This is a genomic window from Neorhizobium sp. BT27B (assembly GCF_050455485.1).
Lineage (GTDB): Bacteria > Pseudomonadota > Alphaproteobacteria > Rhizobiales > Rhizobiaceae > Neorhizobium.
The window spans coordinates 1-57,671 of sequence record NZ_JBCIYT010000009.1; the positions used below are offsets into that span (position 1 = coordinate 1).

The following is a 57,671-nucleotide window of genomic DNA, read 5'->3' on the forward strand; positions in this document are numbered from 1 at the left end:
TATGTAGGTTTCTTTAGAACGAAGGACATCGTCGCTAGCAGCGCCGCCGCCCTCGTCAGTGACCGGGTTATAGTCCCACACACATAAAAACGTCAACACACCAAATTCATAAAAATACAAAAATGTGATAAGTAGCTGATTTTTATGGGGTTAATCGAATTTATCTATGTTTCTGTAGCACGAGCATACATTATATACATATAGGCACCTGTAGCGTCACAAAGCTCATGGAGCCGACCCGTATGCAGCATCCTTGTCTCCCGGCAACAAAACATGCGATAGCGGGCCATCATCCATCTTGCGGAAGGTTCTTGCCCGTGCGCGTTCTCAGCGAAGCTTTCATTCCCGAACTGCCGAACCACTATCATGGCAAGGTACGCGAGAATTACGATCTGGCAGACGGTAGCCGCATCATCATCGCAACAGACCGGTTGAGCGCCTTCGACCGCATCATCACCTCGATCCCCGACAAGGGGCACGTACTGACCCAGACGGCACGTTACTGGTTCGAGGCAACCGCCGACATCTGCCCCAATCACGTGATCGCCTATCCCGACCCGAATGTGGTGGTCGGCAAACGTCTGGATATCCTGCCCGTCGAAATCGTGGTGCGCGGTTATCTGGCCGGCACCACGGGCACATCGCTGCTGACGCTCTACAAGAAGGGCGAACGCCGGATGTACGGCCTGACCCTGCCGGATGGCTTGCGTGACAACGAGGTTTTGCCGACACCGGTCATCACCCCGACCAGCAAGGCCTTCGATGGCGGCCATGACGAACCGCTGACGCCGGCCGAAATCATCGAGCGCGGACTGTTGACGTCAGACCAGTGGAAACAGCTTTCGGACTATGCGCTGGCGCTCTTTGCCCGCGGTCAGAAGCTGGCCGCAGAGCGTGGCCTGATCCTCGTCGACACCAAATACGAGTTCGGCACCGACGAAAACGGCACGATCATCCTCGCCGACGAAATCCATACGCCCGACAGCAGCCGTTACTGGATTGCCGACAGCTATGATGAGGCTTTCCGCAGCGGTGGTCGTCCCAGAAGTTTCGACAAGGATTTTGTCCGCGCCTGGGTGGTCGAACGTTGCGACCCCTACAAGGACGAGTTGCCGACGATCCCGCAGACACTGATCGAAGAGACGGCTGCCGTCTACCGAACCGCATTCGAGATGATTACCGGCCGGGTTTTTGAGCCGGATATGGGCGATGGCCCGGTTCTCGAGCGGGTGCGAAAAAACCTGGAAAGCTATTTTCCGAAATAAGGGCGGATTACGTCAGGCAACTGAGGACAAAAGACGAGGGACAGGGTGCGCAGGCCAAGGCGAAAGGCGGAGGAAACCCGCGAAGATATCTTGCAGGCGGCCGAAACCCTGTTTCGCGAACGTGGTATTGCCGGCTGCTCGATCGCCGATATCGCCCAGGCGCTGTCGATGTCACCCGCCAATATCTTCAAACATTTCCATTCCAAGCCCGCTTTGGTGGACGCCATTTGCGAACGCCATATCCATCACCTCGTCGATCGCCTGGCAACACTTGACGAGCAGGCGCCCGCGCCGACCCGCATGGCCCGTGTTGCCTGCAACATCATGGAAGCGCATTTACAGGACATCCGGGAGAACCCGCATCTGTTCGAGATGATCCTGATGGTCTCAAAGGCGAACCTGCCAAGCGCCATGATCTATCGGCAGAAGATCGAGGATCTTTTTGCGGACCTGATCACCCAAGGCATGGCCGCCGGTACCTATCATTGCAAGGATGCAAACGCGGCGAGCCAGCGCGCTTCCGCAGCCTTTGCAAGCATCCTCCACCCGGTGCTTCTGGCCAATGCCGACCTTGGCGAACTGCATGACCGTTGCGACGGGCTTGCCGAACTCGTGAACGCCGCCCTGCAAAATCCGTTTGCCAAGTGACGATTTTGGCATTACGTCACTTTTTTAGAGGTGACCACTGCCAATTTGTTAAGATAATTTAACATTTCGGCAGATGAAACGCGCTTCCGCCGCGGTTTCCGCCATGCCATCATTGTTTTCCCGCGGATCAGCGGGACCCGCAACCATGCCGCCCGGATGACATCATGAATCGTCGCAGCCTTTTGCTTCTCACCATTCCACTGGTCCTTGCCGGCTGCAGTGATTCGGGAAAATCGTCCGGCCAAGCCGGAAATGCAGCGGAAAAGCCGCCGTCACCGGTCAGTATCGTGATCATGAAAAAGCAGGAACAGCCGATCACCCGCGTCCTGCCGGGCCGCGCGGTTGCCTTCCAGACTGCCGAGGTCCGCCCGCAGGTTGCGGGCATGATCAGGGAAGTCGTGTTCAAGGAAGGCAATGAGGTGAAGGCCGGCGATCTGCTCTACAAGATCGACGACAGCAGCTATGCCGCGTCCCTTGCCGAAGCACGAGCAAGCCTTGCCAAGGCGGAGGCGAGCGTACCGACGGCACAATCGAACGTCGTGCGCTATGAGCGACTGGTCAACAGCGGCGCCACCCAGATCGAATTCGAAAATGCCAAAGTGACGCTTCTGCAGGCACAGGCCGACGTCGAGCAGGCAAAGGCGGCGCTGCAATCCGCACAGATCAATCTGGATTTTACCGAGATCAAGGCACCATTTGACAGCGTCACCGACATTTCCAAGGTCGACGTCGGCAATATCGTCACTGCCAACCAGACGACCGCGCTGACGACGCTTCGCCAGCTCGACCCGATCTATATCGACCTCACCGAATCCAGCACCAATCTTCTGGAACTGCGCGCAGCCATTGCTGCCGGCCGCCTGAAGGGCAATCCGAACCAGGCCGATATGCGGCTGAAGCTGGAAGACGGCACCGACTACAACAAGACAGGCCGCCTCGACATGTCGGAACTGGCGGTCAGCGAAACGACCGGCACCTACCAGATCCGCGCGCAGTTCGAAAATCCCGATAATCTGATCCTGCCGGGCATGTATGTGCGCGCCACGGTTACGTTGGGCATGGAATCCGGCTACCTTCTTCCGCAGCGCGCAGCGACCCGCAATGCCCGCGGCGAGCTGTCCGCAAAATTCGTGACCGCCGATAACAAGGTGGAAACCCGGCTTTTCTCGAATGCCCAGGTTTCCGGCAATAACTGGCTGGTGGATACCGACATCAATGAAGGCGACAAGCTGATCGTCGATGGCTTTCAATGGATCGCCGATGGCGCATCTGTAAAGCCCGTCGAAGCGACCGTCGATGACAATGGGCTGGTCACCGAGTCCGAAGCGTCCAAAAAGCCGACGCCCTGACGCCACGCTGTCCGCATTCGCCGAAATCGGTTCGTAAGGTTTATCTGAATGGCCAAGTTTTTTATCCGGCGACCGGTTTTCGCCTGGGCAATCGCAATCGTGATCATGCTGGGCGGTGCGCTCGCGATCACCACATTGTCGATCTCGCAATATCCAGACATCGCGCCGACCACGGTGCGCATCAGTTCGACCTATAACGGCGCCAGCGCCGAGACGGTGGAAAAGTCGGTGACCAGCATCATCGAGGACGGCATGACCGGTCTCGATGACCTGACCTATATGACATCCTCCTCCTCCACCGGCCGTTCGACCGTGACGCTGACATTCGGCAACTCGATCATGCCGGATATTGCGCAGGTGCAGGTGCAGAACAAACTGCAGCTGGTGCAGTCGCAGCTGCCCGACGTGGTACAGAGCCAAGGCATCTCTGTTTCCCGCTCGACCTCCAGCATTCTGATGGTCGGTGCCTTGGTATCGCGAGACAGCAAGCGCAGCTCCGTCGATCTCGGCGACCTTTTTGCGACCTCCATCGAGGATCAGGTGCAGCGTCTGGAAGGTGTCGGCAGTATCAACGTCTTCGGTTCGGGTTATGCCATGCGTGTCTGGCTCGATCCCTTCAAGCTCAACAAATACCAGTTGACGGCTGCCGACGTGACATCCGCCATCGAGGCGCAGAATACCCAGGTTTCCGTCGGTGCGCTCGGCGCCCAGCCGGTGGCGCAAGGCCAGCAGCTGACCGTGACGATGACGGCGCAAAGCCAGCTGACCACGGTGGATGATTTCGAGCGAATCATCCTGAAAGTCGAGCAGAACGGCGCAAACGTGCGACTGAGCGATGTCGCACGTGTCGAGATCGGCCAGGAAAGTTACGGTGGCAGCTCGCGTTATGACGGTTTACCGTCTGCCGGTTTTGCCGTGAACCTTGCGACGGGCGCCAACGCCATCGATACCGCAGCGCTGGTCAAGGGTGAATTGACGCGCGCCGCCGCCGGCCTGCCGGACGGTGTCGAGATCCAGTATCCCTATGACACGACGCCCTTCGTGCAGTTGTCGATCGAAAAGGTCGTGCACACGCTGATAGAGGCGATCGTTCTCGTTTTCGTCGTGCTCCTCGTTTTCCTGCAGAATTTCCGCGCCACGCTGATCCCGATGATCGCCGTACCGGTCGTTCTTCTCGGCACCTTCGGCATTCTGGCGCTCACCGGATATTCCATCAACACGCTCACCATGTTCGCCATGGTTCTGGCGATCGGCCTTCTCGTCGACGATGCCATCGTCGTGGTCGAGAATGTCGAGCGTATCATGGACGAGGAAGGTCTCTCGCCGCTCGAGGCGACGGAAAAGTCGATGGGCGAAATCACCGGCGCCATTATTGGCATTGCGCTGGTGCTGACGGCGGTCTTCATTCCGATGGCATTTTTCGGCGGCTCGACCGGCGTCATCTATCGGCAGTTTTCCATCACCATCGTTTCGGCCATGCTGCTGTCTGCCCTGGTGGCGATCGTGCTGACGCCGGCGCTGTGCGCGACGATGCTGAAACCGGTCGATCACCATAAAAAACAGCGCGGCATCGGCGCCTGGTTCAATCGCAATTTCGACCACGCGACCAACGGTTATGTCGGAAGCGTCGGTTATCTCCTCAAACGCCCGCTGCGCATGGTGGTGATGTTCGCTATCGTCGTCGGCGGCTGTGCATTCCTGTTTACCCGTCTGCCGAGCTCGTTTCTGCCGCAGGAAGACCAGGGCGTGCTGATGACGATCATCCAGACGCCGGTCGGCGCAACGACCGAACGCACGGAAGCGGTCGTCAAGCAGGTCGAGCAATTCTATCTCGGTCAGGAGAAGGACAATGTCGAAGCGGTGTTCGGTGCGCTCGGCTTCTCGTTCAACGGCACGGGCCAGAACAACGCGATCGTCTTCACCAAGCTCAAGGATTTCGATCTGCGTACCGGCAGCGGTCAATCCGCAGCCGAAATCATGCACCGCGCCCAGGCGCATTTCCTGACCCTGCGCGACGCCCAGGTCTTTGCCCTTCTGCCGCCGGCCATTCAGGGGCTGGGCAATTCGGCCGGCTTCTCGATGTATCTGGTCGATAGCGGCAATAACGGCAATGATGCACTGACCCGTGTTTCGCAACAGTTGATCCAGGAAACCGGTACAAACGCCTATATCAGCTCGCTGCGCTCCAACAGCCAGCGCTCCGAAACCCAGCTGAAGATCCTGCTGGATCAGGAAAAGCTGGGGGCCATGGGCGTGGATCTTTCGGCGGTCAATTCCATGCTGGCAACCATTTTTGCCGGCCGTGACGTCAATGATTTCACGCTCAACAACGAGCTGAAGCCGGTTTATGTGCAGGGCGACACGCCCTACCGCATGCAGCCGACCGACCTGAAATACTGGTATGCCCGCAATACTGCCGGCGAGATGGTGCCCTTTTCCAGCTTCAGCAAGCTGGACTGGGTAAGCGGCACGCCGCAGCTTGCCCGGTACAACGGCACCAGCGCGATTTCGCTCGATGGCGCATCCAAGCCGGGCGTCAGCACCGGCGAAGCGATGGATGAGATGGAGCGGCTGGTCGAGGCATTGCCCGGCGGCTACACGGTGGCATGGCAAGGTATTTCCTATCAGGAACGCCTTTCCGGCTCGCAGGCGCCCATGCTTTACGCGCTGTCGATCCTGATCGTTTTCCTCTGCCTGGCTGCGCTTTACGAAAGCTGGTCGATCCCGTTCTCGGTCATCCTTGCCGTTCCCGTCGGTGTTCTCGGCGCGGTCGGTGCAGCCTACCTTCTGGGACAGTCGAATGACGTCTATTTCAAGGTCGGGCTTCTGACGACGATCGGCCTCGCAGCCAAGAACGCGATCCTCATCGTCGAGTTTGCGAAAGACAGGCAGGAAACCGGCATGGGAATGCTTGAGGCTACGCTTGAGGCCGCTAAACTGCGCTTGAGGCCAATCATCATGACCTCTCTCGCCTTCATTCTGGGCGTTGTTCCCTTGGCAATTGCCACTGGCGCAGGCTCCGCAGCGCAGAATGCAATCGGCATTGGTGTGCTCGGGGGTATGCTTTCTGCAACACTCCTCGGAATTTTCTTCGTGCCATCCCTCTTTGTGGTGGTCCGACGGTTATCAAGAGGTAAAAAAACAGTCATTTAACTTGGTGATTTGAATTCGGCGAAAGCCGTTGCGTCCTGTGCGCTTGCAAAGAATGACAAAGCACAAACGACGTGACGGCTGGATGCCGCTTGATCCGTTAGATTAGGAAAAGCACATGGTTTCCATACGCGCAGCGGCTCCGATTGTTATGCTACTGCTGTCCGGATGTGTCGTCGGTCCCGACCACTCCGCACCCGAAATAACGCTTCCGTCGAAGTTTGCCGAAGGCAGCGCCAAGAGCAATGGTGATGTCTCCACCGATCAGTGGTGGACGGCCTTCAGCGACCCCCGTCTCAACAGCTATGTCAAACAGGGCCTCGACCAGAACCTTGACATCCTGCAGGCGATGGAACGCATCAATCAGGCCGAAGCCCAGGTGATCAGTGCCGGTGCCGGTGGCCTGCCTTCGTTGACCCTTGGCACAGCTGCAACGCGCTCGGGTGACAGAGGTCTTCGCGGCAGCCCAAGCACAACGCCGACCCTCAGCGTCAACGGTGGCCTTGAAGGTTCCTGGCTGCTCGACTTCTTCGGCCTCTATCGCCGTTCGAAGGAAGCAGCGATCGCCGAGCTCGGCGCAGCCGATGCCGCCGTCGATACGGCACGCCTGTCGCTGCTGTCGCAGGTCGCGGCCGCCTATATCGACGTTCGTTATTATCAGGAAAGCATTGCGCTTGCCCGCTCGAACCTGAAGTCGCGCAACGAAACCCTGTCCCTGACCCGGCTGCAGCTGGATGCCGGCGCTGCTTCACGCCTTGACGTGGTACAGTCCGAAAGCCTGGTGAACACCACGCTGGCCACTATCCCCAGCCTGGAAACACAGTATCGTCAGGCGGCACATCGTGTTGCAACCCTGCTCGGCATGCCGGCATCCTCGCTGCTCGGCGAGTTGCAGAAGGGCGCACGTCAGCCAGTTGCCCGTTTCAACGCCAAGGCCGGCGTTCCTGCCGATCTCGTGCGCAATCGTCCGGACATCCGCGCCGCCGAACGCACGCTTGCTGCGGCTGTTGCCAATATCGGCGTTGCCGAAGCCAATCTGTATCCGAGCATCAGCCTGAGCGGCTCGATTTCGCCTTCGTATCTTCGCCGTAATGGCGGCTCGGACACGCATCTCCTCAGCTGGTCGTTCGGCCCGGCGCTCAATCTGCCGATCTTCGATGGCGGACAGCTGAGAGCCAACGTCTCGGCCAGCGAATCGGCGGCACGCGAAGCCTATCTCGCCTGGAAGCAGACGGTTCTGGGCGCGGTCGAAGAAGTTGAAAACGCACTGGCCGCGGTTACGCGTGACAGCCGCACGGTTGCTGCCAACCGCGCAACCGTCGCTTCCAGCCAGGAAGCACTGACGCTTGCAACTGCCAGCTATCGTGACGGCGCATCGTCTCTGCTCGATGTTCTGGACGCACAGCGCACGGTCTCGGAAGCACAGTCTAATCTTGCGCAGGCTATCCGCCAGATGGCGCAGGACTATGTATCGCTGAGCGTTGCCATGGGTGGCGGTTATGCCTTCGGCAAAGCTCCGGCCGGCGCCAAGGGCCCGACTGTCTACGCAGCGAAGTCGCTCAAGAAGTAAATCGGGGCGGCGCGGTTTCCGCGCCTCACCTTCTCCAAACGAAAAGGCCCCGGAAGCATGCTTCCGGGGCCTTTTTATATCGGGACTGTAGAGCGGCTTAGTTCTTGGCGCGCTCGACGTAGGAATTGTCTTCCGTGGCGATGACGACGCGGGTGCCGGCATCGATATGTGGCGGGACCGAGGTGCGGATGCCGTTCGACAGCATGGCCGGCTTGTAGGACGAAGACGCCGTCTGGCCCTTCACGACCGGCTCGGTCTCGGTGATTTCGAGAATGACGTGGCGCGGCAACTGGAGGGCAAGCGCGATGCCTTCATGCATGGACAGGATGCAGACCATGCCTTCCTGCAGATAGGCCTTCTGGTCGCCCATCGTTTCGACATCGACAACGATCTGGTCGTAGTTTTCCGGGTTCATGAAGTGAAAACCTTCGCCGTCCTCGTAGAGGAACTGGTGGTTGACGTCTTCAACGAACGCGCGCTCGACCTGCTCGGTCGTGCGCCAGCGCTCCGACACCTTCACGCCATCAACGATGCGGCGCATGTTGACCTGGGTGACCGGCGTGCCCTTGCCCGGGTGAAAGTTTTCAGCCGTGAGAACGACATAAAGCTTGCCGTCGACGTCGATAACGTTGCCCTTGCGGACCGATGAGGCGATGACCTTGACCATAAGACTTCCTTGTAACTCGGCCAGCCACGTCGTAGAGGACTGGCAAAATGGCCGTAGCGATGCTTTTCAGGTTTCCTTGGCCGCGCAACTAACGCAAAATCCGCCAAATAGCCAGCCCCTGTTGGAGCACGGCGCGGCGAAGAGAAACAACCATGACCCGCACCGGTGCATCCACATCTCCCTGGTGGACAAAAAGCGTCCATGCCGACCGTCGCCCTTTTCTGATCGGCCGCAACCGGGTGCAGGCCGCTTTGCGCCAGTTTTTCGGCGCCCAGGATTTTGTCGAGGTCGATACCGCCACGCTGCAGGTTTCTCCAGGCAACGAGGCGCATCTGCATGCCTTTGCCACGCAAGCGCTGACCATCGACGGCCGCGCCGCGCCGCTTTACCTGCACACATCGCCGGAGTTTGCGGCCAAGAAACTGCTGACGGCTGGCGAAAACCGCATCGTCACCTTCGCCCATGTCTATCGCAACCGCGAGCGCGGCCCGCTGCACCACCCGGAATTCACCATGCTGGAATGGTACCGCGTCGGCGAAACCTATGAGCAGTTGATGGCCGACTGTGCCGACATGCTGAAACTAGCAGCCGAGACGACCGGCACGAAACGGTTTACCTTTCGCGGCATGGAGACCGATCCCTTCGCCGAGCCGGAACGGGTGACGCTGGCGCAAACCTTTGAGCGTTTTGCCGGCATAGACCTCCTCTCCTCGGTTTCCGCGACCGGCGAAAACGACCGGGACACTCTGGCTGCGGAGCTGCGACGTGTCGGCCTGAAAGTTTCGGACGACGACAGCTGGGCCGACCTGTTCAGCAAGGTTCTGGTCGAAAAAATCGAACCGCATCTGGGCAATGGCCGCGCCACCATTCTGTGCGAATACCCGGTTTCGGAAGCAGCCCTTGCCCGCCCCTCGCCGCGCGACCCGCGCGTCGCCGAACGGTTCGAGCTTTATGCCTGCGGCGTGGAACTGGCCAATGCCTTTGGCGAACTGACCGATGCCGGTGAGCAGCGCCGCCGTTTTGAGATCGAGATGGCGGAAAAGGCCCGGATCTACGGCGAGACCTATCCGATCGACGAGGATTTTCTCGACGCCCTCGCCTTGATGCCGGATGCCAGCGGTGCGGCGCTCGGCTTCGACCGGCTGGCCATGCTGGCGACCGGTGCGTCGCGGGTCGATCAGGTCATGTGGGCGCCGGTGGCGGAGACTTTTTCGTGACCGCTGTGCGCTCATTGAAGACGCCCGAGGAATTGCTGGCAGCAAACCTCATTGGATCGGAGCGTCTGGAGGCGGTGCGTGCTGTCGCCGACCGCTACGCCATCGCGTTGACACCGACCGTGGCGGCGCTGATCGACCATACGGACGAAAACGACCCGATCGCCCGCCAGTTCGTGCCCGATGGCGCCGAACTGGTGACGACGCCGGAAGAACGTGAGGACCCGATCGGCGATGCCGCCCACAGCCCCGTCAAGGGCATCGTGCATCGTTACCCTGACCGTGTGCTGTTGAAGGCCGTGCATGTCTGCCCGGTCTATTGCCGCTTCTGTTTTCGCCGCGAAATGGTGGGGCCGCAGGGCGATGGAACGCTGGCGCCCGACGAATTGGAAGCGGCGCTCGGTTATATCCGCGACAACCGCCAGATCTGGGAGGTTATCCTGACCGGTGGCGATCCGCTGGTGCTGTCTCCACGCCGGCTGGCAGTAATCATGCGCGGTCTGGCCGAGATCGAACACGTGAAAATTCTGCGCTTTCATACGCGCGTGCCCGTCGTCGAACCCGGCAGGATCGATGACGCCATGATCGATGCGCTAAAGCAAAGCGGCAAGGTGGTTTATGTGGCACTGCATGCCAACCATGCCCGCGAAATGACGCCGCAGGCGCGGGCCGCCTGTGCGCGGCTGGTGGATGCCGGTTTTCCGATGGTGAGCCAGACTGTGCTCTTGAAGGGCGTCAACGACGACCCGGCCGTTCTCGGCGACCTGATGAAGGCCTTTGTTGAGACACGGATCAAACCCTATTACCTGCACCACCCCGACCTTGCCCCCGGCACCGGCCATTTCCGCCTCGATATCGAGGAAGGTCAGAAAATCGTTTCCGCTCTGCGTGGCAATATATCCGGCCTGTGTCAGCCGACCTATGTGCTGGATATTCCCGGCGGCCATGGCAAGGCGGTAATCGGCGAGAATGCGGCAAGACGTGATGGCGGCTGTTATTCGGTCAGCGATTATCGCGGGGAGGCGCATCGCTATCCTCCGGAGTGACGGGCACGCGAAAGGCGAGGAGCCTTATACCGCCCCTTTACTCAAATTCTACAGAATCCCGCATCCAAGATTTCACCAAATTACTTTGCCGTTCCTTAGGCTCTCTTCGCTAAAACCCAAGCATCAATCGATGAACAATTGAATGCGTGGGAGATGTCGAGATGAACGAGACGATTCGCGAATTGCTGGGCCGTGTTGGCGGCCTGCCCGTGGCGGTGACGGATATCACCGATGAGGCGGATCTTTATGCCGCCGGCCTTTCTTCCTTCGCATCCGTGCAGGTGATGCTGGCGATCGAAGAAGCCTTTGATATCGAATTCCCGGATAGCCTTTTGAACCGCAAGTCCTTCGCCAGCATTGCGGCGATCGAAGCAACGGTGGCGCAGATCATCAAGAGCCGCGAGGCCGCCTGATGTCTCTCGCTGCACTCGCCACCGACAATACGCTTAGCACCCGCGCGCACCGCGTGGCGGCAGTCGCAGCAGAATTTGCCGATCGCGTCGATGCGGACGGCCGTTTTCCCAAAGAGGCCGTGGAGGCGATGAAGGCCGAGCGTTTGCTTGGCATTCAGGTGCCATCCGCCCATGGCGGCGAAAGCGCCTCGCTGCTGGAAATCGCCGAGGTCTGCTCGATCCTCGGACAGGCCTGCGCTTCAAGCGCGATGATCTTTGCCATGCATCACATCAAGCTTTCGAGCTTGGTGGAGCACGGCGAGGAAAGCCAATGGCACCTGGGCTTCATGAAGGAAGTGGCCGGACGCCAGCTGCTTTTGGGATCGGCAACGACCGAAGGCGGCATCGGCGGCAACCTGCGCAATTCGATCTGCGCCATCGAGATCGACGGCACCACCTGCCGCCTGACCAAGGACGCGACCGTGATTTCCTACGGTGCGCAGGCCGATGCCATTCTGATTACCTCTCGCGCCAATGCCGATGCAGCCCCGAGCGACCAGGTGATGACCGTGTTCCGCAAGGGCCAGTACACGCTGGAACAGACCCATGTCTGGGATACGCTTGGCATGCGCGGCACCTGCTCGGACGGTTTCCTGTTCAAGGGTGAAGCGCCGGCCGAACAGGTATTTCCAAAGCCGTTTGCCGAAATTGCCGCGCAATCCATGCTCGCGACCTGCCACCTTTTGTGGAGCGGCGTGTGGTTCGGCATTGCCGCCGATGCGGTGTCTCGCGCCCAGAGTTTTGTGCGTGCCGCCGCCCGCAAATCGGCCGGCCAGGTTCCGCCCGGTGCGCTGCATCTGGCCGAAGCGTCCAATCTTTTGCAGCTGGTGAAATCCAACCTGCTTTCCGGCATCGAGACCTATGAAGCCGCGCGTGCCGATGGCGACCGCCTGTCTTCCATGAGTTTTGCCGTCGCCATGAACAATATCAAGATCGCCTCGTCGCAGACGATCCTCGATATCATCAACAAGGCGATGCTGATCTGCGGCATCATGGGCTACAAGAACGGCACGCCCTATAGCCTCGGCCGCCACCTGCGCGATGCGCATTCGGCGCAGCTGATGATTTCCAACGATCGCATCCTCGCCAACAGCGCGACCATGCTTCTGGTGCAGAAACCGGATTTCAGCCTGCTCGGCTGAGATCCACGACCAATCTTTCCTTTTCCTCAGGGGTGACGTGATGGATATGCAGACCTCCTTTCTCGACCGGCTGTTCGATGCCGGCCTGCTGATCGATACCGGTGTGGACGGGCTTTATGGCCGCAGCGGCCAGTTCGAAGACGTGATTGCCGCCTTCGAGCGGCTGATCGACAAGGTGGGCGGTGGTGACGGCGCCGAAGCCATGCGCTTTCCGCCGGGCATGAACCGCGCGTTTTTCGAGACCAGCGGCTACATGAAAAGCTTCCCGCAGCTGGCCGGTACCGTGCACTCGTTCTGCGGCGGCGAACTCGACCACATGAACCTGCTGAAATGCATGGAAGTGGGCGAGGAAGACTGGACCAAGGACCAGAAAGCCACTGACATCGTGCTGACGCCGGCTGCCTGCTATCCGCTCTATCCGACCGTTGCCCGCCGCGGCAACCTGCCGGCCGGCGGTGCGCTGTTCGACCTGCAGAGCTATTGCTTCCGCCACGAGCCCTCCAAAGATCCGGCCCGCCAGCAGCTTTTCCGCATGCGCGAATATGTCTGCATGGGAACGGAACAGCATGTGACCGATTTCCGCCAGAGCTGGATGGATCGCGGTGTCGCGATGATGAAGGTCGTCGGCCTCGACGTCACGATCGACATTGCCAACGACCCGTTCTTCGGCCGTGCCGGCAAGATGATGGTCAACAACCAGCGTGACCAGAACCTGAAATTCGAACTGCTGATCCCGATCAACTCGGCCGCCAACCCGACAGCCTGCATGAGTTTCAACTATCATCAGGACTCATTCGGCACCAAATGGGGCCTGAACCTGGAAGACGGCAGCGTGGCGCATACGGCCTGCGTCGGCTTCGGGCTGGAGCGTATTGCGCTGGCGCTGTTCCATACGCATGGGCTGGATGTCAAAGACTGGCCGGAACACGTGCGCGCAGCACTTTGGGGCTGATCATGACCACTGTCTTCCCGCAGGCCGACCCGGCAAACCATCAGCCGCATGTTCTGCATGCGACTGACCGCATCTGGCCGGAAACCAATTGTTACGTCGACCTGTGGATCGAGGTGCTTTCGGCAGCCGGCCTGCCGCCGGAAGCGATGCTGGGTTTTACGCTGAGCCAGGATTTCGAAGGCGATCAGTTCACCTTCTTCAAGGTGCCTCTGGAAGACCTCGAATCACTCTACGATATCCGCGTCACCGAACTGGCGATTTTCGACCGACCGGAAAACCATGTGCTGGAGCAGATTTCCCGCGGGCGTTTGTGCCTGCTGGAAATGGACAGTTTCTATCTGCCCGACACGCGCGGCCTGACCTATGGCACCGAGCATGGCAAGACGACGGTTGCCATCAACCGGCTGGATGTGGCCGGGCGTAGCATGGACTATTTCCATAATGGCGGCTTCTTCTCGCTTTCCGGCGAAGATTTTTCGGGGATCTTTCAGCATCACCTGACGGAAAAGGATCCGCCTTTCCTGCCCTATACGGAATTTGCAAAATTTCCGGCACGGAAGGTTGAGGCCAGCCATATGCGCGCCGAGGCGGAACGGCTGCTCGGCCGGCATTTTGCGCGTCGACCGGACCATAATCCGGTGCGGGCTTTTGCAAACGTGTTTCCCGCACAGGCGGCAGTATTGGCCGAGCGCGAGTTCGCCTATTTTCACAAATACGCGTTCAACACATTGCGACAGCTGGGCGCGAATTTCGAACTTCTGGCGGCACATCTGATCTGGCTCGACCGGGCTGAACAGGCAACTCACGCGCTGAAGATCGCCGAAACGGCGAAATCCGCGCAATTCGTGCTGGCGCGGGCGCTGGCACGCAAGAAATTCGAACCGCTGGCAACGGCCCTCGACCCGGCGATAGACGCCTGGGATGCGCTGATGGCGGGGCTTGGCGCAGAACTTGCGCACACCCGCGAGGCCGCCTAAGCCATCTCTTACAGCGGCACGGCAATGGGGATGGCGGATGAGGGACGGTGAACGGTTTCTGGCAGACGGCTGGTCGCTGACATTGAGCGATGCCGGGGCCTATGCGACACCCCGTGACATTCCCGAGACTGCCGAGTGGATAGTCGCTCCGGTGCCCGGAACCGTAGCCTCCGCCCTGCGGGATGCGAAAAGGCTCGATGCGGCAAATCCGACCTCACTGGAAAACATCGATGCCTGGTATCAGCTCGATCTGACCAGCGAAGCGGTGGGTGAAGCCGTGCTGCGGTTTGCCGGACTGGCAACGATAACCGAGGTGTATTTCAACGACGAACTGATCCTGACCTCGAAAACCATGTTCGAGGCGCATGACGTGCCCGTCGTTCTGACCGGTAGCGATCGGCTGGCCATGTGTTTTCGCGCCATCGGCCCGCATCTGGCCAAAACCGGCCCACGCGCCCGCTGGCGGCCGAGGATGATGCGTTCGCAGGGTCTGCGTCTGATTCGCACAACGGCGCTGGGGTTTATGCCCGGCTGGTGCCCGGATGTGGTGGCGGTGGGGCCGTGGCGGGCGATTTCTCTTTTGCGCACGGCTGAAAAGGCACGCGATTTTTCCATAATTGCGACGCTGGAGGACGATGGCACAGGTATACTCAGCGTGAGTTTTGCCGCCAGCAGCCCTGCCCCGGATCTGCGGCTTCTCTGCGATGGCCGGGAAGCCGCGTTCGTGTTTGCCGATGGTTACTGCCGCGCCGAGCTGCATCTGCCGGATATAAAACCATGGTGGCCGCAGACCCATGGTGAACCGGCATTGCATGATGTCATCGTCAGCGACGGCAGCGGTGAACACATCATCGGTCGCACCGGTTTTCGGCGCATCGAGGCCGATCGCGGGCACGACGGCAATGATTTTGCCCTTCGCGTCAACGGCGAAAAGATCTTCTGCCGTGGTGCGGTATGGACCTCCGCCGACATCGTTTCTTTGCCCGGTGGACGCAAGGACTACGAGCCGTGGCTGAAACTGGCGGCGGAAGCAGTCATGAACATGATCCGCATTCCCGGCATCGCTGCCTACGAGACGGGCGAATTCTTTCAGCTTTGCGACGAACTGGGCATCATGGTCTGGCAGGACCTCATGTTCGCCAACTTCGATTACCCGGCTAATGATGAATCCCTGTTGATTCACGTGAAATCGGAAGTCGAACAATTTCTGAACGTTACCTCCGCCTCTCCGTCGCTGGCGATCCTGTGCGGCGGCAGCGAGATGTTTCAGCAGGGCGCGATGATGGGCCTGCCGGAGGCCAAATGGAGAAGCGCGCTGGCGACCGGGATTTTGGCGCAAGTCTGCCGCGAAGGGCGACCGGATGCGCCTTACGTTGAAAACTCGCCGAGCGGCGGGGCGCTGCCGTTTTTTCCCAATGCCGGTGTGGCGCATTATTACGGCGTCGGTGCCTATTGCCGGCCGCTTGACGATGCCCGCCGCGCCAATGTGCGCTTTGCCGCCGAATGCCTGGCGTTTTCCAATGTGCCGGATACGGAAACACTGGACCACCATCTTCCTGTGCCGCCCTCGCATGATCCGGGCTGGAAGGCGCGGGTCCCACGCGACGCCGGCACTTCATGGGATTTCGAGGATGTGCGCGAGCATTATCTGAAGGAACTTTATGGTTTCGAGCCATCAAGGCTGCGTTACGAGGACCCCGAGCGCTACCTCGCCTTTTCCCGCGCCGCGACAGCCGAAGTGGTTGAAGCGACCTTCGCCGAATGGCGGCGGCCGGGCTCGAGTTGCAATGGTGCGCTGGTATGGACCCTGCAGGATCTGCTGCCCGGCGCCGGCTGGGGTGTCATCGATGCGACGGGGCGGCCGAAATCGACCTGGCATGCGCTGAAACGGGCGTTTCGCCCGGTACAGGTGGTTCTTTCCGACGAAGGCACCAACGGGCTGGATGTGCATGTCATCAATGACGGCGCATTACCACGTGAACTGGTGGTCGAGCTTGCCTGCCTGCGCGATGGCCGGCAGCCGGTGGTGAGCGGCAACAGGGCGCTGACGCTGGAACCGAGACAGGCCGTGACACTGGCGGCAACCGACTTTTTTGGCGCGTTTTTCGATACGACCTATGCCTATCGTTTCGGCCCGCCCTCGCATGAGGTGACCGTGGCGCGGCTGAAGGATACGGCGAGTGGCGAGATAATCGCTGATGCCTTTCATTTTCCGCTGGGACGGACGCGTGCCCTGCATGCCGCCGCGATCGAGGCGAGCCTTGTGAAGAACGAGGACGGCGGCTGGACGTTGCAGGTGCAGACCGATCGGCTGGCGCAATCGGTTTCGATCAGCATCGAGGGTTTTCGCGCGGCGGAAACGGGATTTCATCTGGCGCCTGGAGCCGCGAAACAGCTGGCATTACTACCGCTTGATGATATTGACGCGAGCGCTTTGCCGAGTGGGTCGATCAGCGCGCTCGGCAGCGGGCTTGTAACCCGCTTCTGACGGCAGTTCGATGTTTCAGATTGCCTGAACGACTTCCATGGATGGCTGCGCCGCGCCTTCCGGCTGCTGTTCCACCGAGATATTCAGTGCCATGTGACGAATGGCCGAGAGATAGGTTTCACGTGCGTAAGGCGGCGTCAGGTTATGGTCGGCGGCCGGGATCATGGTCACGCTGACATTGGGGAAACCGGAAAGGCGGCCACCGCCCTGCCCGAAATAGTAGTCGAATTCTTCGAGACCATAATCGTTTTCGCTATAGAGCAATGCCACCGGCTTGTTATGCGCCTGCAGATTATGAAACAGCGCGCTGACGGAGCGACCATGCGGTAGCCAGAAACGCACCATGCCAAGTGCGCGGTTGCGAACGCGGCCCCACAGGCCCTTGCCGATATGGAAGAACGCGCTGACGACATTGACCTCGCCGCGCAGAATGCGTTTCACGGTTTCCAGCCGCAATGCACGTGCGCCGTATTCGCCAAGGCTGCGGCCAGCATTGCTGACCGCTTCCTCGACCGAACGGCCGGTTTTCCAGCGGAAGGTCGCAATGTTGACGGCGACGACGCCAGCAATACCTGGATCCGCTTCGGCGCATTGCATGGCAAGATAGGCACCGCTGCAGCGCCCGGCGACGATGACAGGCCGCGCCTCGAGCGACTGCAGAAAGCCGACAGCTTCCTGCAGGTCGAGGTTCTGGCCGGAGCCATAAAGCACCTGTTCGGGCTCACCCGGCCTTGGCGGGCTGTCACCGGCATTGGCAGTATCGAAGCGCAGCGAAGTGATACCCGAACGGGCGAGCTCGCGCGCCAGCATGAGCGTGCTTCGGCCCCAGCCGCAATGGCGGTCATAGGCGGAACCGACAAGAACGACCGCAGCCCCCTTTCGCTCACCCTGTGGTTCACACAGAACGCCGGACAGACGATGATACTGGCCAAAGCGCAACGGTGTTTCCGCGAAACCATCTCCCGAAAGCGGCAGGGCATGTGACTGCGCAACGGTTGGGCTGGAAAGCGCGATCTGTGCGGAAGGCAGTGAAGCGATCCAGTCGATGAGATCGTTGATCAGGCCCGGTGCCACACGCGCCGCCAGAGGGTTCGAGACCAGCCGGTCATATCCTTCGAACGTATGGCAGGTTACATCCGCGCCGAGCGTCTTCAGATGCGATGCAAAACCGGCATCCGACGGACGATCCGACCGTGCAATGACAAGGCAGCGGCTTGCCGGCATGCTTTTCAGGCTTAGAAGATCGGCCTTGCGCACATCATCCGCCACCGCAGGCGGCATGACGAAGGAAGCGATCGATACGCCCGGACCGTGACGCTGCTCTTCCGTCAGGCCAAGATTTTCATCCACCACCTTAGACCAGATTGCCAGTTCGCGCAGATGCATGCGGCCGGACGTGACCGGCGCCAGAAAGGCCATGGCTTCGACATCATTCAGAAGCGGCACCGCATCGGTGGCCACGACGGCACCGAGACCCTGCGACAGAACCACGATTTTCCGACAACCGGAAATCCGGCGAAGTTCGGCAGCGGCCTGCACGAGGCTTTGTGTCCACGCGCTCAGGCCCTGAAGCTCGCAAGCGCCATCCAGAGCATCGCCGGTATCCGGATAATCGAAACGCAGGCTGGCGATACCGCGATCGGAAAGTTTTTCGGCAAGGATGCGCCAGAATTTTCGCGTGCACATCTCCTCCAGCCCCCATGGGCTTGCGAGAAGCACGGCGAGATCACAAGGCTGAACCTTGCCTGCCGATGGGGTATAGAGACCCACGGTCCCACCAAAGGTGGTCGGCAACGACGCTGAGCGTGGAAGAACCAGTGGAAGGGTCATTGCCATTCAATCCGTGTGCTGGTCCGTTTCGAAACAGTTTCAGGACGCGCCATCGCCCATCATTCCGAAAAACTGTCCGTCTCGATCCTCAATCCCAGAAAACACTAGCTCTTCCACATGCATAAATGCTTAAGTTTTATCCGACACTTTTAGGTTTTACGGATCGTAAACCATCCGACCTGATCGGCGTGTAAAAGCGCTGCAACAACAAGGATGAAGTGCAGCCTATGGACGTGGGCCGCCGCTGCCCTAATCTTGTCATAGAGTACCCTTCGGAGATCTGAATGTCCGACCTTTCTGCCGAGACGATTACCCCACCTCAGCGCCCGGACGAAACCACGCCTGCCATGGCGATCGAGCAGATTCTTCGCGAACATTATGGCCTTACCGGTCACGCCCAACCGATCGACGGCGAACCGAATGCCTATGTGATCGACAACGGCCACATGCGATACCGGCTGGATATCCGCGACGCCGACAGTGCAGCCGAACTGGCGCTGGAAGCAAAGATACTGAGACATCTTGCCCGGCAAGCCGATGCGCCGGACGCGCCGGAACCGGTTTTTACGCAGGACGGACTGGATGTGGTGACATCGGCGGGAGAAAACGGCGAGGTCGCTCGCCTCATCACGCTCCATGATGGAACCAGGCGGCCGGAGAACCACACCCTGAACGCCGAAGACATGGCCGACATCGGCCGGCTGGCCGGTGAAATGGCCAAAAGCCTTGCCGATTTCGACGAACCGGGGTTGGAGCGATCCGTCGATACCGACCTTCGTCATGCCGGGCCGGTGGTGTTGCGGCTTTTGAGCGGCGTCAGCGACCATGCAGTGCGCGACCCGATTGCAAAGGTTCTGGTCACGGCACTTCGGCAGGTGCAGCCGCTTGGGCCCATGCTGCGCATTCAACCGGTGCAGCATGATCTGACGCTTGACCGCATGACCGGCCGGCTGACCGAAGAAGGCAACTGGCGCGCCGAGGGCATTACCGATGTTGGCGGCGTCGTGCGCGGCTGGCTGGTGGCAAGCCTTGCGGTAACCTGCGCCGACCTGATTGCCCGCGGCAATGACGATCCGTTCGCCATTCTGCCCGCCGTGCGCGCCTTCCACGATAACCATCCGCTGACGCAACCCGAATTGCAGGCCTTGTGGCCACTGATCGTCGCCCGCGCCTGCGTGCTGGCCGCACAGGCGGAACATGATGCGATCGCCAATGCGTCGATCGAGAAGGACGGCAGCACGGTTGCTGCATCAGCCGACCATGTCGGTCAAAAGGTATTTGCGGTCGCGACCGGCGTGCACCCGGCACTGATGGAAGCCGCCATTCTGGATGCGACCGATTTCGAGAACGACACGCCGACGATACTTGCCGGTGAAATCTGCCGGCTGCTGCCGGAAATCGACCTGGACCAGATCCGCCTTGTCGATCTGGGGATAGACAGCCCTCTGCTGATCGACGGCAACTGGACCGATCCCGAGATCGACTGGCGCCTGCTGGCGCGGGTTTCCTGGGAAACGCATATGGGGGCCACCCGTTACGGCGAATACAGGCTTTCCCGCAGCATCGGCAATGACGGCACCGAGGCCGACAATTTTGCCCTGCATATCGACATATGCGTGCCGGCCGGCAGCGTGGTGGTAGCACCGTTCGGCGGCATATTGAAGGAAGTTGGCCAGCAGCTGGTTCTGGCGGGCCGCGATGCCACGCTTTATCTGGAAGGACTGGTCTGCCCGCTTGCCGAAGGCATGGCATTGTTTGCGGAAGACGCGATAGGCTCCGTGGCCGGCGCGGAAGGGTCGGTGGGTGGCCTGCGCATAAGACTGTGCTGCAGCGCCGAAATCACACCGCCGCTGTTCACCACGCCTTCGCGGGCCGGTGCGTGGAAAAGGCTCTGCCCTTCCCCCTCGCAGCTGCTGGGCATCGATATCGATGCGCCGGTGCCGAAACAGGGCGAACCGGTGCGTGGCTGGCGCGCGCATGTCTATGATGGCATCGGCCGCGCCTCCATCGACTTCTCCGGGGCAGCCGGCATTGTCGGCCACGGCCATCCGGCGCTGGCAGAGGCCGCCTATCGGCAATGGTCTCTTCTTTCAGGCTCGACCGTCTTCGCACCGGAGCAGCGTTTTCGTGCACAATTGCTGAAAACCCTGCCGCAGGGGCTGGATGTAATAGCGGCCATCGGCAGCGAACGCGACATGATGGAACTGGCGCAGAACCTGTTGCGCAGCGACGACCGCCAGCCAGGCTTTTTCGACCTTGAAGAGGGAATTGCTGAAAACCCCGTCCCTGCATTGCGCATCGCTGACGAAAGACAGACGGGCTTTGGCCGCACCGGCCATCACATCTGGCAATTTGAACAGGACGGCCCATTGCCCGATATCGTGGTCACCGCAAGCATTCTGCCCGGAAAGCCGCTGGCGGCGCTGGTAACCCGAAGCGACCTCGGCAACACGCTTGGCGGCAGCATCACAACCGGGATCGATGCCGTCGATTATGCCGTGGCAGTTGCAGCCCTTGCTGCCCTGCGTGACGACGACCTGCTGGAAAACGCCCGCGTGGTGGGCGGCCATTTGCGTGCGGCACTGGAACCGATAACGACCAAATACGGGATCGAAATTCACGGCGAAGGTCTCGCCATCGATCTTGTTCTGCCCGAATCAGGGGCCGAAACCATGGCGCGGGCGCTTCGCAAACGCGGTTTCGTGATGCCCGATATCGAGGATCCGCGACAACTGACGCTTCGCCCGCCACTTTGCCTCGAACGTGGCAATGCTGAAAGTTTTGCTCAGGCGCTGTCAGCAATACTGTCAGAAAATGCGCCACCTGAAGAAAAACCCAATGAAAACATTGGCGTGGTCGATCGTGAAGGTAAGGACGGGAGCGATCCCTTGTCCGACGAGGTGACGCTCACTATCTAGGTTGAGCTGCCAGACACGGCGATTTTGCGAATGAGATTTCACAAACTTGCCGTGATCCTGTCATCATAAAGAAAAATATTCTAGCTAAATTGATTTTCGTTGATCGAAAATGAGTTTCGTCGTAGATAACATTCGATACTGGACTCAGTGATTCCAGTTTGACCCAAACGCAACGCCAACAGGGAGAGTGACATGTCGATTACAACCTACATTACCGCCACTCTTAAACCGGGCGTGCGTCGACTTAAACGCGTGGAGTGCGTCTCCTCTCCGCGCTGTCGAATGTGACGATCACCGTCTACGGTCTCAAGTAAGTCCTCGGTTTTCTGAGTTTATGTCATTTCGCAGTGCTGCCCTTTGCCGCGGTCACTGCAGGAGTCTACCTATGCAAAAGCAAGTTATAGAATATGGCGGCGAACCCGTCGGTATCGTTGTGCCGGATGACAACCGGTTGAAGTTCATCGCCGTCAAATTCCACGTCATCGATCTGGATGAACAACGGTTTGGCTCGACCGACGAAGTGAAGCTCGCCATTCACGATCATCTGGTGCGTTCGCGCTCCGCAAACCCGGCACACGCATGACAGAACCATGCTTCCGAAAACGCCGGATATCCGGCCGAACACAATAAAAGCCGCTCCATGTTGGGCGGCTTTTTTGTTGGGCGCGATTCGATCCGGCCGAATCAGAACGCCGTAAACGTCATCGTCGTCAGCGAGCGCTCGATGCCGGGAATGCAGGCGATCTTCTCATTGACGAAACGGCCGATCTCTTCACCTTCCGGCAGATAGACTTTTGCCAGCAGATCCCAGTCGCCGCTGGTGGAATAGAGTTCCGAGACCAGTTCGGTCTTGTAGAGAGCATCGGCAACCTCGTAGGTCTTGCCGGGTGTGCAGCGCAATTGCACAAAAATCGGTTTCATCGAAATCTTCCTGTCAGTCGGGCCGCACTTAAGCCGCCAAGGATCGGATGACCGACTATTGGCCGATCAGGCCGGTGTTCGCAAGCGATCCCGTATCGTCGTGTCGGCGGCAATTTCGTCCAGCAGCCACGCGCGGAACGTTTTGAGCGGCGGATAGGAGGCACGGTCGGGCGGATAGGCGAGGTGATAGCCGCTGGTGTCGATACCGCCGTTTTCGATGGCCGGAATGAGCAGCCCCTGGTCCAGTTCGCGGCTGATGAGAAAGCGCGGCAGAAGCGCAGCCCCGAGCCCCGCCGCAGCGGCCTCGACCATTGGCGCGAACTGGTCGAACAGCATGCCATGCAGCGCTTCGAACAGGATGGATCGGCTGCGAAGCCAGATTTCCCAGGCATCCGGCCGCGAATTGAGATGCAGCAGCGGCGCTTTCAGCACATCCTCCGGCGTCTGCAGCCCATGTTTTGCCTTGAAGTCGGGACTGCAGACCGGAAGCACATCTTCCTGCAGAAGGAAAGTGAGCTCGGCGCCTGGCCAGCGCGGCTCGACGAAATGGATGGCGGCATCCAGCGTGTCGAAGCGGAAATCGAACGGCTCCAGCCGGGTGATGAGATTGATCATCATGCCCGGATGTTTTTCGCAAAAACGGCCAATGCGCGGGGTCAGCCAGCGGGCACCGAAGAACGGCAGTACAGCGAGATTGAGCGTGCCGCCCGAGGGATTGGCCCGCAGGTTGAGCGAGGCGCTGGATATGCGCCGCAAGGCTTCCCGCACTTCGCGGGCATAGGTGTCACCGGCAAGCGTCAGCCGGATCGTCTGGCGTTCGCGCAGGAAGAGGGCTGCTCCAAGCTGGCTTTCAAGTGCTGTGATCTGGCGACTGACGGCGCTTTGGGTGAGGCCGAGCTCACGCGCAGCTGCCGTGACGCTGCCGGTGCGGGCGGCGGCTTCGAAAGCGATGAGCAGAGAGAAGGACGGAAAGAAACGCCTTGGCGGCAGCATGTCATTCCTCCAGCGAATGACGTATTGAAAACATGTCGATATTCACGGTTAAACTGCAGCTGTAAAGATGGTGGCATCGCGTCATCCGGATATCGCATCATGCTCGACAATCCACGTTCGCACGGCCTTTGGGAAAAGACGGCTCCGACAGCGCCGGTAACAGTGCGTCTCGAAGGAGCCGAGACGGCGGATGTGGTGATCGTCGGCGGTGGTTACACCGGCCTTTCGGCCGCGCTGCATCTGGCCGAAGCCGGTGTGAGCGTGGCTTTGCTGGAGGCGAGCGAGATCGGTTTCGGCGGTGCCGGCCGCAATGTCGGGCTGATCAATGCCGGCATGTGGGTCATGCCCGATGATTTTCCAAAAGAGCTTGGCCCGGTTTACGGCGAGCGGGCACTGACTTTGCTCGGCAATGGCCCGGCGCTGGTGCGCGAGACGATCAGGAAACACGACATCGAATGCGAGCTTGTCGAAAACGGCACGCTGCATCTGGCCGTCGGAGCCGAAGGTTTGAAGGAACTGGAGGAACGCGCCCGCCAGTGGCAGGCACGCGGGGCACCGGTTTCGATACTCGATGCCACGGAGACGGAACGGCGGGTGGGCAGTGCCGCCTATGCCGGTGCGCTGCTCGACATGCGGGCAGGCACACTGCAGCCGCTTGCCTATGCCAGAGGTTTGGCGCATGCGGCGGTAAAGGCGGGGGCAAGGCTGTTTACCGGCAGCGCCGTGGTTTCCGCCGACAAGGTAGGTGAAAAACATGTGGTGCGCACTGCCCATGGCGAAATTTCGGCCGATTGGGTGATCGTTGCCACCGATGCCTACAGCACCGGGCCATGGCAGGTGATCCGGGAAGAGCAGGTGCATCTGCCCTATTTCAATCTCGCGACCAAACCACTTTCGGATAATCTGCTACGCTCCATCCTGCCCGGCCACGAAGGCTGCTGGGACACGAAGGAGGTGCTTTCCTCTTTCCGCATGGACCGCAGCGGCCGGCTGGTGTTCGGCAGCGTCGGCGCTCTGCGCGGCACCGGGACGGGCATCCACAAAGGCTGGGCGAAACGGTCTCTGGCGCGGCTGTTTCCACAGCTTGGCGAAATCGAATTCGAGGCGGAATGGTACGGCCAGATCGGCATGACCGACAATGCCCTGCCGCGCCTGCACAGGTTCGACCGCAATGTCATCGGTTTCTGTGGTTACAATGGCCGCGGCATCGCGCCCGGCACGACATTCGGAAAAGTGCTGGCAGAGCACATTCTCGGCCGACTTCCCGAAGAGGACATGCCGCTGCCGGTCAGCGATCCAAAGCTGCCATCGCTGCGGGGGCTGAAGGAAGCCTATTACGAAGCGGGTGCGCAGATCGCCCATTTTGCCGGCGAACGCTTCTGAACGGGCAACAAATATCCATCGCCGCGATTGCGCAAGCCGTCGCCGCTTGTACATTGCACGCAATCACGACGTTCCCGGATAGAGAACGCACCAAAAACTGGAGACCGATATGACCCTTGCCACACTCGACCTCGCCGCCGACGTGGACCGCATTCTCGCCGATCTCGGCGTGGCAACCTCCCGCTACAAGGGCGGCACGCTGGCCGTTCGTTCTCCCGTCACCGGCAAGGAAATCGGCACCCTGCCGGAACATTCCGCAAACGACGCCAAGGCCGCGATCGACAAGGCGCAACAAGCATTCCTGGCATGGCGCAAGGTGCCCGGCCCCAAGCGTGGCGAACTGATCCGTCTTCTCGGCGAGGAACTGCGCGCCGCCAAGGATGCACTCGGCCAGCTGGTATCGATCGAAGTCGGCAAGGTGACGTCGGAAGGTCTGGGCGAAGTACAGGAGATGATCGACATCTGCGATTTCGCCGTCGGCCTGTCGCGTCAGCTTTATGGCCTCACCATCGCCACAGAACGCGCCGATCACCGCATGATGGAAACCTGGCATCCGCTCGGCGTTGTCGGCATCATATCGGCCTTCAACTTTCCGGTCGCGGTCTGGTCGTGGAATTCGGCGCTGGCGCTGGTCTGCGGCAATTCCACCGTCTGGAAGCCATCCGAAAAGACACCACTGACGGCGCTCGCCACGCAGGCGATCTTCGAGAAAGCCGTAAAGCGCTATCGCGATGCCGGTTACGAAGCGCCGGAAAACCTCTCGACCCTGCTGATCGGCGGCCGCGAGATCGGCGAAGTGCTGGTCGACAATGAAAAAGTTCCTCTGATTTCCGCCACCGGCTCCACCGCCATGGGCCGTCTCGTCGGCCCGCGCGTGGCGCAGCGGTTTGGCCGCTCGATCCTCGAACTCGGCGGCAACAATGCCGCGATCGTCACCCCGACCGCCGACCTCGACCTCACCCTGCGCGGCGTCGCCTTTTCCGCCATGGGCACGGCCGGCCAGCGCTGCACAACCCTGCGTCGCCTGTTCGTGCATGACAGCGTTTACGACCAGCTGGTGCCACGCCTGATCAAGGCCTACCAGTCGGTGACGATCGGCAGCCCGCTGACGGCAGGCAATCTAGTCGGCCCGCTGATCGACAAGGCTGCCTTCGACAAGATGCAAGGCGCACTCGACGCAGCACGCGCCGCCGGCGGCAAGGTGTCTGGTGGCGAACGAGTTCTTTCCGACGATGCCACCGAGGCCTATTACGCACGCCCGGCCATCGTGGAAATGCCGGACCAGACAGGCCCGGTGAAGGACGAAACCTTTGCACCGATCCTCTACGTGATCCGCTATTCCGATTTCGATCAGGCCATTGCCCTGCACAATGATGTGCCGCAGGGCCTGTCGTCGTCGATCTTCACCAACGACATGCGCGAGGCGGAAAATTTTGTCTCTTCGCAGGGCTCGGATTGCGGCATCGCCAATGTCAATATCGGCCCTTCGGGTGCCGAGATCGGTGGCGCATTCGGGGGCGAGAAGGAAACCGGCGGCGGCCGCGAATCGGGTTCGGATGCCTGGCGCGCCTATATGCGCCGCGCCACCAACACGCTGAACTATGGTCGCACGCTGCCACTGGCGCAGGGTGTGAAGTTCGACATCGACTGAGCCGATGACAGCTGATGCGCCGTTGAAAAACCTGCTGACCGATATCAAGGGCGTGGCCGTCGGCCATGCCACCGACCTCGTGCTCGGCTCCGGCGTGACGGCCGTCGTCTTCGACCGCCCGGTGATTGCCTCCGGCAGCGTACTGGGTGGCGCGCCGGGCGGACGCGACACCGCCCTCCTCGACCCGTCCATGACGGTCGAGACGGTGGATGCATTCGTGCTCTCCGGCGGCTCGGCCTTCGGGCTGGATGCGGCCGGCGGCGTGCAGGCAGGTCTTCGCGAAATCGGACGCGGCCTGACGGTCGGCACCACAAAAGTGCCGATCGTGCCGCAGGCAATCCTGATGGATCTCCTGAACAGCGGGAACAAGGACTGGGGTCGCCATTCCCCCTATCGCGACATGGGTTTTGAGGCTTTCGAAGCGATCGGAAAAGGCGACTCTGCGCTCGGCACAGTGGGCGCCGGCACCGGGGCGACCACGGCGACCTTCAAGGGCGGGCTGGGATCAGCCAGCGCCAGAACCAAAGCCGGACATACGGTGGCGGCACTGGTGGCCGCCAATGCACTGGGCTCGGCAACGATCGGCAACGGCCCGCATTTCTGGGCCGCCACGTTCGAACAGAATAACGAATTTGGCGGGCTGGGCATTCCCACGACCTTCGATACGGATATGCGCCTGAAAGGCGTGAACGTGACGGCAACGACAATAGGCATTGTCGTAACAGACGCAGTGCTGACCAAGGCGCAGGCACATCGCCTCTCCATACTCGCCCATGACGGACTGGCCCGCGCCGTGCTGCCCGCCCACCTGCCCTTCGACGGAGACACGATGTTTGCCGCCGCGACCGGCGAAAAGCCGGTGGGGGGCATGGCGGAGTTGATGGAGATCTTTCATCTGGCGACGATCGTGACAGCACGAGCCATTGCACGCGGCGTGTATGAGGCAACGTCACTGCCGGTGGAGGGCGCGCAGGGGGCGTGGCGGGATCGGTTTACCAAATAGCGAAACCTCGCGCTCCCTGCCCTATGTCCCGAACCCTGTGGTGCTCATTCCATCCCGCAGCTCGCTGCGCGCATATCGTGCCGGCGGCATGCCCGCGTGTCGCGCAAAGGCGACGCTGAACGTGCTTGCCGACCCGTAACCCACGCGTTCGGCGACGTCATCCATTCCCATGTCGCGGTCGCGCAAAAGCCGCTTGGCGAGCGCCATACGCCAGGCCAGCAGATATTCCATCGGCGGCAGGCCGACGACACGGTTGAAGCGCGCAAAAAATGCCGATCTGGACAGGGCGGCTTCTGTGGCCAGATCGGCAACCGTCCACGGATGAGCAGGCCGCGCATGCATGGCGTGAAGCGCCGCCGAGAGGCGTTCATCGGCAAGGCCACGGCTCAGGCCGGGTGATGCAGTGGTCTCCGTGCCGGATCGCAACGCCTCGATCAGCAGCACCTCCAACAGTCGCTCCAGAACGAGTTCACGCGCCGGCCGACGCGCGCGTGTCTCTTCTCCAACCAATTGCATCAGTGTCGCCAGCCGCGGCTGATCGCGAACGATAACGACATCGGGCAAGAGGGATACGAGCAGGGCTGCATCCGGTGAGCCAAAACTGCAATGACCTATGCGCATGCGCAGATCGGCCGGTCCTTCCAGTGAGCCGACACGAAAACGGCCATCACCAAGTTGCGTGGGCACCATGGCAGGGAGATCGGCCGGCGCATCAATGCTCTCATTGGCGAGATTGCGCATGGCGGGCACGAGTATGAAGTCACCGGCCTGCAGCATGAACGGCTGGCCGCCGCCGAACCGCACGCGGCAACGCCCCTCAAGGATTGCGCAGTAGAACGGTTCGCCAGTCGCTTCCCGCTCGATCCTCCAGGCGCCGGCACATTCCACCAGTTTCGAAAAACGGGCTGTGGGCTGCAGCAGCGTAACGATTTCGGCAAGGGGATCGACGGACATGATCAGGACTGTCTCTAAAGAAATGGAGATTCTGGAATATATAAAGTCTCGATATTCGTCATTACCATGGCTTCATTCCTTTTGACATGGAGAAGCATATGTCCACGATATTGATCACCGGTTGCTCGTCTGGTTTCGGTCTTGAGACGGCAAAACTCTTTCTTGAGCGGGGCTGGGACGTGATCGCGACGATGCGCAAGCCCGATACGGGCCTGCTGCCGGTGTCCGAACGTCTGCGCATTCTTGCGCTCGACGTCACCGATCCGGCAAGCATTTCGCAGGCGGTGGAAGATGCCGGGCCAATCGACGTTCTTGTCAACAATGCCGGTTTCGGAGCGCCATCGCCGGTGGAACTGACAGCACCGGAAACGGTGCAGGCGCTGTTCCAGACAAACACGATCGGAACATTGGCGATGGTTCAGGCGGTGCTGCCGCAGATGCGCCAGCGCCGGGCAGGTGTCATCATCAACGTGACCTCCACGGTGACGGTAAAGCCGTTGCCGGTAATCGGTGTCTATCGGGCAAGCAAGGCAGCCGTGAACGCTTTTACGGAATCGCTCGCAATTGAAATGGAGCCTTTTGGCGTCCGGGTGCATATCGTCCTGCCGGGCCGTTCGCCGGAAACCAGTTTCGGAGCGAACGCACGCCCTCACCTGCGCGGGATGGACAATGCGGATTATGCACCGATGCTTCAGCAATTCGTGAAAACCGTGCAGGACGATACCGGTCCCGTGACCTATGCACCCGATGTGGCGGAAGCAGTCTGGCGGGCAGCGACCGATCCGTCTGCCCCGCTGCATATTCCGGGCGGTGCGGATGCGGAATTCTGGATGGCCGAGGCGGGCATGTAAGTTTTAAGGCGGCAACGGTTCAGGTTGCCGCCGTTCCTTCAGCGAAGATGCGTGACATCAAGCCGTTTGCGCCTGCGCCTTCATGAACCGTACCGTGGCAAACCACAGAACCACGCCGATAGCCAACAGCACGGCGGCAATCGTGTACTGCACCGGATCGCGGCCGGTCCATGGGCCGACGAGGAACAGGCAACTGGCCGCACCGATCACCGGCAGAAAGGTCGGTGTACGAAAATGCTTGTGGCCGACCGTGTCCTTGCGCAACACCAGCACCGCGACATTGACGATGGCAAAGACAGCGAGCAGCAGCAGCGCCGTAGTGCCGCCGAGCGCCGGCACGCCACCGGCAAAGGCAATCAGGCCGACGGCCAGCAGCGTAGTGAAGACGATGGCAATATAGGGCGTGCGGCGCGTTTTGTGGACTTTTCCGAGCGCCGCCGGCAGCACGCCTTCGCGGCTCATGCCGTAGATCAGGCGGCTCGCCATCATCATGTTGATCAGCGCCGAATTGGCGACGGCGAACATGGTGATGACACCGAAAATGCTGATCGGGAAATTGGGTGCGCCGGCCTGAATGACCTTCAGCAGCGGCGTTTCACCTTCACCGAGATCGGCGGCAGAGACCAGCGTGATCGCCGAGATGGCGACGAGGATGTAGATGACGCCGGTGATGACGAGACCGCCGAGCAGCACTTTTGGAAAAATCCGGCTCGGCTGTTTGCATTCCTCGGCCATGTTGACCGAATCCTCGAAGCCGACCATGGCGAAAAAAGCAAGCGTGGTGGCGGCAACCACCGACCAGATGACGCCATGGTCACCGGCAGGCTCAAAGGTCCAGACGCGGGAAACATCGCCCTGGCCATTGCCGATCGCCCAGAAACCGATGCCGATGATGATGAACAGGCCGGTGAGTTCGACCACAGTGAGCACCACATTCATCTTCACGCTTTCGCCGACGCCACGGAAATTGACGAGCGCAATGGCGGCAATGAAGAAGAGTGCCACACCGGTGACGCCATAGGCCCCGAAATCGAACCCGGTGGCGGCCGTGAAATTGGAGGCAAAAGCGCGTGAGGCTGTCGAGGCCGAGGTGATACCGGACGACATAACGGCGAAGGCGACGATAAAGGTGAGAAAGTGCACCCCGAAAGCCTTGTGGGTGTAAAGCGCGGCACCCGCCGCCTGCGGGTATTTGGTGACAAGCTCAAGATAGCTGCAGGCGGTGACCAGTGCCACGGCAAAGGCGATGAGGAATGGCAGCCAGACGACACCACCGACTTCTGCCGCCACCTGACCGGTCAGCGCATAGATGCCGGTGCCTAAAATATCGCCGACGATGAAGAGAAGCAGCAGGCCGGGGCCGATCATGCGGTTGAGTTCGGTTTTCGGCTCTGCCGAATCATCCGGCTTGGTCACAGGCGTGGTCATCTCGGGCGTCCTCCCTCAGCGTCGATCACGCTCAACGCCAATCACGGACTGTTGTTCCCGATTGCGGAAAAGCAATTTCGGATAGGCAAGCATTTGAAAGGATTGATGCTTGCCTTAGAGGTCGACGGATGACGGTGCCTTGAGGCTAATTCACGCGTTCCGCCAGAAGCCCGCGCAATATCCGGCCCGTTTCCTTGGCGCCATCCATGCGGATATCGACCGTGGACGGTGGCGGCAGTTTCAATGCCTCGGTTATCGCCGCCGACATGCTTTCCTTCGACAGGGACGCTTCTTCCACCACCGCGGCCAGTCCCATGGCCTTCAGCTTTTCGGCGCGCTCGGTCTGTTCCGTTTCGCCACCGGTGGCAAAGGGCACCAGAAGCAGGCGGCAGGAGGTTTGCAGCAGATCGCCGACCGTGTTGTAGCCGGCCTGCGAGATGGAGAGCGTGGCGGCCGCCAGCAGGTTCGGGAAATCCGGGCGAAACCGGAACAAGCTGATATTGTCGGGCGTGCCGACGGCCAGCCGGTCGAAATCCGCCTGCGGCAGGTTGGGGCCGGTGATGACGCACCATTTCAGCGCCGCATCGAAATCGGCAGATGCCGCGACCGCCGCCTCCATCAAGGCCGCGCCGACCACGCCGCCACCGGCGGAGACGACGATATCATAGCGCTCCGGCGAGGGATTTGGCGCCGGCGGGGCGACCATGCCGGTATAGATGACACGCTCGGAGATCCGGTCGGCCAGCGGAAACGTATCTTCGATGCGGGCAAAAGCGGGATCGCCGTGCACCAGAACATGGTCGAAATGGTTTTGCACCAGGTCGACGGTTTCCTGATCGCGGCCGGGCTTGCGGTTTTCCTGCAAAATGTCACGCACGGAGGCACAGACGATCGGACGCGGTTCCGTGGCCGCGATGGCATCCAGCAGCGGCAGAAGCTCGAAACGCACCTGACGACGACCGAAGGGAAAGGCCTCGGTGATGACCACATCCGGCTTCACACGATGAAAGGCATCCAGCAGCAGTCTGGTGCGTGCTTCCTCAAAAACCTTGTCGACCGGCGTGCCATCCGCCTGCGCCAGGCCGGCGAATTCCACGCCTGTGGCGACCGGCGGCAGTTCGATATGCTCGATGCCCGGTCCCGGAAAACCCTTGACCGGCAGACCGCCTGTCACCAGCGTCACGGCAAAACCACCCTCCACCAGCGCTGCAGCGACGCGGCTGGCGCGAGCGAGATGGCCGATGCCGAGCAGATGCTGGACATAAAAGAAAACGCGCGGCTGCCGGCTTTCATTGGTGGACATGTCAGGCCTTTCCGCGATGGGCGGCAAACAGTGTTTCCAGCTGGCGGATGCTGGCGCGATGATCGAATTCGTGGCGGACGCGCTGTTCGGCGGCGTCCCCCAGACGCTGGCGCAGCGCCGGATCGCGGATCATGCGTTCCAGTGCCACAGCCAAAGCCTTCGCATCGTCCGGCGGCACCAGCAGGCCGTTTTCGTCATTAATGAAAAGTTCGGAAATGCCGGCCTGGGCGGTTGCCACGCAGGCCATGCGCTGGCTGGCGGCTTCGACCAGCACATTCGGCAGGCCGTCGCGATCACCGTCATCGGTAATGCGCGAGGCGAGCGCAAAGACGTCGCTGTTGCGATCATGTTCCAGCACTTCCACCTGCGCCAGAGCGCCAAACCACTCGATGCGATCGGTGATACCGAGTTGTTCAGCCTGCGCTTTCAACGCCGAAAGCTGCTCGCCGCCACCGATATGGCGGAACCGCCAGTGCAGATCCTTTGGCAGAAGCGACAGAGCCTGAAGCAGGGTGTCGTAACCCTTCTTTTTGACCGCGCGACCGACGGAGAGAATGATGGCCGGATCGTCTGCCGAAGAACCGTCGCGGACATTCCGCTTGTCGGCAAAGACCGGGAAACGGTCGAGATCGAGGCCGTGATAACTGAGGTTGACGACATCACCACGACCGGCAAGTTCAGTCAGATGATCGAACCCGGCGCGGGTGCAGGTGACGGCCCAGCTTGCCTGTCTGAGCTTGCCCTGCAGATCCCAGGCGGGCGATGTCCAGATATCCTTGGCATGCGCCGAGACCGACCATGGGATGTTGGCAATAAGGCCTGCATAGCCGCCAACGGAGGCCGGTGTGTGGATGAAATGCACATAAAGCCAGTCCGCGTCCTGCGGCCATTCGGCCACCAGCACGGCAGCCTGTCCGAAACGGCGAAAACGGTTGCGCGAAAAATCGCGGCCGAGGTCCGACAGGAACTGGCGAAATGCCTTGCCGAAACCCGGCTTGCGCGCTGCCTTCACGAGCGAGCACAACACCCGCAGCGGCTCCTCATGCAGATATTCCGGCAGGTATTTGACCGGCGCGCGGATTTCGTCATGGATGGGGTGGCGTTTTTTGTCGGTGGGCCGGCGCATGGAAAACAGTTCGAGCGTCAGCCCGGCCCGTTCTAGCCCAAGAAGCTCCTGCGCGATGAACGTTTCCGAAAGGCGCGGATAGCCCTTCAGGAGGACAACGATCTTCTTCTTTTCCAACATGGGAAGGATCAGCCCTGCACGACCGACAGATGGTCGCCGTCCCTGTGGTTCATCCACTCGCCGACCATGGATGAGATATGGGCAAGCCCCTCAAGCCTCAGGCTCGGATCGCCTGCAGAAGGTGCCGGCTGGGTGAGCAGGGTGCGCAATGCCTGCGCCATGCGCTTGGGATCGGCGGATTCCTCCGGCAGAAGCATGGTGACAAGCCCGAGTTCGGTGGCACGCTTTGCGCGGATGAGCTGTTCTTCGCGCGGCTGTGTGCGCGGCACGATCAGCGCCGGTTTGTCGAAGGAGAGGATTTCGCAATAGGTGTTGTAGCCGCCCATGGCGACGACCGCCTTGGCATTGGCAACGAGATCTTCCATGCGGTTGTCGAACTCGATCACTTCCAGTGGACCGACACGCGAAGCGGCCTCCTGCAGGCGATGGCGTTGTTCGGCCGGCATATAGGGACCAAGCACGATCAGCGCCTTCTGCGTGAAAGTCGGATCAGCTTCGTAACCGGCAATCACTTCCTGCACGAGATCGGCGCCATCGCCGCCGCCGCCGGTGGTGACGAGAATATAGTCGCCCTTCTGGCGGTGATCCGACTGCACGCCTTCACCGACGGCACGCTGCAGAAAACCGACGAAACTCATCTTGGAGCGCACGTTCTGCGGCGCATCGAGGCCAACCAGCGGATCATAAAACTCCGGCGGACCATAAACCCAGATATCATCATAATACTGGCCGATCTTGCGCATCACGTCGTTGCGCTGCCATTCCTTGTCGAGAAGGTGCGGCGCATCCATGACTTCGCGCAGGCCGAGAACCAGCTTGGTGCCGCGGGTCTTCAGATAGGCCAGCGTATCCTCGACTTCGCCGCGCAGGCCAAGCGGCTCCTTGTCGATGATGAAGATGTCGGGGTCGAAGGTTTCGGCAGTATGCCGGATGATCGACTGGCGCATCTTCAGGGTTTCCTGAAGATCGATATGCTGATCCATCGACGTGTATTCGCCGTTGCGCAGCTTGATGACCGACGGGATTTTGACGAAATCGACGCGGGCGCGATAGTCGAAGGCGCCGGCAATGGTGGCGCCGGAAATGATCAGTACGTTGAGACCACGATAATCCTCGACCAGCGAATGGGCGATGGCGCGACAGCGGCGCAGGTGGCCGAGTCCAAACGTGTCATGGCTGTACATGAGGATGCGAGCGTTATCGAGACGGCGCGTCATGTGGGTCTTTCGTTTCAGATTATACGAATGCGATGCGTGTCACTTGTAGGGATCGGCCGCGTCGCGCAAGCCGTCTCCCAGAAAGTTGAATGCCAGGATGACCACAATGACCGGGATGACCGGAAACAGAAGCCAGGGATAGAGGGCAATCACGTTAACCGTGCGCGCTTCCGTGAGCAAGACACCCCAGCTCGTGATCGGTGCCCGCAGACCGAGACCGAGGAAGCTGAGCGTCGTTTCGCCAAGGATCATGCCGGGAATGGCGAGCGTGGCGCTGGCGATCAGATGCGACATGAAACCGGGCACCAGATGGCGGCCGATGATACGGGTCTTGCTGGCCCCCATCAGCTGCGCGGCAAGGACATAATCCTCCTCCCGCAGCGAAAACAGTTTGGAACGCACGGCACGCGCCAGCCCCGTCCAGTCGAGCATGCCGAGGATGAAGGTGATGCCGAGATAGATGATCAACGGGCTCCATGTCACCGGCATGATGGCGGCCAAAGCCAGCCACAACGGAATGCTGGGAATGGACTGCAACACCTCGATGATGCGCTGGACGATCAGATCGAACACGCCACCGCGATAACCCGCAAGGCCACCGATCACAATGCCGAGAACAAAGCTGGTGGTGATGCCGAGAAGGCCGATCGTCAGCGATATGCGGGCACCATACAGAATGCGCGACATGACATCCCGCCCGAGCCGATCCGTGCCGAGCAGGAAGAAATCACCACCTTCAGCCGGGCAAACCAGATGGCGATCGGTTTCGACCAGCCCCCAGAAACGATAGGCATCGCCATGACAGAAGAAGCGCAGCGGCTGCACGATATTGGTATCGGTATAAACCCTTCGCAACGTCGTCATGTCGAGCTGCATGTGCTGCTTGTAGACAAACGGCCCGACGAATTCGCCGTCATGAAAAAGATGCACCGATTGCGGTGGTGAATAGATGCTGTCGATGTTGCGCGTGTGCAGGTTATAGGGCGCCAGAAACTCGACGATGATGATCGACAGATAGGCGACAGCCAACAGGATGCCGGAGATCAGCGCCAGCCGATGGCGCTTGAACCGCCACCACATCAGCTTCAGCTGCGATGCTTCCGTATAGGCGCTGGAGGCGGCGGCCGCTTCTGTCGCGTAGGGGTCGAAAGGTGCGGTCGAAACATAATGGGCGAGCGGCTGGCCGCTTTCGGGAAGGGTCGGTTTCACTTGGTGGCCCCTCCTTTCAGGCGAATACGCGGATCAAACAGTGCCAGCGCAATATCCGACACCAGCACGCCGATGACTGTCAGGAAAGCAAGGAACATCAGGAAGGAGCCGGCCAGATACATGTCCTGGCTCTGCAATGCCTTGATCAGCATCGGGCCGGTGGTTTCCAGCGACAGCACCACGGCGGTGATTTCCGCACCCGAAATGATCGACGGCAGGATCGAGCCGATATCCGAGATGAAGAAATTGAGCGACATGCGCAATGGATATTTGACCAGAACCTTGAGCGGATGCAGGCCCTTGGCCCGCGCCGTCATGACATACTGCTTCTGCAACTCATCGAGAAGGTTTGCACGCAGGCGCCGAACCATCGAGGCCGTGCCGGCCGTGCCGATGATGATGACCGGGATCCACAGGTGCTCGAGGATCGACCAGAACTTGTCCCAGCTCATCGGCTGGTTGAGATATTTCTGGTCCATCAGATGGCCGATCGTCGTGCCGAACCAGATATTGGCGAAATACATCAGGATCAGCGCGAAGATGAAATTCGGCACGGCAATGCCGATCAGCCCGAACAGCGTCAGGCCGTAATCACCCCAGCTATATTGGCGCGTGGCCGAATAGACACCGATCGGAAAGGCGATGATCCAGGTGAGCGCGATGGTGACGAAAGACACCAAAATAGTGAGCCATAGACGATCGCCGACCACCTCGTTGACCGGCATGCGGTATTCGAAGGAATAACCGAAATCGCCGACCAGCATGCCGCCGACCCAGTTGAGGTACCTTATCGGCGCCGGCTTGTCGTAACCGTAGCGGGCCTTCAACTCCTCGATTTCCTGCAGATCGGCCTTTTCGCCGATGGCACGCATTTCCTCGACGTAACTTTCAAAATAATCGCCCGGTGGCAGCTCGATGATGGTGAAGACCAGAAGCGAGATCATCAGCAGCGTCGGGATCATCACGAGGATGCGCCAGAGAATGTACCGTAGCATCAGGCGCTCTCCCCGAACCAGAACGTGTCCGGCATGTAGACGCCGAGATAGGAATAGGGATCGAAACAGAACAGACCGCGCGACGGCATGTTGCGCAGGCGCGACGAACTCACCACCGGCTGCAGCGCCGCATTGACGATGCCGATGGTGAAGACCTGATCGGTGTAGATCGACAGCATTTCATGCCAGATCTTTTCACGCTCGGCCGTTTCGCCGCTACGTCTCCAGTCGGCCAGAAGATCGAGCAGTTTCAATGGTTCCGGCATATCGGGCGGACGGCCATCGCTGCCGCCGGACAGATAATGCAGACCCCAGTTTGCCCATTGCAGCTGGTCATCAGAGGTCGGCGCAAGTTCCTTCGGCGACATGTCGGCCGTCGGCACGCCATTGTCGATACCCGGCCAGACGCACATGATCGTTTCGCCGCCACGGATGCGGCTGCGGAACAATTCGCGGCTCGAGGCGCGGACATGGATGGCGATGCCGACCTTGTACCAGTGATCGGCAACCAGTTCGAGCACATCGCTTTCGAAGGAATCCTCGCCCGCCGTCTCGATGACGATCTGCGCGATGCGGCCATCCGAAAGCAGCCGAAACCCTTTTTCGTTGCGGCGCGCGAGACCTGCCTCATCCAGAAGCCGGTTTGCCTCATGCGGATCATGCGCAATATAGGCTTCGGCATATTCCTTCCGGTAGAGGCGGCTTTCCGGCAGGATCGTATTCGCGCTCTCCTTGGCTATACCGTAGAAAGACGCCTTGTTAATCTCGCTGCGATCGATGGCCAGCGAGAGTGCCCGCCGCACGCGGACATCCCGGAACAGGCCGCGCCAGATATCATCCTTGCAGGTGAGATTGGGCATCAGCGCGATGCGCGACCCTTGCGTGCGCTTCCACAGATTGACGTGTACCGGAAAGCGCTGCTCCGAGCTTTTCAGGAACGTGTAGTCGGCGAAATCGATATTGGCGAGCTGAAGCTCGCTCTCCCCCGAGCCCGCCTTGGCGGCAATCAGGCCGGGCGAACTGACATTAAGCACGAAGCGATCGATATAGGGCAGCTGCACGCCGTTTTCGTCGATGCGGTGAAAATGCGGGTTACGCTCGAAAATGAACTGCTGTGCGGGGGGAGCAGTCCGGTTGCGCCAGGGGTCGAGCGTCGGCAGATCGGGATTTTCTGGCCGAACCGTACGGCCCTTGTTCTGATGCAGCGACGACCAGTCTTCGACGCGGTTCGCCTTGATCAGTTTCGCCAGCGTGCCCGCGTCCTGATATTTCGCATGGAACTGCTTCATATAGGCTGACGGCATCATCAGCCGCGTCGGAGAAGGCGCAGCCTGCTGTGCCAGAAAATCCGGATTGGGTGCATCCCACGAATACCGCACCGTCAGTTCATCGAGGATTTCGAAACGCGGCTCTGCACCATTGACGATCAATTCGGCCGGAATGCCGCCGCGATGCAGTTCCTTGTTATGGAACATGTCTTCCCAGACATAACGGAAATCCTCCGTCGTGAACGGGCTGCCATCCGACCAGCGATGACCTTCGCGCAGATGGAAGGTGAAGACCTGCGAGTGCTCGACCTCGTATTTTTCCAGAAGATCCGGCAGCGGATTGAGATGTTCGTCGTAACCGATCAGCCGCGCATAACCATTGATCGGCATCAGACGGATATCGCGCTGCCCACCGATCAGCATGCGCGCAGTGCCGCCACGTTTGCCAGGTTCGCGGCCGAGCGCTGCCAGATTGATCACGCGTGGCGTCATTGGAGGTCCGGGTGGAACCGTAGCGCCTTCAAGGTTCATGGCGGTTTCGGCAGCCTTTGCGAACGGCACGACAGCCGAAGAGGCAAGAAGCGAAAGCAGGAGGCGACGGGTGATCATGGCCGCAACTCCCTAGCATCGACACTGCGCCGGGCGAGAACGAGGTGGCCACCGCCGAGATCGGCATGCGCCAGACTTTCCGGCTGCTCCTCGTCATCGAAGGGCGCGTCCCATTTCGGGCGTTTCAGCGCACTGCCGACAGTTGCATAATCGAGCGGGCGATCGAGATCGGGATAAGGCACGGCCGCCAGCAGTTTTCGCGTATAGGGATGAACCGGCGAGCGCATGATGGCTTCGACGGGGCCGATCTCGACAATACGGCCGGCATACATGACGGCAACCCGATCAGCCATGTAGTTCACCACCGCGAGATTGTGCGAGATGAACAGGTAGGTGAGGCCGAGTTCCTTCTTCAGATCCTTCAGGAGATTGAGGATCTGCGCCTGGATCGATACGTCGAGTGCCGAGACAGGTTCGTCGCAGATCAGCAGCTCGGGTCCTAGCGCGAGCGCGCGGGCAATGCCGATACGCTGGCGCTGACCGCCTGAAAAGCTGTGCGGGTAACGGCTGAGCGCGCTGCGATCGAGACCGATGGCGCTGGTGAGCGCCTCGACGATACGGGTGCGCTTTTCGGCATCGCCCTTTTCGTGGATCTGCAGTGGTTCGGCGATGATGTTGCGCACCGTCATGCGCGGCGACAACGACGAGACCGGATCCTGGAACACCATCTGCACCTTTCGGCGCAGTGCCCGCAGCTCCTGCCCATGGGCATGAAGCACATCGACGGGACCATCGGCACCGTTGAACGTCACGGAACCGGCATCCGCCGTCAGTCCGCGCATCAGGATCTTGCTGAGCGTGGTCTTGCCACAACCGCTTTCGCCGACGAGACCAAGGCTCTCACCGCGCAAAATGTCAAAACTGACGTCGTTGACGGCCAAAGTCTTTTCCGGCGTGCCAAGGCCAAAGAAACCGGAACGGCGGGCGGTAAAAGACTTGCTGATATTGCGGACGGAGAGAAGGACATCGGAGCGCGGATGCACCGAAGCCGGCTCCGCTGCCGCTTTCTTTTTCGCGAGCATACGGCCGCCATCGACATCGATATCGCGCAACGGCTTGAGACGTTCGCCCGGCTGCATATCGAAATGCGGAACGGCTGCCATCAGGCCCTTGAGATAGGGATGTTTTGGTCCGCGGAAAATATCGGCAACCGGACCGGCTTCCATCACCTCGCCGCGATAGACGACCACCACCTCGTCGGCAAGATTGGCGACCACTCCGAGATCATGGGTGATCAACAGCATCGCCATGTCGAAGCGCGATTGAAGGTCTTTCAAAAGCTTGAGGATCTGCGCCTGGATGGTGACGTCGAGCGCGGTGGTCGGCTCATCGGCAATCAGGAGTGCCGGGCGACAGATCAGTGCCATGGCGATCATCGCACGCTGGCGCATGCCGCCCGAAAGTTCGAACGGGTACATGCCAAAAACCTTGTTCGGCTTGGAAAAGCCGACCAGCCCCAGCATCTCGATCACCCGTTCGTGCCGTTCCGCCGGCGACAGGATCGTGTGGGTCTTCAGCGCTTCCTCGATCTGGTTACCGATCGTGTGCAGCGGTGAAAACGACACCATCGGTTCCTGAAAGATCATGCCGATGCGATTGCCGCGGATGGAGCGGATCTTTCGCCCGTCATGCGGAAGAGCGAGAAGATCGATCGGGCCTTCGCTGCTGGCCGGGTCATTGAAAAAAACACGCCCGCCGATCTGCGCCGAGGCGGATTCGATATCCATGATCGTGCGGCCGAAAACGGACTTTCCGGAGCCGGATTCGCCCACCAGTGCCGTGACCTTGCCGGGAGAAATGCGCAGGCTGAAATTGCGGATCGCCTCGATGCGCCCACCGTAGAACGGGAACGATACGCTCAAATCTTCGGCACGCAGCAAATCGTGGCGTTCGGTCACTTCATTTCCCCGATGCCCTTCGTCATGGCGCAGTCAAAGCAGGCCAATTTCTGGACAATTCTGACGCAGCGTATAGCACGCCGCCTCCCTCTGTCCATGTGACAGAAATCGCAAAACGCAAGATGGTTCCAAAAGACGAAAGCGTTTGACCGAAAGGCGGAAAACGTCGTAGCCGCAAAGGGCAATCAGGAGCGGCGGGAGCGTTATCACATGGGTATCAGAGGCGGCGAGAAGGCAACTCTGCAAGCGGCCAGAAACCTGATCGCCGATCACCGTCTGGCAGAAGCGCGCGCGCTGCTCGAAGAGCTTCGCACCGGCCTCACGTCGCAATCGATCGACAGTTTGGGTCCCATGACGTTGCTGGGCATGCCGCGCAAATTGCATGCGTCCTTTCTCAAGCTCGCCAAGGCCGAGGGTGACGCGGTTGCGCGTATCGGATTGCAATACAATCTCGTGCCCGACCCCGAGCGCATAACCCGGCATTTTCGCGTGGATGATACAGCTCGGCGCAGCATGGCGGCGCTCAATGCCGCACCTGTTCCGCGCGTGATCCACCAGGTCTGGATCGGTTCGAAACCGGTTACCGCCAGCGTGGAGGCATGGCAGCGGCATGCAGAAGCCACGGGTTATGATCATCGCCTGTGGCAGGAAGAGGATATCCGTTCCATTGGCGTCCATGACAATGCGGTCTTCCGGGCTTTTCTCGATGCCGGCGATTTTCCAGGCGCCGTCGATGTGGCCCGTTACCTGATTTTGGCGCGTGAAGGCGGCATCTATCTCGACTGCGACTGGTACCCGGCCCGCATGGATGTCGGTTTCGATGCCTTCATACCATTGGTCGGCCTGTCGGCACTGGCGGAACAGACGCCACGCAACCTCGGCGGCGAAAGCCTTCTTCTCACCAATTCGTTCATTGCAGCACCGCCGCAGCATCCGCTGTTTGACATTCTCGTTGATGCGCTGCCGGGCGTGATGGCGGAACTGCCGGGCGCACCCGCCTGGTGGGCAACAGGACCGGTGATCTTTACGCTTCTCGCACGTATGGCGGCGGTGACTGTGCCGGATACGCGGTTCGTGGCCGCAAATCTTGCACAGCAAGCGCCGGTAGCCGACGTGCTGGATACCGCGCGAAAGGCGGAAGGTTCTGATTCAGGTTTTCTGATCGGCTGGAAAAGCTGGTGAGGCAAGGATATCTGCCGCAGACCGCCACCGGCAGCCTGGATGGCCGGTTGTCAGGCTGAACAGGCGCTCAAGAAAATCGGCAACCGCACCATCATGAACGAGGTGATGGGTGAGCACGCCAATGGCCGCCCCCGGCCGGCAGATCGCTGCCGTTTCTGCAAAGAGGACGGCCGCATCGCGACCGCCGCGGGTGCCATGCCAGTCGATGACATCGACATGGGTGTTGAGCATCGGAACGGCCGCCGCTTTTTCCGGCCCGAAGGTGGAAAGCGCGCAGTACCCCAGTGCCGGAAGTAATGCGACGACAGCCGGATCGATACGATTCCATGGCGGCACCAGCATGGGGAAAAAACGACGCCCATGCAGGGCGGTGAGCATTTCCAGACCTTGCTGAAGCTGTTTCTCGACGACATCAATCGGCCGATCTAGACCGAGTTCGCGCTTCTTGACGCCTTGCGGCGCATGGTTTTCATGCGACCAGCCATGCATCGTGACCAGAACATCCGGCTCACGTTCCAGCCGTTTCGCCAGCGCCTCACCGGTATGGGCAGGAATGACGGCGAGTGTGCTCGGGATCTGATGGCGTGCCGCAGCGCCGAGAAAAGCGTCGAGCGCATCGCTGGGTTCGATGCAATCGTCATCGCGCAGCCACAGGTCGACATGCTTGCCATTCGCGGCCAATCTGTCCAGCGCCTCGATCAGCAGTCGTTCGGTCATCGCAAATGTTCCAGATGGGTTTTCAGAATGGTGTCGAGCCGGCTGGACGCCCCGTTGAGCGAGCGTTCGTCCAGTACGAAGTGCCTGGCGGCTTTGGCCATCGTGTTCCGGTCAACGTTATCGAGCAGCAAGTGCCGGATCGCGGCGGAATAGGCAGCGACGTCACCGGGTGCAGTCAAAATCCCTGTGCGGCCATGGATAACGACTTCCGGCACGCCGGCAATACGTTCGGCCACGACCGGCAATCCGGCTGCCTGCGCTTCCAGATAGGCAAGACCGTAAGCCTCGCCATGACCGGGCCAGAGATAGAGCGCACCTGCGGCAAGCACGCCGGCAATTTCGTCCGTAGCCAGCTGGCCGTGCCAGACGATGCGATCAGATCGGAATCCGGCAAACAATGCTTCCACTTCACTGCGCGCGGGGCCATCGCCGACGATCGACAACGTCCACGGAAGATCGGCAAGATTTTTCAGTGTAGCGGCCAATGCGGTGTAGCTGTTGAGCTTGTCGCCTGCGCGCATCATCGCCACCGTGACAAGCCGAAACGGCTCTGGAGACGGCAGCAGACTGGAAAAAGCAGCCGTGTCGATGAAGGGGGGCAGATGTTCGAGCCGGGCGTCCGTCACCGATTGGCTGATGCCGTCGAGATCACGCCGGGTGAAACCGATATTGACGGCGGCAAGGCGCAATGCCGCGCCCAGCAGGGCCTGATGATCACGCCAGCCCTGACCATTGCGGCGCTCGGAATAGGAGGCTTCGGCTGTTGCATAGGCAACACCATGCGCCTTGCACAGAGCAGGACCGATGAGGTCAGGCGACTTGTAATAAGGATGATAGCAGAACCACAGATCAGGCCGGCCAACCTCTCGCCAGGCTGCATCGATTCGGTCGATTTCCAGGCCGGCCTCCTTCTGCAGGCGAGGAAGTGCCGCGGGATCTGCAGAAAACGAGCGAAATTCCGAGGCGATCTCGACTTCGTGACCACTCTTGCGCAAGGCTGCAATCAGCAGCCGCGCCATCAGGCGGTCACCAGAGGGAACCGGATGGTTGGGCGACTTCAATGGCGCATGGAAGGCGATTTTCATGGAGAAAGGCATAAACGCCGAGCCGAGCCTGATGCAAGCCTCATCACCGTGAACCGGCGTGAGGCACGAGACCTGCGGCCAAGTTGCGCCACCGCCGTCCCTTGACAGTTCGGCCCGCTGCACTCAACTGAGGGACATCGAAATTCAGGTTCCTTCCCCGTGACCAGCACTCCATCTTCTACCCTCCTCGCCGCCATTCAATCCAAATCCGCCCGCGCCGGTGTCATCGGACTTGGTTACGTTGGCCTGCCCCTGGCAATGACCATGGCGCGCGCCGGCTACTGCGTTACCGGCTTTGACATCGACCCGACCAAGATGGTGGCGATCGAGGCGGGCAAGAGTTACATCGAGGCAGTGCCGGACCATATTCTGGCGGGAGAAACGGCAGCCGGCCGTTTTTCCGCAACCACCGATTTTGCCCAGCTGCGCGATTGCGACGTGATTGCAATCTGCGTTCCGACGCCTTTGACGCATCACCGCGACCCCGATCTCTCCTACGTGGAAAAAACCTGCGAAAAGATCGCCGAGACGCTTCGTCCCGGCCAGTTGATCGTGCTGGAATCGACCACCTATCCCGGCACGACCGACGAGGTGATGAAGCCGATCCTCGAAAAATCCGGCCTGCGCTCGGGCGAGGATTTCTTCATCGGTTATTCGCCGGAACGCGAAGATCCCGGCAACCGTGAATTCGAAACCTCGACCATTCCGAAAATCGTCGCCGGCGACGGCGAAGCCGCGACCGAGATGATGCAGGCCTTTTACGGCTCGGTGGTGAAGACGGTGGTGCCGGTGGCATCGACCGCAACAGCCGAAGCCGTAAAACTGACGGAGAACATTTTTCGCGCCGTCAATATCGCCCTCGTCAATGAATTGAAGGTCGTCTACGAGGCCATGGGCATCGATGTCTGGGACGTGATCGATGCGGCCAAGACAAAACCGTTCGGTTACATGCCATTCTACCCCGGCCCCGGCCTTGGCGGCCACTGCATCCCGATCGACCCGTTCTACCTGACCTGGAAATCACGCGAATACGATCAGCCAACGCGATTCATCGAACTGGCCGGCGAGATCAACACGGCCATGCCGCGCCATGTGATCACCCGTCTTGCCGAAGCGCTTGACATCAAGGCCGGCAAGGCGCTCAGCCGCTCGAAAATTCTCATCCTCGGCCTCGCCTACAAGAAAAATGTGCCGGATATTCGCGAAAGCCCGTCGCTGAAGCTGATGGAGATCATTCTCGAGCGCGGCGGCGATTTTGATTATTACGATCCCTTTGTCCCAGAAATTCCGCAGACCCGCGAATACGGACATCTGCGCGGACGCCGGTCGATCGGCTGGAGCGAAGCGGATATCCGCAGCTATGATGCCGTGCTGGTCGCCACCGATCACGACGATGTCGATTATCAGGCGCTTGCCGACTGGTCATCGCTCGTCATCGACACACGTAATGTCTTTGCTCGCCGCAACATCAGCGCCGATCACATCGTCAAAGCATAAGGATCTTCCATGAGCCGGCTCGACAGTTTTATCAACCGCATGACGGCACAGCGCGATATCCTCAATCACATCCGCGATGCCCTTTCGCTTCCGGATGGCGCCGTTCTTGAAGTCGGCCTCGGCAATGGTCGCACCTACAGCCATCTGCGTGAGAATTTCGGCGACCGTCGCATCGTTGTGTTCGACCGGCAATTTGCCGCGCACAAAACGCTGGCACCGGAACCGGAAGATTTTATCGAGGGGGAAATCCGCGAGACCGGACAGGGGTTTGTCGGCAAAGGTGCAGCATTGGTGCATTCCGACATCGGCACCGGTTATCCGGAAAAGGACGCCATCACACTGCAATGGCTGCCGGACATGGTGGCTGGCATGCTGACGGAGGGAGGAATTGCCGTCAGCGGCCTTCCGCTGTCACATCCACAACTGGAAGAACTGCCCCGCCTGCCCAACGTGGAAGAAGGCCGTTATTTCTATTACCGCAAAACAGTCTGAGGTCAGTTGACCAGCTGACGCTGACCAGCACGGGTACGATCGAGTTCACTGGTCGTGCGATGCAGCTGCTCAGCAAATGCGCGAGTGACTTCGCGTGTCACACCCGGATCGATCAGGACCTTGGAGAAGGCGTCCTTGCAGATCTTGAGTGCCTCGACTGGAGTGGTGCTGCGAACGGTCGCGGTGCGGACACCATCACAGAGCAGGCAGACTTCGCCCACGATGCAGTCACCCTTGACTTCGCCGATCTTCACTTCGCCATCAGGGGCTTCCATGAGAATATCCGCGCTGCCACTCAGAAGAACGTAGGCGCAATCGCCAGCGTCGCCCTGATGAAAGAGCTCCTGGTTGGCATCGTAGCTGACCCTGCTGGATGCGAAAGCCAGTAGCTTAAGACGGCACGGATCCACCTTCGCAAAGTAAGGTATCCGGCGCAAAAGCTGTACTTCTTCCCTCAGTAACATAGTCGTCACCACCGCTCAGCTGTGCTTGATAGCCCTCTCCTAGGCTACCAGCGTTTTGAATATACCACTTTCCTGCTCAAGAGTCTCGAATGTTCCATCATCTGCGATCGAGCCTCTGTCGAACACCACGACCCTCTTGAACAAACGAGCGAGAGACGTGTTGGACAACACCCATATAATCGCAGGATCATGATCCTGTTCCTTTAGAAAATCTACTACGTTTTTAACGATCTCGTTTTGTACGCGTCGATCGAGGCCAGGTAGAGCCCTGTTAAAGATATAAAAATCCGATCTGCGGATCAGCGAACGTGCCACATTCAGCTTCTGCCGCTGCACCAGCGTCAAGCGCCTGCCGCCTGCACCGATGTCGAATTCCAGGCCCACGCCAAGGAAGCTGGCGTAAAGATCCTTCTCATGCATGACACCGGAGGCGACCGCCCGGATCTGCTCACCGGCATCGGCGATACGGTGGCTGAGCTTGCCGAACAGGATGTTTTCACGCAGGCTCGCCAGCGCGATATAGCGATGCGGATCGTAGCGTTCAATAAGGCCGGAGAGATGCGCAGGCAGCTTGTCGTGCAGCAGGTCGCGCGCCTTGACGATCCTTTCCGAAAGCTCCGGTGTCAAAAGGCCGAAACGATAGCGTAGTTCCACATAGTTGAAACTCAGGCGCAGCATCGCCCGCAATTCGTCGCGGTTCGGCCGGACACCCTCAGGCCGATCCTTGAAGCGTTGCAACAACTGTTCATAGACGTCGATTTCATCGGCGCTCAAGGTGATCATCTGCTGGAAGAAAGGATGGTCTTCCGGCAGGCTGCCAAAAATGTCGACAAGGTTTTCGGCGATTGCCGTGCCCATATCGAACAGCGGTTCCAGCAGGGCCGCAGAACGCAGCACGTCGTAGAAAAAGTCACTGTCGAGCAGCGAGTTTTCGCCGCCGACACCTTGGCGCATGGTGCCGAACAGCAGGTTTTCGCCGACACTTGCCTCGATATTGTAGCGATCGGGTTCGAAGAACACGACCAGATGCGAAAGCCCCTTGGCAGCCAAGGTCGAGCGCAACGCGTGCCGCATGTCGACGATACGGGCCGCAAGTTCGGTATGAATTTCCGGATCGAAGCTGGAGTGAAGGGCCAGATCCATGATGTCGGAGGTCAGCTGGACGGCATCCAGCGCCGCCAGCAGCGAATTCTTCAGGTCATCTTTCTGGCCGTGACGAACGGAAGTGGTGCTGCGGTCTAGCCATTCTGCATGAACATCGAAATCGGCATTGCCCGCCATACGGGCCTCGTGCATCTCCCAGCGACGCTGCGTGGCGTCACGACCGCTATAGGTGACGGTCGATGTGGGGGCGTGTTTCAGGCCGTAGAGAAGATTGTCCTTCAACGTACCGTGGAAAAAATAGCTGTCGGCACCGGAATAGGAAATGGCCCGGCCGGATACCGATTCCGGCAATTCGAGCAAATCCGTTTCCTGAAGCGTGATCTTGCCGGAGATCGGCCAGACGACACGGCCAAACGCTTCGGCAAGCGCTTCAGCGCCACTGCCGGCATTGTCGATGATGGCAACCGTCTCGCCGCGCTCGAATTTGACCGAGACACCTTCCGCCACTCTCGCGCCGCTCTGGTCTTCGATCGTGACATTGACGGCGGCAAGCGGCGTAAGCGACTTGTCTTCGGATTTCGCCGCCAGCGCATGAATGGCAGGCGGGATCATCATCGGCGAGTCGAATTCCTCCAACACCTGCTCGTATTTGACCTGCACATCCTGGCGCGCCTGATCCCAGTCGATCAGTTCCTTCAGCGGGCCGGGCAGATCCTTGTAGGCATTGATCACGGCAATCAGCTGGCCGACGTCAAGATTGCCGCGTAGCGTCAGGTACCCGCCGATCGAATAAAACAGAAAGGGGGTCAGCTGCGACAGGAAATTGTTCACGAACTTGACGAGAAATTTCCACTGATAGAGGTCGTAGCGGATCTTGTAGATATGGCCGAGGCGATGAGAAACGTCGGCGCGCTCGTAGTTCGAGGTATCGAAGGCATGGATCGTGCCGATGCCCTCGACGATTTCGCTGACCTTGCCGGCGAAATGGCGTGCCGTGACCTGGCGCTGCCGGCCGAGTTCGATCAGCCGGTGCCGCATTTTCGGTATGATGCCGACCTGGATCGCCACCATGGTGGCCGCGATCATGCCCAGCCAGAAATTCTGCACCATGATGAAGAACAGGGCCGCAATTGCCTGCCCACCCAGCATGGCAGGCTGCACGAAGGCATCACCGGTAAAGCCACCGAAGGGTTCCACCTCGTCCTTGACCATGCTCGACACTTCCGCCGCATGCACCTTTTTCAGGTAACTCGGCGGGAAACGAAGAATTCGATCGACCAGTTGAAAACGGATGCGGCGCAGAAGACGCTCGCCGAGCCGGCCCTTGTAGGTGTTGATGTAATATTTGAAGAGGCCATTGATGATGACCAGGAGCAGGAAGACACCGGACAACGCGCCAAGCGTTTCCAGACGATCAAGCGGAATACCGTCGAACTGAAAGACGTTTCCGAGCCACGGCAGCGTGACGGTGAAATCCATATAGGCTTGCGTCGCGCCTTCGCTTTCGAAGCCGCCGCCCTGGATGGGGCCGTTGATGATCTGTTTGGGCAAATCGAAGGCAAGGAAGTACGGCACCATGGACGCCGCCACGATGGCCAGAATGAACAGCTGCTGCCGTCGAGTATGTCTCCAGATGTAACGGAGAAGACTTTTTTCCATGGGATGCCGTCAAAGGGACGGCAGGTGCACGTCCATGTCTCTACATGTGTCAGGCGCTGTCTATAAACATCCGAATCTATGGCTGCAAATCGCCTCGCGCATTGCAGCCATCAGGTTTTATCATCCTTTCGCGACCTTGTCGTGTGGCAAGGCCGCACCAGCCGTGACCTTCATCCCCTACTTCAAGGCGCGTTCGAAAATGCGCTGGAGCCTTTCGGCAAAGGCGCGCGGCTCTTCCGGCTTGTCACCATCGAGAATACGGGCCTGATCGAGCAACAGCAGTACAGCGTCGTCGCGCAGCGCCTGATCATCGGACTTGGCGGCGATGGCCCGCACAAGTCCGTGATCGGCGTTGAGTTCCAAGACAGGTTTGCTTGAACCTTCGATGCGACCCGCACCCTGCAGGATCTTTTCCAGCTGACGGTCATAACCGCCTTCGGATGCGACAAGGCATACGGCGCTTTCGGTCAACCGGTCCGAAACACGCACATCGGAAACGGCATCGGCCAGACGCAGCTTGGCAAAGGCAATCAGATCATCGAGGACAGCCGTGGTCTCCGGCTTTTTCGCGGCCTCCTCACCCTCGGGCTTTGCGAACTGCGACAGATCCGCTGCTCCCTGGGTGACCGACTTGAACGATTTTCCTTCGAATTCCGGTGCGTTCATCACCCAGAAACTGTCGATCGAATCGGTGAGCAACAGGACCTCGACACCGCGGGCGCGAAAACCTTCGATCTGCGGGGAATTCTTCAGCTGCTCGAGATTGCCGCCGGTGAGGTAGTAGATCGACTGCTGCCCTTCCTTGGCATCGCGGACGTAATCGGCAAGTGAACGGTAGCCTTCGCTGCTGGACGTCGAACGAAACCGCGAAAGGCCCAGAAGCTGCGAGCGGCGCTCGAAATCCTCGTAAATACCCTCTTTCAGAACCGGCCCAAAATTTTCCCAGAGTTTTGCGAAAGCCTCCGCGTCGTTTTCGGCCAGCTTTTCGATGGCGGTCAGCACGCGGCTGGTGACGCCCTTGCGGATTGCCGAGAGGATCGGGCTTTCCTGGATCATCTCGCGCGACATGTTGAGCGGCAGATCGGACGTATCGACCAGACCGCGCACGAAACGCAAGTAACGCGGCACGAGATCGGCATCGTCCGTGATGAAGACGCGCTTGACGTAAAGCTTCATCCGGCCCTTGCGGTCTGGATCGAACATATCGAAAGGCTGCGAGCCGGGAACGAAGGCAAGCGTCGTATATTCATGGCGGCCCTCGGCGCGAAAATGCACGTTGAGCGCAGGCTCGTCATACTGGCCGGAAAGGCTGCGGTAGAAATCCGTGTACTCTTCCGCAGAAATCTCGTTTTTGGAGCGCGTCCACAGAGCGCTGCCATCGGTGACGCGCAACGGCTCAGCACCGGGCTTTTCAACCAGCAGGACCGGCACCGGCACATGGCCGGACTGATCCTTGACGATCTTTTCGATGGTCCAGCGCGAGGTATAGGTGCTGGCATCCTCCATCAGATGCAGGGTGATGGACGTGCCGCGCGCGGGCGCATCGGCAAGATCGACCGCATCGATGGCATAACTTCCCTTGCCGTCGGACGACCAGCGCCAGGCCTCGTTACCGCCTGCTCGGCGGGACACCACGTCAACCTTGTCGGCCACCATGAAGCAGGAATAGAAACCGACACCGAACTGGCCGATCAGTTGCGCCCCCTGCTCGCTCTTTTCAGCTTTCGCCGCCTCGATGCGCTCCATGAAAGCACGTGTGCCGGAGCGGGCGATCGTGCCGAGCGCCTCGATCATTTCCGCGCGGCTCATGCCGATACCGTTATCCTCGACGATGAGGCGCTTGCCGTCTTCATCGAGCGTCAGCGTGATGCGGCCTTCGCCGTCTCCCGCAGCAAGGGACGAATCGGTGATCGCCTCGTAACGCAGCTTTTCGCAGGCATCGGCGGCGTTGGAAATCAGTTCGCGCAGGAAGACATTGCGGTCGGAATAGACCGAATGGACCATCATATGCAGGAGGCGGGCGACATCTGCCTCGAAGGCGTGGTTTTCGACAGTCTTTTCTGCAGCGGTCTCGGTCATGTTTCCTCTCGTCTCCAACGGTATGTCTCGCCGTCCGTCGATGCGGTCGGCGTCAATCGGTTACCAGCAAGATAGGAAGTCGGAAAACACAAAACCAGAGAGGGAAAGCGCGCAATCGCAAATGCGCGCCATCACCCTGGACGATGCCTCAGTAATCGTTGTTGCGGGCGGCGCGGGTATCGGCCAGTCCGCGCAGGGCGGCACGGTTGCCGGTCTGCGCAGCCGCTTCGAAAACCGTCATGGCATCGGCGTAACGCTGCATGTTGAGATAGGCATAACCGCGCATCACCATCAGGTCGACGCGTTCGGTTTCCAGCTGGGCACGCTGATCGAGAAACAGCAAGGCATCGCGGTAACGGGCTGCATCGAACGCTGCGGTGGCGCGGTTCGAAAGAATCGCCACCTGCAGTTCGGATGCACGTTTGCGGGCAAGCGGCGCCTGGGTTGCGGCCACTGCGGCATTGTCGGTCAAGCCGACGCGTAGATAGGCAAGCGATTGGCCGTAAGCCGCATCCTCACGCACCTGCCCGGAGCCGCGTTTCAGGGCGACACCGAAGGCATCGGCGGCCTCCATCGGGCGGTTAAGCTCCATCAGGCACCAGCCGCGCGTGACGGCTGCGCCCGGCGCCAGACCTTCGGGATCGATGGTGGTCGCACAACCGCGCTGCGGCCTTGCACCGCGCGAAGATACATTGACGGCGGCGGCCGTTCTCGGTGGAGCCGCATAGTTCTGCGCGAACGGCGCAGGCGCATTGGTGGGCAGGACCGGCACCGGTCTTGAAGCGACGGGCTGTTGAGCCGGCTGAACCGCATATTGCTGTGTCGGGTATGGCTGTTGCGTCATATATTGCTGAACTGGCACCTGAGCGCCCTGCTGCGCAATTTGCTGGGCGGCCAGCGTTTCCTGCGTGGTTTCACCGAGATTGGCGATGCGCACGGAACGGCCCTGCCACTGACGCTGCACGGCGGCGACGCCGGCGCGGTCGTTGAGCTGGTTGCGCGACAGAACGAGCCCATACGCGGAGGGTTCGTCATCCGGCTTCCACGACAGCGCCGTCTCGAACCAGCGAGCCGCTGTCTGCGGCTGATTGAAGTTGCGGGCATACCAGCCGAACTGCTGTGCGGAGGCGGCGTCCTTGGCATCGATAACCTCGGCGGCAATACGCTGCAGCACCGGCTCGGCCAGAACCGGAGGCGGCATGATGGCGAGCAGATTGGCCGTCGCGGCCATATAGGTGTTCTTGGCGTCGGTGGAATCGTCGCGCCAGCGATACATCACATCCTCAGCTTCCTGCGGAGACTTTTTTGCAATCAGGCAAAGCGCCAGTCCTTGCGAGGCCGAGGCGGAATCCTCACGTTCGCGGGCCATGCGGAACCATTTTTCGGCAGCACCGGTATCTTCGCGTCGCAGGCGATACCAGCCGGCAAGCAGCGCGTCGGATGCAAGTGTGCCATCGGCCGCAAGCTTTTCGACGCGCGTCACATAGGCGTCGGCAATCCGCATTTTCGGATCTTCATTTGCCTCGGCGACAAAACGCCGGGAGAGATCGTCGCGCAGGCTGTCGAACTCGCCTGAGCCGTCTTCGTTGCGATGCTCCGATGACAGCAGATCCTGCATGCCTGCATAATCAAGCACGGCCGATGCCTTCTGCACCGTTGCCAACCGTTCCGGCGGCACGGTGCAGTTTTTCAGGACATAATTATAGGCATCTCTCGCGCGTCCTGCCCGATCTGTCTGCGCAAAGGCCTCGGCGACGCGCCAGAGAACATCGACTTCACTGCATGTCAGGAGCGCCGATGTCTGAGCCGCGATTTCGACGACCGTCTGATATTGCTTGAGATCAGATGCATTGACGAGACGCGCACGCGCCTCGGCGACTTCCAGCCGCTCGAGCAGATCGGCCGGCGGCTGCCAGGCGGCTTCAGCCGTCCGGCGATCGGCGATCGCCTTGCGCAATTCTGCAAAACGCCCGTCGGCATAAAGCCGCCACATGCCCTCGATCTGCGGATCACCATTCTGCGGCACCGCCAGTGGATCGCTGGGCGGCATCCAGTCGGGATAAAGTGTCCGAAGGCGGGAAATTTCTGCCTGAAGGCGAGCCTGATCGTTTCTCGCCGCGAAATAGCGAAGTGCGCTTTCATCGACTTGGGGGCGGCTGTCTTGCGCCTGCGCGGTATTAGAAGATGTCGCAGGTGCCTGTACCGGAGGTGCAACGGTATCTGCCTGAGACAGCTGCAACGGTGCTTCGACAGTCGAACCGGTGGGACCGGAATGGAAATCTATACCCGGCGCACCGACCGGCAGACCGTCCGGGCCGCGCACACGACCCATGACCATGAGTTTTGGCGCAGGCTGTTCCTGCCCGCTCTCGAGAGAGGCGAAACGGTCGCGCAGCGCATTCGGGTCGTTCAGGCCGTAGACGGCTGCCGCCACGGCGATGACTGCCACTGCTGTCGCAAGAACCTTTCTCATAGGCATTCCGGGTGCTTCTCTGCGATGAAGGCCAGGCCCAGCAACTGGAGCGTGGACGGATAATAGAGGACGGGTTCGAATCGACGAACATCATCCGGCAGCTTTTTACCGTCTACCACACAGGCGACAAGATGGTTAACCAAACGATAGCCGGGATCGGAAAGCGTGTCTTTCACCTGCCCCGTCGTGACATCGAACGTCCCCGTGGCACCGGGTGATGCCGTTGTCGCTTCAGCAAGCCAGGTCAGCAAAGCCCGATCCGTGATGCCTGCACGCGCAAGGTAGAGGGGAATTCGGATGGCGTTATAGCCGTATTCCGGCGCAAAGCCGTCGGCCGGTTTCGGCTGGCGCGCGATACTGACCCAGTCTGCCGGCAAACGGCGCGGACCGAACCGCATGGCCTTCAACAGCGTCTGCCCGTCATCGCCGAGTTTCTGCCAGCGATCGGAAGGCGCCAGCATGTTCATGATCGGCAAGGCTTCATAAACCCAGTAGGATGGATTGATGACCGGGCCATCCTCACGGTCATCCCGCCCGAAACCTTCAAGCCCCGGCAAGATCACGGTGCGGCCGGCATTGTCGACAACGGCGCTTTTCAGAAGCGTGCGGGCGATACGCTTGGCGGCCACGGTATAATCGGCCCTGTTCCACGCGGCGCCACCGAGCGCCAGACCATAGGCGATCAGAAGATCGCCATCGGAAGCGTTGTTGGTATCGATCACATGCGGCTTTGCCTGCGGGTCCCATTTCCACACAGCCAGACCATCATCGCGCAACAGCAATTCGGTGCGTGTGAAGGACCAGATCTGTTCGAAATCGGCGGGATTATTGGCGAGATAGGCAAGGATCAGGCCGTAGCCCTGTCCCTCGCTATGGCTGATATTGCCATTGCCGTTGTCGATGATGCGCCCGCTGCCATCGAGGAATTTTGCCTTGTAGGCATCCCATTCCGCTGCCGGTACGCCCGCCGCCTGCGCCATGCTCACACTGCCTCCCGTAAGCGACATCGCAATCGCCAGAAAAAAAGCAGCACAGGCAAGACGTGGGCGATCAAAGCTCATTTTCGCCTCCCGATATTGGAGAGCAGGCCTGCCGTGGTGATGCCGATCAGGAATGTCATGGCCGCAAACAGTGCCGCGAAATAGAGCACGTTGGTGGACAGCCAGTTGGCAGCGATCAGGCGGTAATTCCAGATGGAGTTATCCGTCGGCGCAACGAACGAAAAACCTTCGGCCGCAACATTGTCGATCCGTCCCGTCCGCGACGAATAGGTCGTGATACGACCTGTGATTTGCGGCCAGAATTCCTGCGAGGACATCACGCGTGCACCATCGGCGAGGTCGGCGGAGGAAGGTGCCGTCACCACGGTCCAACTGCCGGTACCCGAGGGGCTTAGCCCCTGGGCAACCATGAAGGTCGCGGCGTTGGACGGCGCAAAGGGCTCTTCATTGCCGGGAAACAACCGGAACGATTTGAGCGATATATCGAAATTGCGCTGCAGCCATTCCTGCAAGGCCGAAATCTGTCCGTTCCAATTGCCGCCACTGACGCGGTCGCGCCATTGGTCGAACACTTCGCCGGTATTGACGTTTTCGGCCGTGGCTCCTGCCGTCGGCCGCCATGCCGCCTGACTGGTGGTCGCGATATTGGCCTGCGACAGGACGGTTACCGGCATTTGCGTGACGGAGCCGATAAAGATCGCATCGCGGTCTCCGGCGGCATTGGCGGAAGCGATGGGATCGATTGCCAGCGGCCGCCCCGCCATCAGCGCCATGCGTGACAGCAATGTTGCGGTGGCTGAAAGCGTATCGCGATCGATTCTGTCCATGAACAGCGGTGTCGCATCGTCACCGCGGTTATAGGGATATCCGGTCCCGACCATGCTCGACAGATCAGGCCGCTGACCGATGCGGGCGAAATCCGGCATCTGGAATTCGGACGTATCGAACATGGCAAACCGCGGCGTGGTGGAGGCCGAAGCGCCGGGTGCGCAAACCTCGTCTTCCTGCGTGCGCAGCACCGTTTCCATCTCCACCGTGTTCACGCCCGGCTTGAAATGCCGCATCGTCACACGGATCGGCAGATGCCGCAGAATGCCGCCACCCGAGGTGGTGATCGGCACGGTGGAAGCGATATTGCCGTTGACATAGACATTGATCTGACTGCCCGGCAGCACCGCTTGCGAGTATGCCGCGTCGAGCAGAATGGTAGCTTCGCCATAACCCTGCGCATAAAAATCGGCCGGAACACCGATCTTGAAACCGGAACGAACGCGGCGGCCGGAAAATTCCAGCGTCTCCATACCCAGTTGTGCGAAGCTGAGGGTGGCATCGGAAAATAGCATGGGCGCATCGGGCGCCGACCAGCGTTGGGTCGACAGCACACTGCGCTGGGCGCTGAGCGGTCGATCGACCGGCGAAACAACCGAATCGACGGCAGAAGCGATGGATTGCCAGTTCGGGCCGCTGATGACCAGCACCGGCTGCCCTGTACGCCGGTCATCCACGAATGTGGCAATCGGCGCACTGGTGGCCGAGGACGGCAGATCGGGGAAAAGCGGCTGCAACTCGGCCGCGGTCCCCACCAGCACCGTCAGCTTGCCGGAGGCAGAAGCTGTAATGCGATCCGTCTGGAAATCGAATTTCTGGCTGGGCATACCGCTGAGAACGGAAAGACCCTGGGTAAGTCGCAGGATGGGCTTCAATGTGCCCGGCTGATCGAGCGAGGGGACAACCATGTTGAATGTCGTCGCACCCGTCTCGTCGACCCCGATGGCGCGCAGCGCGTCGATGCTCGACAGGCGCGTCGCCAAGGCGCCGTTAAAAGCCAGATAGGTGCTGGCCGGATCGATATTCGACCATAGCTCATAGGTCGAGGCGATGGAGCAATCGGTACGGTGGCGCTGGTCGGCGCGCAGGGTGACGACATTGACGCCCTGCTGCAAGAGCCCCGGCGGCACGGCAAACGACACCTGTCCGGGCGTTTCGGAGGCGGTCACCCGCTGCTGGCCAATGAGGCGATCGTTGACGAGAACGGAGATCTGCGATGCTTCCGGCGCCACAACGACGGCGTTCTGATAACCCAGATTGAAACGTGCCGGGCTGCCGGCCTGCTCGGGCGTGACATAGACCGACCAGGAATGCTTATCATGCTCGCCTTCCAGAACCATGGATGCGGCAGGAATGATGTTGCGGCGAAACCCCTGCGACGCAACCTGTCCAGAGGTGGCGACGCGGCTCGGCGGCGTTTTCTGACCCTGCTGCACAGCCGGTGGCGCGGCACTGGGCGGAGCCGCCTGGGCCGGCATTTGCGGCGCGGTGGCCGGAGCCTGCTGCGGCATCACCGGTGCGGCCGGATCGGACGAAGGACTGGTCTGCTGGCTAGGTGCGGAATTGGCGCGAGCCGGTGGCGGTGCAGCGCCAGCCGGCCGTTCGCCCGACATGTCGAAACCTGCGGACTGCGCGAAAGCGCAGGTCGCGGTCAGGATGGAAAGCGTGGCAGCAAGGCAGGTCCGGCGCATCAGTTTTTCGCTCCTGCTGCATCCTTCGCGCCGCTTTCTTCCTGAACGGGGCGGGCACTGCGGAAGAAATACACCAATCCGCGGCTGGTCTGGTAGAGCGCCAGACCGATGAACCAGATCGTGCCACGGATGATGCCCGGATTGTAGCGCCGGGATTCCTGGAACTGCGACCATTGCGAGGAATTGGCGAAGATGAGGTCGGCGATCATGCGGTGATCCTGTGCCGATTTCGGCACATACTGGCAGCCGACAGTAGTGATGTCGCCGGCCGATTCGGCATTGCGCACGGCGACCGACAAGGTCACCATCTCGCCGCCGCTATGCGGCTGGAAACGGATCTCGCCGACGGCGCCCTTGACCATGCCGGCAGCGCGGCGGTTGAACACGTTCACCCGTGCGCCATGGACCGAAACGTCTTCGATGGAGGCAGCATGCCATTCATCGTGGACGCGGAATTCGCAGCGGCGGTTGATGCGCACGCGTCGGGATGCCGCCGGCTCGCCGCGTTCCGACACGACGCCGAGTGCGCAGCCCGCCATCAGCAGGTTGATGATATTCCAGCCACCGACCACCAGCGTCACATCGGCCTTATAGGGCTCGGCATAGATCTTGTAGATGGTGATCAGCAGCGCAATGACCTGCACTGCGAAGATGACGAAGAAGGGGCGGCTGATTTCCGACAGCCTGCTGGTGGCGATCGATTCATCCTTGGCCGTGACCTTGAAAGTGGGCTTGCGCGGATTGAGCATCACCGACACGACGGCCGGCAGAAGGTGCACCGTCTGCACATATTCGTAGAGTT

The 57,671-nt window shown here is 60.2% G+C and carries 43 protein-coding genes (1 of these 43 running past the window's edge); 21 read left to right on the forward strand and 22 right to left on the reverse strand.

Annotation, left to right across the window (positions count from 1 at the left end; genetic code table 11):
- Nucleotides 1–317: 317 nt before the first annotated feature.
- From AAIH70_RS22185 to AAIH70_RS22205, 5 genes are all read left to right on the forward strand, one after another.
- Complete coding sequence (locus tag AAIH70_RS22185; RefSeq protein ID WP_132278863.1) at nt 318–1,265, forward strand: phosphoribosylaminoimidazolesuccinocarboxamide synthase; 948 nt, start codon at nt 318–320, stop codon at nt 1,263–1,265.
- A gap of 45 nt (nt 1,266–1,310) precedes the next feature.
- On the forward strand, nt 1,311–1,913 hold the full coding sequence (locus tag AAIH70_RS22190) for a TetR/AcrR family transcriptional regulator (protein WP_132278860.1): 603 nt from the start codon (nt 1,311–1,313) through the stop codon (nt 1,911–1,913).
- A 164-nt stretch (nt 1,914–2,077) separates the two neighbouring features.
- A complete protein-coding gene (locus tag AAIH70_RS22195; protein WP_132278857.1) occupies nt 2,078–3,262 on the forward strand; it encodes an efflux RND transporter periplasmic adaptor subunit in 1,185 nt (394 codons plus the stop codon).
- 48 nt (nt 3,263–3,310) lie between these two features.
- A complete protein-coding gene (locus tag AAIH70_RS22200) occupies nt 3,311–6,415 on the forward strand; it encodes an efflux RND transporter permease subunit (protein WP_132278854.1) in 3,105 nt (1,034 codons plus the stop codon).
- Between the two features lie 115 nt (nt 6,416–6,530).
- Nucleotides 6,531–7,982, forward strand: coding sequence for an efflux transporter outer membrane subunit (locus AAIH70_RS22205; RefSeq protein ID WP_132278851.1), 1,452 nt, complete (start codon nt 6,531–6,533; stop codon nt 7,980–7,982).
- Between the two features lie 97 nt (nt 7,983–8,079).
- Here AAIH70_RS22205 and efp read toward each other — a convergent pair whose 3' ends face one another.
- On the reverse strand, nt 8,080–8,649 hold the full coding sequence (gene efp / locus AAIH70_RS22210) for an elongation factor P (protein ID WP_132278848.1): 570 nt from the start codon (nt 8,647–8,649) through the stop codon (nt 8,080–8,082).
- Nucleotides 8,650–8,801: 152 nt separating this feature from the next.
- Here efp and epmA point away from each other — a divergent pair, with 152 nt between their 5' ends.
- The 7 genes from epmA to AAIH70_RS22245 all read left to right on the forward strand — a co-directional run bounded on the left by epmA (nt 8,802) and on the right by AAIH70_RS22245 (nt 16,920).
- Complete coding sequence (gene epmA / locus AAIH70_RS22215) at nt 8,802–9,866, forward strand: EF-P lysine aminoacylase EpmA (protein ID WP_132278845.1); 1,065 nt, start codon at nt 8,802–8,804, stop codon at nt 9,864–9,866.
- On the forward strand, nt 9,863–10,909 hold the full coding sequence (locus AAIH70_RS22220; protein ID WP_132278842.1) for a lysine-2,3-aminomutase-like protein: 1,047 nt from the start codon (nt 9,863–9,865) through the stop codon (nt 10,907–10,909). Before epmA ends, AAIH70_RS22220 begins: the two co-directional genes overlap by 4 nt.
- Nucleotides 10,910–11,070: 161 nt before the next feature.
- The gene (locus tag AAIH70_RS22225; protein ID WP_132278839.1) at nt 11,071–11,322 is read left to right on the forward strand and encodes an acyl carrier protein; all 252 of its coding nucleotides are present in this window, start codon (nt 11,071–11,073) and stop codon (nt 11,320–11,322) included.
- Nucleotides 11,322–12,503, forward strand: coding sequence for an acyl-CoA dehydrogenase family protein (locus AAIH70_RS22230; protein WP_132278836.1), 1,182 nt, complete (start codon nt 11,322–11,324; stop codon nt 12,501–12,503). Before AAIH70_RS22225 ends, AAIH70_RS22230 begins: the two co-directional genes overlap by 1 nt.
- 40 nt (nt 12,504–12,543) lie before the next feature.
- A complete protein-coding gene (locus AAIH70_RS22235) occupies nt 12,544–13,455 on the forward strand; it encodes an amino acid--[acyl-carrier-protein] ligase (protein WP_132278833.1) in 912 nt (303 codons plus the stop codon).
- 2 nt (nt 13,456–13,457) lie between these two features.
- Complete coding sequence (locus tag AAIH70_RS22240) at nt 13,458–14,432, forward strand: DUF1839 family protein (RefSeq protein WP_430035702.1); 975 nt, start codon at nt 13,458–13,460, stop codon at nt 14,430–14,432.
- A 37-nt stretch (nt 14,433–14,469) separates the two neighbouring features.
- Nucleotides 14,470–16,920, forward strand: coding sequence for a glycosyl hydrolase 2 galactose-binding domain-containing protein (locus AAIH70_RS22245; protein ID WP_430035704.1), 2,451 nt, complete (start codon nt 14,470–14,472; stop codon nt 16,918–16,920).
- Nucleotides 16,921–16,935: 15 nt separating this feature from the next.
- On the opposite strand, the gene AAIH70_RS22250 is transcribed toward AAIH70_RS22245, so the two are convergent.
- Nucleotides 16,936–18,750: an alpha/beta hydrolase gene (locus AAIH70_RS22250; RefSeq protein WP_207908309.1), complete on the reverse strand. Its 1,815-nt coding sequence runs from the start codon at nt 18,748–18,750 to the stop codon at nt 16,936–16,938.
- A 284-nt stretch (nt 18,751–19,034) separates the two neighbouring features.
- On the opposite strand from AAIH70_RS22250, the gene AAIH70_RS22255 reads away from it, so the two are divergent.
- Nucleotides 19,035–21,668, forward strand: coding sequence for an aminotransferase class III-fold pyridoxal phosphate-dependent enzyme (locus AAIH70_RS22255; RefSeq protein WP_430035706.1), 2,634 nt, complete (start codon nt 19,035–19,037; stop codon nt 21,666–21,668).
- Between the two features lie 385 nt (nt 21,669–22,053).
- Nucleotides 22,054–22,251 (forward strand): hypothetical protein, encoded by a 198-nt coding sequence (locus AAIH70_RS22260; protein WP_132278822.1) that lies wholly within the window; start codon nt 22,054–22,056, stop codon nt 22,249–22,251.
- Nucleotides 22,252–22,352: 101 nt separating this feature from the next.
- On the opposite strand, the gene AAIH70_RS22265 is transcribed toward AAIH70_RS22260, so the two are convergent.
- Nucleotides 22,353–22,589 carry an Lrp/AsnC ligand binding domain-containing protein gene (locus AAIH70_RS22265; RefSeq protein ID WP_132278819.1) on the reverse strand — a complete coding sequence of 79 codons (237 nt, stop codon included), beginning with the start codon at nt 22,587–22,589 and terminating at the stop codon, nt 22,353–22,355.
- 66 nt (nt 22,590–22,655) lie between these two features.
- Nucleotides 22,656–23,582, reverse strand: a complete 927-nt coding sequence (locus AAIH70_RS22270) for a LysR family transcriptional regulator (RefSeq protein WP_132278816.1) — start codon at nt 23,580–23,582, stop codon at nt 22,656–22,658.
- Between the two features lie 99 nt (nt 23,583–23,681).
- Between AAIH70_RS22270 and AAIH70_RS22275 the strand changes: the two genes are divergently transcribed.
- From AAIH70_RS22275 to AAIH70_RS22285, 3 genes are all read left to right on the forward strand, one after another.
- Nucleotides 23,682–24,965, forward strand: coding sequence for an NAD(P)/FAD-dependent oxidoreductase (locus AAIH70_RS22275; RefSeq protein WP_430035709.1), 1,284 nt, complete (start codon nt 23,682–23,684; stop codon nt 24,963–24,965).
- A 109-nt stretch (nt 24,966–25,074) separates the two neighbouring features.
- A complete protein-coding gene (gene amaB, locus AAIH70_RS22280; RefSeq protein WP_132278810.1) occupies nt 25,075–26,616 on the forward strand; it encodes an L-piperidine-6-carboxylate dehydrogenase in 1,542 nt (513 codons plus the stop codon).
- A 4-nt stretch (nt 26,617–26,620) separates the two neighbouring features.
- Nucleotides 26,621–27,619, forward strand: coding sequence for a P1 family peptidase (locus AAIH70_RS22285; RefSeq protein ID WP_132278807.1), 999 nt, complete (start codon nt 26,621–26,623; stop codon nt 27,617–27,619).
- 21 nt (nt 27,620–27,640) lie between these two features.
- Here AAIH70_RS22285 and AAIH70_RS22290 read toward each other — a convergent pair whose 3' ends face one another.
- On the reverse strand, nt 27,641–28,573 hold the full coding sequence (locus AAIH70_RS22290) for an AraC family transcriptional regulator (RefSeq protein WP_132278804.1): 933 nt from the start codon (nt 28,571–28,573) through the stop codon (nt 27,641–27,643).
- 98 nt (nt 28,574–28,671) lie between these two features.
- Here AAIH70_RS22290 and AAIH70_RS22295 point away from each other — a divergent pair, with 98 nt between their 5' ends.
- Nucleotides 28,672–29,424: an SDR family oxidoreductase gene (locus AAIH70_RS22295; RefSeq protein WP_132278801.1), complete on the forward strand. Its 753-nt coding sequence runs from the start codon at nt 28,672–28,674 to the stop codon at nt 29,422–29,424.
- Between the two features lie 57 nt (nt 29,425–29,481).
- Here the strand turns inward: AAIH70_RS22295 and AAIH70_RS22300 are convergent, their stop codons facing one another.
- From AAIH70_RS22300 to AAIH70_RS22335, 8 genes are all read right to left on the reverse strand, one after another.
- On the reverse strand, nt 29,482–30,852 hold the full coding sequence (locus AAIH70_RS22300) for an APC family permease (protein ID WP_132278798.1): 1,371 nt from the start codon (nt 30,850–30,852) through the stop codon (nt 29,482–29,484).
- Nucleotides 30,853–30,997: 145 nt separating this feature from the next.
- A complete protein-coding gene (locus AAIH70_RS22305; protein ID WP_132278795.1) occupies nt 30,998–32,155 on the reverse strand; it encodes a glycosyltransferase family protein in 1,158 nt (385 codons plus the stop codon).
- Between the two features lies 1 nt (nt 32,156).
- The gene (locus AAIH70_RS22310; protein WP_430035712.1) at nt 32,157–33,401 is read right to left on the reverse strand and encodes a glycosyltransferase; all 1,245 of its coding nucleotides are present in this window, start codon (nt 33,399–33,401) and stop codon (nt 32,157–32,159) included.
- An 8-nt stretch (nt 33,402–33,409) separates the two neighbouring features.
- Nucleotides 33,410–34,618, reverse strand: a complete 1,209-nt coding sequence (locus tag AAIH70_RS22315) for a glycosyltransferase family protein (RefSeq protein ID WP_132278789.1) — start codon at nt 34,616–34,618, stop codon at nt 33,410–33,412.
- Between the two features lie 39 nt (nt 34,619–34,657).
- Nucleotides 34,658–35,827, reverse strand: coding sequence for an ABC transporter permease (locus AAIH70_RS22320; RefSeq protein WP_132278786.1), 1,170 nt, complete (start codon nt 35,825–35,827; stop codon nt 34,658–34,660).
- Nucleotides 35,824–36,822 (reverse strand): ABC transporter permease, encoded by a 999-nt coding sequence (locus AAIH70_RS22325; RefSeq protein ID WP_132278783.1) that lies wholly within the window; start codon nt 36,820–36,822, stop codon nt 35,824–35,826. Before AAIH70_RS22325 ends, AAIH70_RS22320 begins: the two co-directional genes overlap by 4 nt.
- A complete protein-coding gene (locus AAIH70_RS22330; RefSeq protein WP_132278780.1) occupies nt 36,822–38,699 on the reverse strand; it encodes an ABC transporter substrate-binding protein in 1,878 nt (625 codons plus the stop codon). Before AAIH70_RS22330 ends, AAIH70_RS22325 begins: the two co-directional genes overlap by 1 nt.
- On the reverse strand, nt 38,696–40,597 hold the full coding sequence (locus AAIH70_RS22335; RefSeq protein ID WP_132278777.1) for an ABC transporter ATP-binding protein: 1,902 nt from the start codon (nt 40,595–40,597) through the stop codon (nt 38,696–38,698). The genes AAIH70_RS22330 and AAIH70_RS22335 overlap by 4 nt, the downstream gene beginning before the upstream one ends.
- Before the next feature lie 210 nt (nt 40,598–40,807).
- Between AAIH70_RS22335 and AAIH70_RS22340 the strand changes: the two genes are divergently transcribed.
- Nucleotides 40,808–41,779: a glycosyltransferase family 32 protein gene (locus tag AAIH70_RS22340; RefSeq protein WP_165932115.1), complete on the forward strand. Its 972-nt coding sequence runs from the start codon at nt 40,808–40,810 to the stop codon at nt 41,777–41,779.
- Here AAIH70_RS22340 and AAIH70_RS22345 read toward each other — a convergent pair.
- Nucleotides 41,747–42,496: a polysaccharide deacetylase family protein gene (locus AAIH70_RS22345; protein WP_132278774.1), complete on the reverse strand. Its 750-nt coding sequence runs from the start codon at nt 42,494–42,496 to the stop codon at nt 41,747–41,749. The two genes, AAIH70_RS22340 and AAIH70_RS22345, sit on opposite strands and share 33 nt — an antisense overlap.
- Complete coding sequence (locus tag AAIH70_RS22350; protein ID WP_430035715.1) at nt 42,493–43,581, reverse strand: glycosyltransferase family 4 protein; 1,089 nt, start codon at nt 43,579–43,581, stop codon at nt 42,493–42,495. The genes AAIH70_RS22345 and AAIH70_RS22350 overlap by 4 nt, the downstream gene beginning before the upstream one ends.
- Nucleotides 43,582–43,740: 159 nt before the next feature.
- On the opposite strand from AAIH70_RS22350, the gene AAIH70_RS22355 reads away from it, so the two are divergent.
- Both AAIH70_RS22355 and AAIH70_RS22360 read left to right on the forward strand, forming a co-directional pair.
- Nucleotides 43,741–45,078, forward strand: coding sequence for a nucleotide sugar dehydrogenase (locus AAIH70_RS22355; protein ID WP_430035717.1), 1,338 nt, complete (start codon nt 43,741–43,743; stop codon nt 45,076–45,078).
- Nucleotides 45,079–45,087: 9 nt separating this feature from the next.
- A complete protein-coding gene (locus tag AAIH70_RS22360; protein WP_132278765.1) occupies nt 45,088–45,570 on the forward strand; it encodes a class I SAM-dependent methyltransferase in 483 nt (160 codons plus the stop codon).
- A gap of 2 nt (nt 45,571–45,572) precedes the next feature.
- On the opposite strand, the gene AAIH70_RS22365 is transcribed toward AAIH70_RS22360, so the two are convergent.
- The 7 genes from AAIH70_RS22365 to bcsA form a co-directional block, all read right to left on the reverse strand.
- On the reverse strand, nt 45,573–46,034 hold the full coding sequence (locus AAIH70_RS22365) for a cyclic nucleotide-binding domain-containing protein (protein WP_132278762.1): 462 nt from the start codon (nt 46,032–46,034) through the stop codon (nt 45,573–45,575).
- Nucleotides 46,035–46,073: 39 nt separating this feature from the next.
- Nucleotides 46,074–48,797 (reverse strand): ABC transporter transmembrane domain-containing protein, encoded by a 2,724-nt coding sequence (locus AAIH70_RS22370; protein WP_132278759.1) that lies wholly within the window; start codon nt 48,795–48,797, stop codon nt 46,074–46,076.
- Between the two features lie 177 nt (nt 48,798–48,974).
- On the reverse strand, nt 48,975–50,876 hold the full coding sequence (gene htpG / locus AAIH70_RS22375) for a molecular chaperone HtpG (RefSeq protein WP_132278756.1): 1,902 nt from the start codon (nt 50,874–50,876) through the stop codon (nt 48,975–48,977).
- A 148-nt stretch (nt 50,877–51,024) separates the two neighbouring features.
- The gene (locus tag AAIH70_RS22380; RefSeq protein WP_132278753.1) at nt 51,025–53,349 is read right to left on the reverse strand and encodes a cellulose synthase; all 2,325 of its coding nucleotides are present in this window, start codon (nt 53,347–53,349) and stop codon (nt 51,025–51,027) included.
- Nucleotides 53,346–54,410: a glycosyl hydrolase family 8 gene (locus tag AAIH70_RS22385; RefSeq protein ID WP_132278750.1), complete on the reverse strand. Its 1,065-nt coding sequence runs from the start codon at nt 54,408–54,410 to the stop codon at nt 53,346–53,348. Before AAIH70_RS22385 ends, AAIH70_RS22380 begins: the two co-directional genes overlap by 4 nt.
- Complete coding sequence (locus tag AAIH70_RS22390) at nt 54,407–56,869, reverse strand: cellulose biosynthesis cyclic di-GMP-binding regulatory protein BcsB (RefSeq protein WP_132278747.1); 2,463 nt, start codon at nt 56,867–56,869, stop codon at nt 54,407–54,409. Before AAIH70_RS22390 ends, AAIH70_RS22385 begins: the two co-directional genes overlap by 4 nt.
- Nucleotides 56,869–57,671 carry the 3' portion of a UDP-forming cellulose synthase catalytic subunit gene (gene bcsA, locus AAIH70_RS22395; protein WP_245519317.1) on the reverse strand. Its footprint extends 1,399 nt past the window's final position, so only the last 803 of its 2,202 coding nucleotides appear in the window; its start codon lies beyond the right edge, outside the window — the gene reads right to left on this strand; its stop codon occupies nt 56,869–56,871. The genes AAIH70_RS22390 and bcsA overlap by 1 nt, the downstream gene beginning before the upstream one ends.

Excerpts from the sequence above, each read along its gene's own strand:
- AAIH70_RS22195 (WP_132278857.1), top strand. The coding sequence starts at position 2,078 with ATGAATCGTCGCAGCCTTTTGCTTCTCACCATTCCACTGGTCCTTGCC.
- AAIH70_RS22200 (WP_132278854.1), top strand. The coding sequence starts at position 3,311 with ATGGCCAAGTTTTTTATCCGGCGACCGGTTTTCGCCTGGGCAATCGCA.
- AAIH70_RS22205 (WP_132278851.1), top strand. The coding sequence starts at position 6,531 with ATGGTTTCCATACGCGCAGCGGCTCCGATTGTTATGCTACTGCTGTCC.
- efp (WP_132278848.1), bottom strand. The coding sequence starts at position 8,649 with ATGGTCAAGGTCATCGCCTCATCGGTCCGCAAGGGCAACGTTATCGAC.
- epmA (WP_132278845.1), top strand. The coding sequence starts at position 8,802 with ATGACCCGCACCGGTGCATCCACATCTCCCTGGTGGACAAAAAGCGTC.
- AAIH70_RS22225 (WP_132278839.1), top strand. The coding sequence starts at position 11,071 with ATGAACGAGACGATTCGCGAATTGCTGGGCCGTGTTGGCGGCCTGCCC.
- AAIH70_RS22230 (WP_132278836.1), top strand. The coding sequence starts at position 11,322 with ATGTCTCTCGCTGCACTCGCCACCGACAATACGCTTAGCACCCGCGCG.
- AAIH70_RS22235 (WP_132278833.1), top strand. The coding sequence starts at position 12,544 with ATGGATATGCAGACCTCCTTTCTCGACCGGCTGTTCGATGCCGGCCTG.
- AAIH70_RS22240 (WP_430035702.1), top strand. The coding sequence starts at position 13,458 with ATGACCACTGTCTTCCCGCAGGCCGACCCGGCAAACCATCAGCCGCAT.
- AAIH70_RS22245 (WP_430035704.1), top strand. The coding sequence starts at position 14,470 with ATGAGGGACGGTGAACGGTTTCTGGCAGACGGCTGGTCGCTGACATTG.
- AAIH70_RS22250 (WP_207908309.1), bottom strand. The coding sequence starts at position 18,750 with ATGACCCTTCCACTGGTTCTTCCACGCTCAGCGTCGTTGCCGACCACC.
- AAIH70_RS22255 (WP_430035706.1), top strand. The coding sequence starts at position 19,035 with ATGTCCGACCTTTCTGCCGAGACGATTACCCCACCTCAGCGCCCGGAC.
- AAIH70_RS22260 (WP_132278822.1), top strand. The coding sequence starts at position 22,054 with ATGCAAAAGCAAGTTATAGAATATGGCGGCGAACCCGTCGGTATCGTT.
- AAIH70_RS22265 (WP_132278819.1), bottom strand. The coding sequence starts at position 22,589 with ATGAAACCGATTTTTGTGCAATTGCGCTGCACACCCGGCAAGACCTAC.
- AAIH70_RS22270 (WP_132278816.1), bottom strand. The coding sequence starts at position 23,582 with ATGCTGCCGCCAAGGCGTTTCTTTCCGTCCTTCTCTCTGCTCATCGCT.
- AAIH70_RS22275 (WP_430035709.1), top strand. The coding sequence starts at position 23,682 with ATGCTCGACAATCCACGTTCGCACGGCCTTTGGGAAAAGACGGCTCCG.
- amaB (WP_132278810.1), top strand. The coding sequence starts at position 25,075 with ATGACCCTTGCCACACTCGACCTCGCCGCCGACGTGGACCGCATTCTC.
- AAIH70_RS22285 (WP_132278807.1), top strand. The coding sequence starts at position 26,621 with ATGACAGCTGATGCGCCGTTGAAAAACCTGCTGACCGATATCAAGGGC.
- AAIH70_RS22290 (WP_132278804.1), bottom strand. The coding sequence starts at position 28,573 with ATGTCCGTCGATCCCCTTGCCGAAATCGTTACGCTGCTGCAGCCCACA.
- AAIH70_RS22295 (WP_132278801.1), top strand. The coding sequence starts at position 28,672 with ATGTCCACGATATTGATCACCGGTTGCTCGTCTGGTTTCGGTCTTGAG.
- AAIH70_RS22300 (WP_132278798.1), bottom strand. The coding sequence starts at position 30,852 with ATGACCACGCCTGTGACCAAGCCGGATGATTCGGCAGAGCCGAAAACC.
- AAIH70_RS22305 (WP_132278795.1), bottom strand. The coding sequence starts at position 32,155 with ATGTCCACCAATGAAAGCCGGCAGCCGCGCGTTTTCTTTTATGTCCAG.
- AAIH70_RS22310 (WP_430035712.1), bottom strand. The coding sequence starts at position 33,401 with ATGTTGGAAAAGAAGAAGATCGTTGTCCTCCTGAAGGGCTATCCGCGC.
- AAIH70_RS22315 (WP_132278789.1), bottom strand. The coding sequence starts at position 34,618 with ATGACGCGCCGTCTCGATAACGCTCGCATCCTCATGTACAGCCATGAC.
- AAIH70_RS22325 (WP_132278783.1), bottom strand. The coding sequence starts at position 36,822 with ATGCTACGGTACATTCTCTGGCGCATCCTCGTGATGATCCCGACGCTG.
- AAIH70_RS22330 (WP_132278780.1), bottom strand. The coding sequence starts at position 38,699 with ATGATCACCCGTCGCCTCCTGCTTTCGCTTCTTGCCTCTTCGGCTGTC.
- AAIH70_RS22340 (WP_165932115.1), top strand. The coding sequence starts at position 40,808 with ATGGGTATCAGAGGCGGCGAGAAGGCAACTCTGCAAGCGGCCAGAAAC.
- AAIH70_RS22345 (WP_132278774.1), bottom strand. The coding sequence starts at position 42,496 with ATGACCGAACGACTGCTGATCGAGGCGCTGGACAGATTGGCCGCGAAT.
- AAIH70_RS22350 (WP_430035715.1), bottom strand. The coding sequence starts at position 43,581 with ATGAAAATCGCCTTCCATGCGCCATTGAAGTCGCCCAACCATCCGGTT.
- AAIH70_RS22360 (WP_132278765.1), top strand. The coding sequence starts at position 45,088 with ATGAGCCGGCTCGACAGTTTTATCAACCGCATGACGGCACAGCGCGAT.
- AAIH70_RS22365 (WP_132278762.1), bottom strand. The coding sequence starts at position 46,034 with ATGTTACTGAGGGAAGAAGTACAGCTTTTGCGCCGGATACCTTACTTT.
- AAIH70_RS22370 (WP_132278759.1), bottom strand. The coding sequence starts at position 48,797 with ATGGAAAAAAGTCTTCTCCGTTACATCTGGAGACATACTCGACGGCAG.
- htpG (WP_132278756.1), bottom strand. The coding sequence starts at position 50,876 with ATGACCGAGACCGCTGCAGAAAAGACTGTCGAAAACCACGCCTTCGAG.
- AAIH70_RS22380 (WP_132278753.1), bottom strand. The coding sequence starts at position 53,349 with ATGAGAAAGGTTCTTGCGACAGCAGTGGCAGTCATCGCCGTGGCGGCA.
- AAIH70_RS22385 (WP_132278750.1), bottom strand. The coding sequence starts at position 54,410 with ATGAGCTTTGATCGCCCACGTCTTGCCTGTGCTGCTTTTTTTCTGGCG.
- AAIH70_RS22390 (WP_132278747.1), bottom strand. The coding sequence starts at position 56,869 with ATGCGCCGGACCTGCCTTGCTGCCACGCTTTCCATCCTGACCGCGACC.